Source organism: Micromonospora sp. NPDC051006 (assembly GCF_044456245.1).
In the GTDB taxonomy this organism is placed as follows: Bacteria; Actinomycetota; Actinomycetes; order Mycobacteriales; family Micromonosporaceae; genus Micromonospora.
In genome coordinates, this window is the sequence record NZ_JBITFP010000009.1 from 60821 (window position 1) to 117534 (window position 56714).

Here is a 56714-nt window from a genome sequence, read left to right on the forward strand (position 1 = left end):
CCGGGCGGGGCCCGGCCGGCCGCGGGCGGGGGGGGTGTGGTGGCCCGCCCCCCCCGGGGTGCGCTGCCCCGGCCCCGCGGGGGGGGCCCCCCCCGGCCGGCGGCCCGCGGCGGGCCGACGGCCAGGTGGGGGACCGGCTAGCCGATCAGGGACCGGACGTCCCAGAGCCAGACGTCGTCGACCCGCTGCGGCGGGCCGAGCAGGCCGGTCATCAACTCCCGCAGCACCGCCTCCCGGGGATGCGCCCCGAGCACCACCACCGACCCCCGCCACCAGCGCAGGTCCTCGACCGCCTGCCGGCGGTTCTCGTCGGTGAGCGGGGGCACCGTGCCGGAGTCCATGGTGGAGTAGATGAGGGTGCTGGTGGGGCGGTTCGGCGCGCCGAAGACGCCCTCGCCCTTCTCGTTCGGGCCGATGAAGTAGCCGCCGGGGACCGGGAACTCCTGCCCGGTCAGCGCGCTCCACCGCAGCGTCGGCAGCCCGTGCACGTTGCTCGGGATCGGCACCGGCACCAGGGTCCGTCCGGCGGGGACGTACGGCCGCCAGCCGCCGGCGGTGATGAAGTGCGGCGGCGGCTCCACCGGCTGGGCGGGCAGCGGCCGGGGCACCAGCGGCAGCACGGCGAGCGTGATCGCCGCGTACCCCACCGGGCGCAGCCAGCGCCGCCCGGTCGACGCGGGCGCGGCGACCTCGGACGAGGGTCCGTCGGCGTCGGTGGGCTCGCCGGTGCGCTGGGCGGGCACCCGCACCCGGCCGGCGGCCGGACGCCCGGCCCGGGACGCCGCGTCCCAGGCCAGCGCGAGCAGCACGCCCACCGCCCCGGCGACCACCAGGGTCAGCCGGGTCGGCATCATCATCTCGACCAGCGGCAGGTCGTCCGAGATGTAGTGCCACGGGCCGTACACCCCGGTCTCCACGCCGCCCAGCCGCACCCGCGGCCCGATCGCCGCGACGCTGAAGACCACGACCAGCACGGCAAGGATCCGGGCCACCAACGACCGGCGGACCAGCAGCACCAGGGCCGCCAGGGCCACCAGCACCAGCGGCCAGCCGAACCAGGTGTTCTGCTCGGTCAGGCCGATGGTCTGCTCGACAGCGGGCTCGCCCGCCACGGTGTCCCGGGCGAAGGTGACGAAGGCGGCCAGGTCCTCGCCCCAGTTGTGGAACACCCCGCCCTGCAACCCCCGGTAGGACTGCGGCCCGTTGAACTGGAACCAGATCGGGTAGGCGGTGAGCAGCAGGGCCAGCCCGCCGCCGACGCCGAGCGCGGCGGCGAAGGGACCGGCCGCGGCCCACGCCGCCCTCGGCCGCTGCACGGCGTACGCCAGCACGATGACCAGGCAGGCCAGCGCGGTCAGCAGCAGCATCTCCTCGTTGATGAAGATCTGGTACGCCACCAGCAGGCCGAGCACCAGCCCGTTGCGTCGCCACCGGCCCGGCTCGCCGAGCCGCAACACCCGCAGCACGATCAGCGGGAGCAGGAAGTTGGAGACGAAGTTGGGCTGCCCGTTGGCGTGGTGCACGATGCCGGGTGCGAAGCCGAGGAAGGCGCCGCCGACGAAGGCCGCCGCGCGCGAGCGCACCAGGTGCCGGGAGAGCACCCAGTAGCTGGTGCCGGCGGTGGCGGCCAGCGCGCCGCCGAGATAGAGCGCGTACATCACCTGCGGGCCGAGCAGCATGGTCAGCGGCGCCAACGGCAGGGTCACCCCGAGCAGCGAGGTGTTGGCCATCATGTTCACCCCGTCCGGGGCGTTCTGCCGGGCCGTGAAGAGCGGGTTCTCCAGGTGCCGCACCGAGTACGCGCCGTGGGCGAAGAGCCACTCGAACCAGCTGTGGTCGGTGGGCAGGTGCGAGGAGACCCGGCCCTGCACGTCTCCCCAGTAGTTGAGGCAGACGAGAACGCCGAGCAGCACATAGGCTCCGAGGGCCAACAGGTCGGCGCGACCCGGTCGGCGTCGGGGCCGCCGCGACGGCCGGACCTCGACCAGGTCGGCTTCGGCAACGGGATTCAGCGAGGGATCTACCACCGGCACAGCCACGACGCGCCATCGTACAGGCGGTAATGCGTCGCATTTGCCGGGCCGGTACGTCCACGGCCGGTTTGCCGGGGGTGTGGTTGCGGTAGGTGACGGAGGGGCAGCGGATGGCGGTCATCGACCTGGGCGAGCTGCGCGAGGGCCCGGCAACGGACGCTTCCGAGCGCCGCCTTCCGCCCGTCGGCCGTCCACTGCGGATCGTCCTGGTGCTGCTGCTCGTGCTGGCGACCGTGGCCGGGGCCGAGTCCGTCGCGGGCCGCGTCAGCGCGGTCCTGCCGGCGTCGCCCACCGCCGAGGCGTTCCTCGCCGGCGACCAGCTGCTCATCTCGCAGCCGGTCCAGGGGTTGACCGACCGCAACCGCGAACTGCTCGCCTACCCGCTGCCCGACCGGGCGACCCGCGCCGCGCAGCGACCCGCGCCGCTGTGGCGGATCCCGCTGCCGTTCACCGGCGAACTCGGGCGGGTCCAGGCCGGCAGCGGCGCGCTGGTCCTCTACGCCGGCGGTCAGGACGGCGAGCCCGAGACGATCGCGCTGGACGCGCAGACCGGTCAGGTCCGGTGGCGGCAGCCCGGATTCGGCTGGCTCGACGCGGCCGGGCGGGTCTTCCTGGAGACGCCCCCCGGCCCCGCTTCGGCGACCGTCCAGATGGTGGACGTCCGCTCGGGTCGTCCGTTCTGGTCGGCACCCAGTACGCCGGCGAGGGGTCAGTTCCGGATCCGGGACGGCGTGATCGACCGGGTCGTGCTGGTCCGGCCGGGGAGCGAGGTGGAGGTGCGCGACGGCCCGACCGGCGACCTGCTGCGCCGTGCCGACCTCGGCCCCGCCGTGTCGTCGGAGGAGCAGCCGATCCAGATGGTCGATGACCTGCTGCTGACCGGCCGCGACCAGGGGGCCCGGCCAACCCCCGGTGACCGGCGGCCGTCGCTGTCCGGGTACGACCTGGACCGGCTTCAGCCGCTCTGGACGGTCGAGCTGGCAACGACGCCATACCTGATGTCCTGCGGGAAGGTGCTCTGCGCCTACCTGCGGTCCGGCGGGATCCAGGCGCTCGACCCGGCGACGGGCGCGGTGCGTTGGAGCTCGTCGGAGTGGGCGTTCGTGCTCGCCGCCGAAGCGGACCGGCTGCTCGTCCTGCGCGAGCAGGAGATCAGCGGCAGGTTCGCGGTGCTGGACGCCGGCACCGGGCGGCTGGTCGCCGACCTGGGTACGTGGCAGCTGGCGTCGTCGAACGACCCGGACGCGCCGATCCTCGGCATCCGGCTGGCCGCGGACGGCCGGCTGGTCGTCGCCGAGCTGGACGTCGCCGCCGGGCGCGCCCAGCTCCTCGACGTGCTCACCGGCGCGGCCGGCAGCTGCCAGGCCGGCCCGGGCACCCTGGTGTGCCGGCGGTTGGACGGCTCGTTCGGCGTGTGGCGGTGGCGGGAATGAGCAGTGGGACGACGATCGAGCTGGGCGAGCTGCGCCACGAACCGGAGCCGGAGGCGCTGCCCCGGCCACCCCGGGACGCCGGCCGGCCGCTGCGCTGCGCGCTGGTGCTGCTGCTCGTGCTCGCCGGCCTCGCGGCCAGCGCCCCGGCGCAGCGCCGCAGCGCGGTGGTCGTGCCGGCCCGGCTCGGTACGGAGGCGTTCGTCGTCGGGGACCTCTTCGTGCTCGTCGAGCCGACCGTCGAGCAGGGGCGGCAGCGGCGGCTGGCCGCCTACCGGCTCCCCGGCGGGGAGCCGGCCTGGCAGGCGCCGCTGCCGGTGAACGGCCGGTTCTGGATGGTCACCGCCCTGGCCGGGACGCTGCTGGTCACCGGCTACGGCGCCACGTCGGACGGCGCGGCCAACGTGACCATGGTGGTGGACCGGGCGACCGGCGCGCTCCGGTGGCAGCAGCCGGGCGGCGCGGTGGAGCTGGCCGACGGCAACCTGCTGCTCGCTTCGGGCGACTGGGACCGGGCCGGCACGCTGCGCGCTGTCGACAGGTGCTGCGGGACGTTGCGCTGGCGCGCCGACGTCGCACCGGGGGAGGTGAACCTGCGGTTCACCGAGGCGGGGGCGGACCGCATCGTCCACAACGACGCTTCCGGCCGGGTCGAGGTGCGCGACGCCACCACCGGGGCGGTGCTCGTCACGGACGACCTGTGGGGTCCGGCGGACGGACGGCCGCAGAGCGTGCAGGTGGTCGGTGACCTGCTGCTCACGATCGGCGGCACGCCGCCGGTGGTCAGCGCCTACGGGCTGGACCGGCTGGAGCGGCGCTGGCGGACGCCGGTCGACCAGGCTCTCTACGCGATGGACTGCGGCCGGGTGATCTGCCTGCAGACCCGTTCCGGCGGGCTACGGACGGTGGACGCGGCAACCGGGCGGCCGGGCTGGACGGACGACCGGTGGGCCTCGGTGACGCCGAGTCACGGCCAACTGATAGCCAGCGCGCAGAGCAGCGCCGGGCCGGGCACCGAGGACCTCAGCCTGCTCGACGCGACGACCGGTCGGGTGATCGGTGAGTTGGGGCGGTGGGATCTGGCCCGGCCGTCCCTCCTGGATGATCCGGTGATCGGGCTGCGCCGGCACCCGGACGGGGGCCTGCTCGTCGCCGAACTGGACCTCTCCACCGGCATGGTCCGGCCGCTGGACGTGCTCACCGACGCCGCCGGGGACTGTCAGACCGGCGGCGACCGGCTGATCTGCCGGCGGCGCGACGGGTCGTACGGGGTGTGGCAGCTGCGCCGGTAGCTCGCGGTCCGGCCGGCTGCGAGGTCGGTGGATCAGCCGGCGCGGGGGCGGTCACCAGTTGGGCTGCGCGGGCGCCGGGGGCAGCGGCACCCCGGGCGGGCGGATGACGTACGCCACCCCGCCGCTGCCGCGCTGCCAGACCCCCTCGAACCGGCCCCGGTCCACCGTCCGCCGCACCGCCTCGTCGTCCGGCGCGTACGGGTCGTTGAGCACCGGGTCCCCGCTCGGGGAGAAGCCGACCAGCACCATCAGGTGTCCCCGGGTGTCGTAGTCGAGCCCGGGCACGTCGCCGACGGTGAACGCGGCGGAGACCACCAGCGGGATGCCGGCGGCGATGAACGCCTCCGCCTCGGCCAGCGAGCGCAGCCGGGTGACGAACGCGTCGACCCCGTGCAGCCCGGCGTACGCCGTGTTGAACGGCCAGTTGCCGGCGCCGGCGTAGGCGTGGTCGAAGCAGTGCCGGGCGGCGTGCACCACCAGTGGCCGGGGTCCGGGCGGGTCGACCCAGGCGTAGCGCTCGGCGGGCGGCGCGGCGTCCCAGTAGGCGAGCACCATCGAGGTGCAGGTGGGGCTGCACCACGAGTCGCCACCGCCACCCCACTGCGGGTAGGTCCCGGCGTGCAGGCGCTGGGAGTACCGGGGCACTTCAAGCACGACCCCGTGGGCGGTGCGTCGCCCGGACTCCGTGGCGGCCACCGGGTCGCGCCGGTCGGATGCGCCCTCCGGGCCGGCCGCCGTGTCCGGGCCGGAGGCGACCGCGCCCACGGTGCGCAGCAGCGGGGTCAGCGTGCTGCCGGCCGGCCGGAGCAGGGTCACCCGCACCTGCCAGCCGGTGACCGTGGCCCCGGTGACGACCAGCGTGTCGGTGGCCACCCGGGCGGCTCCGTCGCGCTGCCCGGGCACCGAGGTCGGCCGTAGCGCCCGGTCGTCGGCCGCCCAGCGGCCCAGCACGTACCAGCCGGTGGCCGGGGCGTCGTCGTGCCAGCCGCGCAGCTCGACCTCGATCCAGCAGCCCTCGGGGGTGAGCGCGGTCCAGGACGGGACCACCTCGCCGACGGCGAAGCCGACCGGCACCGGCGGCGCGGTCCAGCGACCCCACTCGTACCGCCGTTCGTCGTCGTCCGGCCCGGGCCGGGTCGTCGGGGCACCGTCCGGCTCGGCCAGCAGCAGCCCGCCCGCTCCGCCACGCAACCCCTCGGTGGTGCCGGACGCCAGGTCGGCCGGGAGGCGGAACCCGCGGTAGACGATGTCCCGGGTCCGGGGCGGGGCTGCTGCGGTCATGTGCGCGTCCGTCCGTCGAGGTGGCTGGCCGCCGGACAGCATCGCGTAAGCCCGGGGGCTTGGGCAACGGCGAGCGGACCTGCGCGGCGAGGGACGCTGGTTTGGTGGCCGGCACTAGGTTGTCGGGGGTCAGTAGCGAGGAGGCCGGCATGCGGGTACTGGTGGTGGAGGACGAGCGCAACCTCGCCGACGCGATCGCGCGGGGGTTGCGCAAGCGGGGCATGGCGGTCGACGTCGCCTACGACGGCGATGCCGGGCACGAACTGGCCTTCGTCACCCGGTACGACGTGGTGGTGCTGGACCGGGACCTGCCCGGTGTGCACGGCGACCAGATCTGCGCCGACCTGGCCGCCTCGGGCGCGTTGACCCGGGTGTTGATGCTCACCGCCAGCGGTACGGTGGCGGACCGGGTCGAGGGGTTGCAGCTGGGCGCGGACGACTACCTGCCCAAGCCGTTCGCCTTCGACGAGCTGGTCGCCCGGGTGCAGGCGCTCGGCCGGCGGGCCACCCCGGCCGCGCCGCCGGTGCTCTCGGTGGCCGACCTGGTGCTGGATCCCGCCCGCCGGGTGGCCACCCGGGGCGGCGTGCCGGTCGAGCTGACCAACAAGGAGTTCGGGGTGCTCGCCGAGTTGCTCAAGGCACGCGGCGCGGTGGTCTCAAGCGAGGAGCTGCTGGAGCGGGTCTGGGACGCCAACACCGACCCGTTCACCACCATCGTCCGGGTCACCGTGATGACGCTGCGCAAGAAGCTCGGCGATCCGCCGCTGATCGAGACGGTGGTGGGCGCCGGCTACCGCACGGCCGAGGTCGCCCCGTGAGCGCCCCCGCGCCCGGCACCGCGTCGAGCCGGCGGCCCCGGCTGCGGCCGACCCTGCGGCTGCGGCTCACCCTGCTCAACGGGGTGCTGCTGGTCGGTGCCGGCGCGATCCTGGTGCTGCTCGCCTGGCTGCTGGTCCGCGACGCGCTGCGCCCGACCGACGAGCTGCTGCCCGGCACCACCGTGGTGCTCGCCGACGGCCGCGCGCTGGACGCGGCCGAGTGGCAGCGGCAGCTGGTCGACGCGGCGTCCGGCGAGCTGCTGGCCAAGGGCCTGGTGGCGCTGCTGGCGATCAGCGTGGTGGGGGTGGCCGGCGCGTACGCGGTGGCCGGGCGTGCCCTGCGCCCGCTGCACCAGGTCACCGCCACCGCCCAGCGGCTGGGGGAGGCCACCCTGGACCAGCGGATCGGCTACTCGGGGGCGGACGACGAGGTGGCCGAGCTGGCGAAGACCTTCGACGCGATGCTGGACCGGATCGCCGCCGCGTTCGAGGCGCAGAAGCGGTTCGTGGCCAACGCCTCGCACGAGCTACGCACTCCGCTCGCGGTGATGCGGACCGAGATCGACGTGACGCTCAGCGACGACGAGGCGGACATCGCCGAGTACCGCCGGATGGCCACCGTGGTCCGGGACGCCTCGGAGCGGGCCAACGGGCTGGTCGACGCGTTGCTGGTGCTGGCCCGCAGCGAGGCGCAGGCTGGTCGCCGGCTCGGCCGGCGTACCGAGTGCGACCTGGCCACCGGCACCGCGAACGCGCTCTCGGCGATGCGCCGGGAGGTGGAGCGGATCGGGCTGCGGGTGCAGACGTCGCTGGAGCCCGCCCCGGTGGTCGGCGACCCGGGCCTGCTGGACCGGCTGGCCGGCAACCTGATCGAGAACGCGGTCCGCTACAACCACCTGCACGGGCGGCTCTGGGTGCGGACGGGCTCGGACGGCGCGCGTTCCTGGTTGGTGGTCGGGAACACCGGCTTCGAGGTCGATCCGGCGGACGTGCCGGGGCTCTTCGAGCCGTTCCGGCGCGGCGGGCGGGAGCGTACCGGCGCCCGCGGCTCCGGCCTGGGGCTCTCCATCGTCCGGGCGGTCTGCGACGCGCACGGCGGCACCGTGCAGGCGGTCGCCCAGCCCGGTGGCGGCCTTGAGGTGACGGTCACCCTGCCGTCGGCCGACGTCGTTCCGGCGGTCGCCGTGCCGGTCGAGGGGCGGGGCGGGGCGGAGCCGGCCACCGGGCACTGACCCGCGGCCAACAGGGGTTGCGGGCCGCCGGCGGTTGCGGGCCACGGGGGTTGCGGGCCGTCGGCACGGCTGCGAAGATCGTCGGCGTCAGCCTGACGACCGAGAGGGGGTGTGACTGATGTCCACCATGACCAGTCCCGCGCCCCGCGCCGGCCACCGCTGACCCTGCCGGCACTGCGGAGCGCGGTCATCCAGCTCGAAGGAGCGACCGTGAGCGCACGGATCCACAACATCGGCATCGACTGCCACGACACCTACGCCCTGGCCGGATTCTGGGCCCAGGTCTTCGAATGCCCCCGCCAGCCCGACGACTTCCCCGGGGACCCGGAGGCCATGCTGCTGCCGCCCGGTGGTCCGGAGGTGCTCTTCCTCGCCGTACCCGAGGACAAGGTGGTGAAGAACCGGCTCCACCTGGACCTGGAACCGACCGACCGAACCCGGGACGAGGAGGTCGAGCGGCTGCTCGCCATCGGCGCCACGCAGGTCGCCGACCACCGCCGGCCCGACGGCTCGGGGTGGGTCCTCCTGGCCGACCCGGAGGGCAACGAGTTCTGCGTGCTGCGCAGCGCCGCCGAGCGAGCGGCGACGCCGGCTGCCACGGCGGCGCCGGCTGCCGAGTGACGCCGGCTTCGTGACCGGCTCGACCCACGAGCGCGGGACGGCCTGACACGACGGGGCCCCTGCCACCGGGTGGTGGCAGGGGCCCCGTGTCGGCTCCGGCTCAGCCGCGCTTCTCGATCTCGCCGCGCATCGTGACGAAATCGGCCTTGGCCTTCTCGGCGGAGCTGAAGAAGACCACGACCGCGCCGACACTGCCCTTGTCGGCCCAGACGCAGACGCCCAGCGGCGCGCTCTCGGCCTTGCCGTCGCCACAGCGGGCCTCGCCGCCCAGCGGACCAGCCTCCACCGGGGTCATCTCCTTGACGCCGAGCTCGGTGCCCAGGCCGGTGACCACGTCGTCGAGTTCCTTCTTCGGATCGGCCATCAGCCCGGAGACACCGATCACCATCACCAGGTCCTGCTTGGCCGGGTCGCCGTAGAAGGCGCCGACCGCGCTCGTCTCGTTCTGCGCCGTCTTCTTCATCTCGGCGACCATCTGGTCGGAGAGCGACTTCAGCTCCGGGTCGGTGATCTTGGGTCGCCCGGCGAGCGTGGCCGGGGCCTCCACCCGGGTCCTGCTCGCCTCGACGCCCTCGCTCACCTCGTCCTTGAGGCCGAACCAGGCGACGGCGGTCCCGCCCAGGCAGAGCACAAGCACCACGGCGACCGCGATCAGGATGATCCGGCCGGTGCGGGACTTCTTCCTCGGCGGCGGCTGGACCGAGCCGGCCGGGTCACCGTACGTCTGGCCGGGCTGTCCTCCGAAGCCGTCCTGCTGCTGCGGCGGGTAGCCACCGGGCTGCTGGGCGGGCGGATAGGTCTCCGGCTGCCGCTGCGGCGGCGGGTAGCCCCCCGGCTGCTGCGACCCCGGGTAGCCCCCTTGCTCGCCCGGGTATCCGCCCTGCTGCGGACCCGGGTATCCGCCCTGCTGGGGACCGGGGTAGCCGCCGCCGCGCTGCGGTTCCGGGTAGCCGTGCTGCTGCGGTCCCGGATAGCCGCCCTGTGCGGAACGGCCGCCCTGCTGCGGCCCGGGGTGGCCGCCCTGCCCGGGGTAGCCCCCCTGCTGTGGTCCGGGGTGGCCGCCCTGTCCGGGGTAGCCCCCCTGCTGCGCCGCGGGGTAGCCGCCCTGCTGGAGCGGGGGGTAGCCGCCCGGCTGGCGGGGCGGTGGGTAGGAACCCTGCCCGGAGGGCGGGGGGTAGGAGTCGTCGGGCGGGTAGGACATGGGTCAGCTCCTGTCGAAAAAGCAGAACGGGTGATGTTAGCCAGCCAGGTGCCCGTGCCGCTGTCCCTGAACGCCAGTCGTCCGCCGGATCCGCCGCCGAGCGCAGAGACGATCGCGGGGGCCGGCGACGTCCGTGGGACGCTGCCGGCCACCGCGATGTCGGGGGAGCGGGGTGGGATCAGGCGCGCAGGCTCGCCGCCCCGCGCGGCAGGAACCGCTGGCCGGTGACCCTTTCGGCGGTGCCGGTCCGGTCCAGGTGCGGCGTGACGCCGCCCAGGTGGAACGGCCAGCCGGCGCCGAGGATCATGCACAGGTCGATGTCCTGCGCCTCGGCGACGACGCCCTCGTCGAGCATCAGCCGGATCTCCTGGGCCAGCGCGTCGAGCGCGTTCTGCCGTACCTGCTCGGCGGTGAGCGGCTGGTCGCCGACCACGAGCAGCTTGGCCACTTCCTCGTTGATCCGGTCGTCGACCACGATCGGCTGACCGGAGTCCGCGATCCGCTTGAGGTTCTCGCTCACCCCGAACCGGTCCGGGAACGCGGCGTGCAGGGTCCCGCCCACGTGGTACGCGACCGCCGGGCCGACGAGCTGGAGCAGGGCGAGGGGGCGCATCGGCAGACCCAACGGGTCCAACGCGCTGTTCGCCACGTCCAGCGGAGTGCCGGCATCGACGGCGGCGAACACCGTGCCGAGGAAGCGGGTGAGCAGCCGGTTGACCACGAACGCCGGGGCGTCGGAGACCAGCACCGAGGACTTCTTCAGCTGCTTGCCGATCGCGAACGCGGTGGCCAGCGTGGCGTCGTCGGTCCGTTCGCCCCGGACGATCTCCAGCAGCGGGAGCACCGCGACCGGGTTGAAGAAGTGGAAGCCGACCACCCGCTCCGGGTGCTCCAGCTCCTCGGCCATGGCGCTGACCGAGAGCGAGCTGGTGTTGGTGGCGAGCACCGCCTCCGGCTTGACGATCTTCTCCAGCTCGGCCCAGACCTGCTTCTTGACGGCCAGGTCCTCGAAGACCGCCTCGATGACGAAGTCCGCGTCGGCGAAGACTCCCTTGTCGACCGACCCGCTGACCAGCCCGTACAGCTTGGCGGCGGTGCCCTTGTCCATCCGGCCCTTGCTGACGGCCTTCTCGATCTGGGTGTGCACGTAGCCGACGCCCTTGTCCACCCGGGACTGGTCCAGGTCGGTCATCACGACCGGCACCTGGAGGCGGCGGGCGAAGAGCAGCGCGAGCTGGCTGGCCATCAGGCCCGCGCCGACGATGCCGACCTTGGTGACCGGGCGGGCCAGGCTCTTGTCCGGCGCGCCGGCCGGCCGCTTGGCCCGCCGCTGCACCAGGTCGAAGGCGTACAGGCCGCTGCGCAGCTCCTCGGAGAAGACCAGGTCGGCGAGGGCTTCGTCCTCGGCGGCGGTGCCGGCGGCGAAGTCCGCGTCCTTCGCCGTCTCCAGCAGGTCCAACGCCTTGTACGCGGCCGGAACCGCGCCGTGCAGCCGCTGGTCCAGGGTCTGCCGGGCGAAGTAGAGCACGCCCGCCCACATGTCCTTGTCGACCTCGGGCCGGGTCACGGTGACCTCACCGCGCACCACCCCGGCGGCCCACTCCAGCGAGCGCTCCAGGAAGTCGGCCGGCTCCAGCAGCACGTCGGCGATGCCCAGCTCGGCGGCCTGCTTCGGCTTGAGCATCTTGTTCTGCATCAGCGGGTTCTGGATGATCACCTGGGTCGCCGCCGGGATGCCGATCAGGTTCGGCAGCAGCTGGGTGCCGCCCCAACCGGGGATCAGGCCGAGGGAGACCTCGGGCAGCGCGAGGGCCGCCGCGCCCCCGGAGAGCGTCCGGTAGTGGCAGTGCAGCGCCAGCTCCAGGCCACCGCCCATCGCGGCGCCGTTGACGAACGCGAAGGTCGGCACGGTGCTGTCCTTGAGCCGGGCGAAGACCCGGTGGCCGAGCCGGCCGATCTCCAGCGCCTGCGCGCGGTCCGCCAGCAGCGGCAGGCCGGTGATGTCCGCGCCGACGCAGAAGATGTACGGCTTGCCGGTGACCGCGATGAACGCCGGGTCCGCCGCGAGCGCCGCGGTGATCGCCTCGTCCAGGCTGGTCAGCCCGGCCGGGCCGAAGGTGTTCGGCTTGGTGTGGTCGAAGCCGTTGTCCAGGGTGATCAGGGCGGCGGGGCGGTCCAGGCCCGGCACGGCCACCTGGCGCAGCAGCGCCCTGGTGACGACCTCGTTCGGTGCGGCGAGCGCGCTCACTTGTTGCCCTCCCCCTGAGCCGGCTTGCCGGACTCCGTCCAGTGCGGGTTCTCCCAGATCACGGTGCCGCCCATGCCGATACCGATGCACATGGCGGTGAGGCCGTAGCGGACCTCGGGCTGCTCGGCGAACTGCCGGGCGAGCTGGGTCATCAGCCGCACCCCGGACGAGGCGAGCGGGTGCCCGATGGCGATCGCGCCGCCCCACTGGTTGACCCGCGGGTCGTCGTCGGCGATGCCGAAGTGGTCCAGGAAGGCGAGCACCTGCACGGCGAACGCCTCGTTCAGCTCGAAGAGGCCGATGTCGTCGATGCTCAGGCCGGCGATGCGCAGCGCCTTCTCGGTCGACGGGATCGGGCCGACGCCCATAACCTCCGGCTCCACGCCGACGAAGCCGTACGAGACCAGCCGCATGGCGACCGGCAGGCCCAGCTCGCGGGCGGTCGCCTCGTCGGCGAGCAGGCTCGCGGTGGCGCCGTCGTTCAGGCCGGCCGCGTTGCCCGCGGTGACCTTGCCGTGCGGGCGGAACGGGGTCTTGAGAGTGGCGAGCTTCTCCATCGAGGTGTCCCGGGGCGCCTCGTCCACCGTGGCCAGACCCCAGGCGCCCTCGGCGTCGCGGATCGAGACCGGCACCAGGTCGTCCTGGAGCTTGCCGTTGGCGTACGCCTTCGCGGTCTTCTGCTGCGACGCGAGCGCGAACGCGTCGGTGCGCGCCTTGGTGATGTGCGGGACCAGGTCGTGCAGGTTCTCCGCGGTGGCGCCCATGACCAGTGCGGACGGGTCGACCAGCTTCTCGGCGATGATGCGCGGGTTCGGGTCGACGCCCTCACCCATCGGGTGGCGGCCCATGTGCTCGACGCCGCCGGCGATGGCGATGTCGTACGCGCCCATCGCGATGCCACCGGCCACAGTGGTCACCGCGGTCATCGCGCCGGCGCACATCCGGTCGATGGCGAAGCCGGGCACCGTCTTGGGCAGACCGGCCAGCAGGGCGGCGGTCCGGCCGATGGTGAGGCCCTGGTCGCCGATCTGGGTGGTGGCGGCGATCGCGACTTCCTCGACCCGCTCCGGGGGCAGCTGCGGGTTACGGCGCAGCAGTTCGCGGATGCAGCGGATGACCAGGTCGTCGGCGCGGGTGTTGGCGTACATGCCACCCGCCTTGCCGAACGGGGTACGGACGCCGTCGACGAACACGACATCCCGGACTTCACGGGGCACTTGAGCCTCCTCTTCGACCACATGTCGGCCGCGGTGCCGGCAGGCGGCACCACGAACCGAACGAAGGTCGCGGCACTGGCGTTTCCCTCGGATGCTACTCGCCAGTAACCAACCCCGACACCACCCCCCGTGTGGCCCACCCCACACCAAGCCCCAACCGCGCCCCGGGCCTGGCCGCGCGGTCTGCCGATCATGAGGTGGGCGGCGACTTCGATCTACAGAATCGCCGCCCACCTCATGATCACGTGGTGGGTTCGGATGGTGGGGGTGGTCCGGGGTCGGTCAGGGCGGTGGCCAGGTCGGGGTTGAGCAGGCCGATCTGCCATTCGCGGGCGCCGAAGCCGCGCAGCGTCTCGGCCACCGTCTCCTCGGTGACCTCCTCCGGTGGCACCCAGGCGAGCCGGCGCACCGAGTCGGGGGCGATCAGGTTCTCGGCGGGCAGGTTGTGCGCGCCGGCGATCCGCAGCACCACCTCCCGGCACCGGGCCAGCCGAGCCGCGGCCACCGGGTCCCGCTCCGCCCACCGGTGCGGCGGCGGCGGACCCTCGACCACCGGGGCGACCGGCAGCGCGTCCTCCGGCAACTGCCGTGCGTCGTCCAGCGCGGAAAGCCAGGTACGCGCCAGTCGACGGACCGAGCGGCCGCCGAAGCCGGGGAGGGTGAGCAGGCTCTGCTCGTCCTTCGGATCAAGCTCCGCCGCGGCGATGATCGCCGAGTCGGGCAGCACCCGGCCCGGGGCGGCGTCCCGTCGGGCGGCGATCTGGTCGCGGGCGTACCACATCGAGCGGACCCGGGCCTGCGCCCGCGCCCCGCGTACCCGGTGGATGCCGGAGGTGCGACGCCACGGCTCCGCGCGGACCCGTGGCGGACGGGCGCCGGTGCGTACCAGCGCGGCGAACTCCTCCGCCGCCCACGCCGACTTGCCCTGCCGGGTCAGCTCCTCGTCGAGCGCGTCGCGCAGGTCGGTGAGCAGTTCCACGTCGAGCGCGGCGTAGGTCAGCCAGGACTCGGGCAGCGGTCGGTTCGACCAGTCGGCCGCCGAGTGGTGCTTCTCCAGGGTGAATCCGAGCAGCTGCTCGGTCAGTGCGGCCAGGCCGACCCGCTCGAATCCGGCCAGCCGAGCGGCCAGTTCCGTATCGAACAATCGGCGCGGTCGCAGCCCCACCTCGGCCAGGCAGGGCAGATCCTGGCTGGCGGCGTGGAGCACCCACTCGGCCTCGCCGATCGCCTCGTCGAGCGTGGTCAGGTCGGCCAGCGGCAGCGGGTCGATCAGCGCGGTGCCGGCGCCGGCGCGGCGCAGCTGCACGAGGTAGGCGCGCTGGCTGTAGCGGTAGCCGGAGGCTCGCTCGGCGTCCAGCGCCACCGGGCCGCTGCCCGCGGCGAAACGGGCTACGACCTCGGCGAGTTCCTCCGGTGTGGCCACCGGTTGCGGGGTCCCCTCGCGGGGAGCGGTCAGCGGCACGGGCCCGCCGGAAGTCGGGTCGGTCCCCGCGTCCGCCGGCTCCGGCTGGGCCGACGGCGGGTGGTGCGGTTCGTTTCCCGTACGGCTTTCGGCGGCCCGACGGCGCAGGGGTGGTTCGTCGGTCACCTGACAACCCTAGTGCGCGACACGATCCGGCGGGTGCAGCCGGTCCGGAGTGTGTCGGTCGGGTGGCGGAAGATGGCTGTTCCGGAGCGGACATCGGGGAAGACAAAGCCCGTTCGCGCCGGTACGGTCCATCGAGCCGCCGGCCAGGGTCCAGGTGACCCGGCGGCGGCACGGGCGTCAACGGGGAGGACGTGGCGATCATGACGGCTGGCTACGGTTCGGCTGGCTACGGTTCGGCGGACGGGGCACCGGCGGACGCCGGAGCCGGCGACGCCGGCACGGCGGCTCCGCCGTCCGGCCGCCCGGGGCCGCTGCCGCCACGGATCGAGCCGGTGACCGCCGGCTCACCCTGGCCGGCCCAGCCGGCACCCGGCGCGCCGTTCCCCGCCTCGGGTCAGCCCGGCGCGCCGTCAACTGGCTTCGGGCAGGCCGGTGCGTCTCCGATCGCCGGTCAGCCGGGCGTACCCGCGCAACCGACCCCGCGCGGGGCCGTTCCGCCAGCATCCGCCCCGGCCCCCTCCGGCTGGTCGACCGCCGATCAGCCGACCCCGTCCGGCGCCGGCGCGCACCCACCGGTCGTGCCGGCCGCCCGGGGCGGCTGGTCGTCCCCGCCGAACACCGGGCCGTGGGGCGGCACCGCCGCACCGGCCTCCGCCCCGCCGGGCTTCGCTGCACCGGGCTTCGCCGCGCCGACCTCCGCGGCGCCGGGGTTCGCCCCGACGCCCGGTTCGGCCCCGCCCGGCGGCCCCGCCACCGCGCCGCCGGTAGGCCCCGGCCCTTCCGCGCCGTTCGGAGCGCCGCAGTCGAGCACCCCGCCGGCCGGCTCCGGCTACCCGGCCGGTCCCGCCTGGCCGGCGGGTGGGCCGGCCTACCCGATGCCGCCGGGCGCAGTGCCGCCGGTCCGCCCCCGCCGCCGGCGCTGGCTCACCCTGACCGCCGTGCTGGTCGTGCTGGTGCTGGCCGGGCTGGCCGGCTTCCAGGCCTATCAGATCGACCGGCTCACCGGCCGGCTCGCCGACACCGACCGCCAGCTGGCGCGGGCCCAGAGCGACGACGGCGCCCGCTTCGACGGCCTGGAGCAGCGCGCCGAGGCGCTGGAGAAGCAGGCCGGGGCGACGTTCAACCCCGAGGCGGTGGCCAGCGCCGCGCTGCCCAGCGTGTTCCGGGTCCGCGCCGGTCAGTTCACCGGCACCGCCTTCGCGATCGGGAAACCGGCCGCCGGCGGCGGGACGAACCTGTTCACCAACTTCCACGTCGTGGAGGCGATCTGGGAGAGCGGCGGCCGGCAGGTCTTCCTGGAGCGCACCGACCAGCGTTTTCCGGCCACCATCGTCAAGGTCGACAAGACCAACGACATCGCCCACCTGCGGACCACCGGCAAGTTCACCGGGCTGGTCGCCGCGTCGACCGCGGTGAAGTCCGGCCAGCAGATCGTGGTGGTCGGCGCGCCGCTCGGGCTGGAGGACAGCGTCACCACCGGCGTGGTGAGCGCGTTCCGCAAGGCCGAGCCCGGTGGCCCACCGGCGATCCAGTTCGACGCGCCGATCAACCCCGGCAACTCGGGCGGCCCCGTGATCAACGGCAGCAAGCAGGTGGTCGGCATCGCCACCGCCAAGGCACGTGACGCCGAGGGCATCGGCCTCGCTGTTCCTATCAAGACCGCCTGCGACGGCTTCAAGATCTGCTGATCGGCGCCGCGCGAGAGCCACCCCCACCGCGGCCGTCTCCGGTCGCCGCACCGACACCCGTCCGGGTCGTACCACCCGGGCGGTACCTGGCCGTACCACGTCCGGTCCGTCGCGCCTGCCCGGCGTCGGGCCAGCTCACCTGGAGGAAAGAAAGATGTCCCAGCCACCGACCGGGCCGCAGGGCTTCCCGTCGGCGTACCCGGCGCAGCCGCCGGCCGCGCCCGGTCAGCCGGCGCCCGCCGGCACCCCCTATCCGCCGCGGCAGCCGCACCCGCAGTACGGCACCGGCCAGCCGGCGCCGCAGCAGCCCGGCGGCTACGGCTCTGCACACCCGGAGCCGCCCACCGCGCCGACCGTCCCGTTCTCGGCCCCGCCCGCGGACCCGTACGCGGCGCCGACCACCGCGTTCCCGACGGTCGCCGCGCCGGGCGGGTACCCCGCGCCCGCCAGCGCCCAGCCGATGTCCGCGCCGCCGGTCTCGGGTCCGGCCTATGGGCAGCCGATGTCCGCGCCGCCGGTCTCCGGTCCGGCGTACGGGCAGCCGATGTCCGCGCCGCCGGTCTCCGGTCCGGCCTACGGGCAGCCGATGTCCGCGCCGCCGGTCTCCGGTCCGGCCTACGGGCAGCCGATGTCCGCGCCGCCCGGCGCCGTCCCGCCGTACGGGCCGACCGCCCCGACCGCCGGCAAGGCCCGCCCGGTGTTGATCCTGGCCCTCGTGGCCGGTCTGCTCTTCGTCCTCGGCGGCGTGATGACCGGCCTGTACGTCACCAAGAGCGGGGAGCTGGAGCGGACCGAGCAGCGCCTCTCCGGTCAGGTCAGTGAGCGGGACGGCACGATCGCGGCTAACACCAAGGAGATCGAGAAGCTCCGGGTCGACCTGCAGGGCATGCAGGACAAGCTGGCCGACACCGAGCAGGACCTCACCGGTACCCGCAACGACCGCGACGAGCAGGCCCGGCAGAAGAAGGTCATCGCCAGCTGCCTGGACAAGCTGACCACCGCGCTCGCCGCGGCGTCCGCCGGCAACCGCAGCGAGTACGAGAAGGCCACGAAGGGCCTGAACAAGGTCTGCGACGAGGCCGAGAACTACCTCTGAGCGGCCGACCCGGGGTCAGGCCGCGCCGGCGGGGCGACGCTCCGGCAGCGCGGTCACCCCGGGCGGTGGCAGCCCGGCCGTCGAGGCCAGCAGCGCGCACCAGGCCATCAGGTGCGGGGCCAGGTCGTCGTCGACCGGCGTCCAGGAGGCGCGGATCTCGACGTCCCCCGCGGCGGGCGGGCCGGCCAGATCGCCGAACCGGGTCGACATCGTCTGGGTGACCGTCCCGCCGATGGCCCGGTGGCCGGCGTCCTGGGCCTCCAGCGCGTCGGTCAGCCACGTCCAGCCCACGCCCGGCAGCAGCGGGTCGGCGGCCAGGTCCGCCTCCAGCTCGGCGGTCACGTAGGTGACCAGCCGCAGGGTGCCCTGCCACGCCTCGTGCCCGGCCGGGTCGTGCAGCAGGATCAGCCGCCCGGTGGAGACCTCTTCCCCGTCCCGCAGCACGCTGGCAGAAAGCGCGAACGCGTAAGGGGCGAGCCGCTGCGGCGCGCCGACCTCCTCCAGCACGATCTCCGGTCGGGGCGCCGCGGACCGGAGCCCGGAGACCGCGCGGGCGAAGGTCTCCGGGAGCGCGATCGGGGGGGCCATGCCGGCAGCCTATGCCGCGCCCTCGCCACCGCCGGGACGGCGCGCCGACGCGGGCGGCGTGGCCCGTGCCACCACGGCGGGCGGTCGCCGTCGAGCGCGCCGGGCGGGACGGGTCACAAAGCGGGGCGGCGGCCGTTGGGGGCGCCCCCGCACGTGGCACGATTGCCGCGATGAGCACGGACACCACGGGCACCGCCGCCCGAGACGGAGAATCCGCCCCCGCCGGACCGGGCGACTCGCCCTTCGTCCGGGCCTGCCGGCGTCAAGCGACCCCGCACACCCCGGTCTGGTTCATGCGCCAGGCCGGTCGCTCCCTGCCGGAGTACCGGAAGATCCGGGCGAACGTGGCGATGCTGGAGTCCTGCCGTCGCCCCGAGCTGGTCACCGAGATCACCCTGCAGCCGGTGCGTCGGCACGGGGTGGACGCGGCGATCCTGTTCAGCGACATCGTGGTGCCGCTCGCCGCGGCCGGGGTCGACCTGGACATCGTGCCCGGCACCGGTCCGGTGGTGGCCGAGCCGGTGCGCGGCGCCGAGGACGTCGAGCGGATCCGCCCGATCAGCCGAGACGACGTGCCGTACGTCGACGAGGCGGTCCGGTTGCTCGTCGCCGAGCTGGGCGACACCCCGCTGATCGGCTTCGCCGGCGCGCCGTTCACCCTGGCCAGCTACCTGGTCGAGGGCGGGCCGTCGCGGACCCACGCGAAGACCAAGGCGCTGATGTACGGCGACCCGCAGCTGTGGCACGCGCTCTGCGCCCGGTTGGCCGAGGTCACGCTGGAGTTTCTCCGGGTCCAGGTGTCGGCCGGGGTCTCCGCGGTGCAACTCTTCGACTCGTGGGCCGGCGCGCTGTCCGAGGCGGACTACCGCCGCTACGTGCTGCCGCACTCGGTGACCGTGCTCTCCGGGCTCGCCAACGCGGGTGTGCCCCGGATCCACTTCGGGGTGGGCACCGCCGAGCTGCTCGGCGCGATGGGCGAGGCCGGCGCGGACGTGGTCGGCGTCGACTGGCGTACCCCGCTGGACGTGGCGACCCGCCGGGTCGGCCCCGACAAGGCCGTGCAGGGCAATCTCGACCCGGCCGTGCTGCTCGCCCCGTGGCCGGTGGTCGAGGCCGAGGTACGGCGGATTCTGACCGAGGGTCGGGCCGCGCCGGGACACGTGTTCAACCTCGGCCACGGCGTGCTGCCGGAGACCGACCCGGAGGTATTGACCCGGGTGGTCGCGCTGGTGCACGAGCTGACCGCCGGCCAGGCCGACCGGGGCTGAGCGACATGCAGCGGCCCTGGCGGGTGGCGGTGGTCGGCGGCGGGATCGCCGGGCTGGCCGCGGCCGTCCGGTTGCGCGACCGCGCCCCGGCCGGCACCGAGATCACGGTGTACGAGCAGTCCGGCGCCCTCGGCGGCAAGCTGCGCACCGGAGAGCTGGCCGGTCAGCCGGTGGAGTTCGGCGCGGAGTCCTTCCTGATGCGCGACCCGGCCGGCGGCGAGTCGGCCGCGGTGGCGTTGGCCCGCCGGCTCGGGCTGGCGGACCGGATCGTCCACCCCACCGTCGGGCAGGCCGCGCTCGCCGTCGACGGCGGGCTGCGGCCGATCCCGGGCGGCACCCTGGTCGGCGTACCCGGTGACCTGGCCAAGGTGACCACGGTGGCGACGCCGGCCGCGGACGCCGACCGGGACGACGGCCGGCCGCTGCTCGGTCCGGACGAGGACGTGTCGGTCGGCGCCCTGGTCCGGTCCCGGTTCGGCGACGAGGTGGTGGAGCGGCTGGTCGACCCGATGCTGGGCGGGGTGTACGCCGGCCGCGCCGACGATCTCTCCCTGGTCACCACGATGCCGGCGCTGGCCCGGGCGGGCCGGGTGGAGCACACCCTGGTCGCCGCGGTCCGCGCCGCGCAGGCCGCCGCGCCCCGCGCACCGGGCGCCCCGGTCTTCGGCACCCTGGTCGGCGGGCTCGGCACCCTGGTCGAGGCGGCGGAGCGGGAGAGTGGGGCGACGATCCGCCGAGACGCGGCGGTCCGCGAGCTGCGCCCGACGCCGACCGGCTGGCGGCTCACCGTCGGCCCGACCCGGGATCCGGAGCACGTCGACGTCGACGCCGTGGTGCTCGCCGTGCCGGCCCGGCCGGCCGCCCGGCTGCTCGCCGGGCCGGCCCCGGAGCTGTCCGGCGCCGTGGGCGGGCTGGACTACGCCAGCGTCGCGCTGGTGACCCTGGCACTGCCCGCGCCGGAGCTGCCCGCGCTCTCGGGTTTCCTGGTGCCGGGCACCGAGGGCCTGCTGATCAAGGCGGCCACCTTCTTCACCACAAAGTGGGGGCATCTGCGCCGCCCCGACGGGCTGGCCCTGGTGCGCGCCTCCGTCGGCCGGTACGGCGAGGAGGCGCAGCTGCAACGCCCGGACGAGGACCTGGCGGCCACCGTGCACCGCGAGCTGTCGGCGGTGCTCGGCGCCCCGCTGCCCGCACCGGTCGACGGGCACGTGCAGCGTTGGGGCGGGGCGCTGCCGCAGTACCCGCCCGGGCACACCGACCGGGTGGCCGGCGTCCGGGCCGCGCTGCGGGCCGGCCACCCGACCCTGGCCCTGGCCGGCGCCGGCTACGACGGGGTCGGCATCCCGGTCTGCGTCCGCTCGGGTGAGACGGCGGCCGACGAGATCATCACTGCACTGGGAGGATCGGCGACATGACGGAGCAGAGCAACGCGGCCCGGCTGCGGGAGCTGAACGAGAGCATCCGCTACACGATGTGGTCGGTGTTCCGGGCCAGCAGCCCGCTGCCGTCCCTGCGGGACAACGTGACGGACGAGGTCGAGGGGCTCTTCGCGGAGCTGGCCGGCAAGGACGTGGTGGTCCGCGGCACGTACGACCTGGCCGGCCTGCGCGCCGACGCGGACCTGATGATCTGGTGGCACTCGCCGTCCAGCGACGCCCTGCAGGACGCGTACCTGCGCTTCCGCCGCACCACGCTGGGCCGGGCGCTGACCCCGGTCTGGTCGCAGATGGCCCTGCACCGGCCGGCCGAGTTCAACAAGAGCCACATCCCGGCGTTCCTCGCCGGCGAGGAGGCCCGCCACTACATCTGCGTCTACCCCTTCGTCCGCTCCTACGAGTGGTACCTGCTGCCCGACGCGGAGCGGCGCGAGATGCTCGCCGAGCACGGCAAGATGGCCCGCGGTTACCCCGACGTGCGCGCCAACACGGTCGCCTCGTTCGCGCTCGGCGACTACGAGTGGATGCTCGCCTTCGAGGGCGACGAGCTGCACCGGATCGTCGACCTGATGCGTGACCTGCGCGCCTCGGCCGCCCGTCGGCACGTACGCGAGGAGGTCCCGTTCTACACGGGGCGCCGCCGGTCGGTCGCCGACATCGTCAACTGCCTGGTCTGACGACGAAGCCGGCCCAGATCAGGACGCAGGCCAGCACGGCGGTCCGCCTCGGCAGTGACCGGAGGACGTCCGCTCGGGCGGGCAGCCGGTCGTCACCGTCGAGCCGCCTCCGCGTCATGACCGCCAGCCGCAGCTGGTCGGCGCCGCACTCCGTCGCCCCGTTTCGCGCCGGCACCGGGCCGGCCGGGGCCGCGCCCGGAGGGAGTGGGACGCGACCCCGGCCGGGGATCCGATGGAGGTCAGCCGGTTCCGGTGCAGGTGAGCGCGGGTGCCGGGTTGCTGCCGCTCCACGAGCCGAGGAAGCCGAAGGTGGTGCTCGCCCCGGCCCCGAGGCTGCCGTTGTGGCCGACGTTGCGCGCGGTGACCAGTGACCCGGTGGTCGAGACGGTCGCGTTCCAGGACGAGCTGATCTGCTGGCCGTTGCCGTAGGTCCAGCTCACCGACCAGCCGCGCAGCGCCGAGCCGCCGGCGGTCACCTGGACCTCGCCCTGGAAGCCGCCCGGCCACTGCCCGGTGACCCGGTACGTCGCCGTGCAGGCCCCCGCCGGCGGCGGGGTGGTGGGCGGGGGCGTGGTGGGCGGGGGAGTGGTCGGCGGCGGGTTGGTCGGTCCGCCGGAGAAGTCGACGTCGCTGCACAGGTAGTAGGACTGGTCCAGGTGGCTGGCCTGCCAGATGGTGTAGACGACGTGCCGGCCGGTACGACCCGGCGCGCTGGCCGGAATCTCGATCGACACCCCGCCCGTCTCCGGCTTCCACTGGGACGCCGGGGTGTTGCCGATCTGGCCGGCCAGTTCCAGGTCGTCCCAGCCCGGTGGCTCGGTGAGCGGGTTGAAGCCCTGCCGGGTCACGTACACCCGGATGTAGTCGGCGCCGTGGCTGGCCTGGTCGAAGAAGCGGACCCGGAAGTTGCTGGCGACCGGGCTGGTCTTCCAGGCGCCGACCGCGTCCAGGGCGTTGTAGCGCCCGCTGGCGGTGCGGCCGCCGCTGCACAGTTGGCCGTTCGGGATGGCCGCCTGGTGGTTGCCGGCGACGCCCTCGCGGAACAGGCCGTTCCAGTTCCACATGGCGTTCGGGTCGGCCTGCCAGGCCTGCCAGCACATCGGATCCTCGGTGGCCATCCGGGGATTCTGGAAGTCGCTGCCCCAGCGTTGCCAGCAGCCGTAGTTGCGGGACGCCGGGTCGACCACCGACCCGTGTGCCGAGACGGGTCTGGCCAGGGCGGTGGTCAGCAGCAGGATGGCGGTCGCCGCGACGGCGAGCAGCCACAGGATGCGGTGTGATCGGAGTGCAGTGGACACGAGGGCCCCCGGGGGAGAGGTCGGACGACGACGCCCGGACGGCCGGGAGTTGCCCCTCCCGAGCCCGCGCTCACGCGACTCTCATGCTGGCTCCGTTGGGCAGACTCGCACATCTATCGGCATCGGTCAATGGCCGGGCTCCCGGCGCATCGGAATGTGCGGGATGCCGTCCTCGACGTACTCCGGGCCGGCGACGGTGAAGCCGTGCCGGGCGTAGAAGTCGACCAGGTAGGACTGCGCGTCCAGCACACAGGGGCGCTCGCCCACCACGGCCAGCGCCTCGGCCATCAGGCGGCCGGCGTGCCCGCCGCCACGGGCCCGCGGGGCGACCACCACCCGACCGATGCGGGCCACGCCGCCCGGGTCGGCCAGGATGCGCAGGTACGCCAGCGGACCGTCGCCGCCGGTGAGCCAGAGGTGCCGGGTGCCGGGCTCGACGTCCCGCCCGTCGAGTTCCGGGTAGGGGCAGTCCTGCTCGACCACGAACACGTCGATCCGCAGCTTGAGCAGGTCGTGGAAGGTGCGGGTGTCGAGGTCGGCGAAGGCGGCGGTGCGTACCTCGATCGTCTGCGACGGCATCCTGCGATGGTAGGCCGCCCTCGCGGACGGCCCGACGCTACGTCGCGCCGCCCGGGCCCTCGCCGCCCTCGCGCCCTACGGCGGCGAGGCGGCCGGGCGGCGCGGCGGGCGACGGGGGTTGCGCCGCGGGTCGCTCCGGCTCCAGGTACGTCGCCGCGACCGCGGCCAGCAGCAGCACCCCGCCGATGATCACCGGGGCCGGCAGTGGCTCGTCCAGCAGGGCGACGGCGAGCGCCGCCGCGGTCAACGGCTCCACCAGCGTCAGCACCGCCGCGACGCTGCCCTCGGTGGTGCGCAGCCCGGCGTAGAAGAGCGCGTACGCCAGCGCGGTGGTGACCACCCCGAGGTAGAGCAGTTGGGCCACCACCTCGGGACGGGCCGGAACGGTCAGGCCCACGGCCAGGGCGGGTGGTGCCAGGGCCAACGCGCCGACGGTGGTGGAGATGGTGGTCAGCGTCATCGGCGCGGTGTGCTGCGAGACGTGCCGGCTGACGATGGTGGTCGCGGCGTAACCGAGCCCGGACCCGGCCGCGGCGAGCAGTCCGAGCAGCGGTCGGGGCGCCGCCGCGGTGGGCTGCGTGGCGGCTCCGGTGATCAGGACCAGACCGGCGACCGCGGCCAGCAGCGTGCCCAGCCGGAGCGGCCCGGGCATCCGCCGGGCGCGGACGGACTCCCACGCCGCGGTGAGCACCGGGGCCAGGCCGAGGCTGACCACGGTGGCCACGCCGACCCCGGCCAGCGCCACGGCGGCGAAGTAGAGCGCCTGGTAGAGGCCGAGCCCGACGCCGGTGAAGAGCAGCGGCAGCGGTGCCGCGCGCAGCGCGGCCAGCATCGGCCGCAGCCGGGTCGCGGCGAAGGCCGAGAGCACGAGCGCGGCGATCGCGAGGCGATGGAAGCCGATGGCCACCGGGTTCAGCCCGGTGCCGTGGTGGACGAGGTGCACGACGATCCCGGTGGTGCCCCAGAGCACTCCGGTGACGGTGATCTGGATCAGGCCGGTGCGGACGTGCGCGCCGGGGGTGGCCGCCGAGCGACGGGCGGACGGCGTACGACGAGAGGACATGCGGGCGCTCCGAGAGGGGTGAACCGCGGACTGGGGACCACGTCGGCGGAGCGCGTACGGCGAGGTGACCGAGCCGGGTCAACCGGTCGGTCGGAGGCGCGGCGCTCCGGTCAGGAGCGCGGCGGGGGCAGAACGCCCGTGAACGGCCGCATCGGACGACCGTACCCCAGGCTGCCGCCTCAGGCGGGGCGGGCGCCGACCGCGTCTCGGATCTCGGCGCCCTGGGCGCCCTCGACGGCCCGGGCGCAGTGCCCGGAGCAGAAGAACCGGCCGGAGACCTCGACGCCGTGCCCGACGATCTTGATCTCGCAGTGTTCGCAGATCGGCGCCAGCCGGTGGATCGCGCACTCGAAGCTGTCGAACGTATGCACGTCACCGCTGACGGTGCGCACCTCGAACGACATCCAGTAGTCGTTGCCGCAGCTCTCACAGGTTGCCACGAGAAACCCCCCGAATCAGGACATGTGCCCTCAGCCTGCGCCACTCCTCGTCCCGGGCGGGCGAAATGCCGCAAGCCGGTCCGCCCGGTGCGGCGTGTCGGCTCCGGCGTGTCGGCCGTTAGGCCTGGTGACGGCCCCGAAGCCCGCTGGAGGTCCCCCCGTGATCAAGCGCAACAAGCTCTTCGGCAACCTGACCCGGATCACCTTCTGCCTGCCCCGGGACACCCCGCCCGGCGCGGTCAGCGTGGTCGGCTGCTTCAACGACTGGGAGCCCGGCCGGCACGAGCTGGTGGCCCGCCGGGACGGCACCCGGACGGTGACGGTGCGGCTCCGCCCCGGCGTGTACCGGTTCCGCTACCTGGCCACCGGCGGGGTCTGGCTCGACGACGACACGGCCGACCGGGTCGACGAGCGTGGCTGCACCCTGGTGCTCTGAAATCGCATCCGTGATTACCGATGCCTTTTATCGACAGGGGTCTTTACTGTTAATAAAGTTTAATTTATGTTGGGGGCATCGTCACCAGGCAACGGAGGTGCCACCATGCGTCGAAGAATCACCGTCCCGCTCGTGGCGGCGGGTGCCGTCCTGTCCTCACTCGCCATCGCCGCCCCGGCCCAGGCGCACGGCTACGTGTCCTCGCCGGCGAGCCGGCAGGCGCTCTGCGCGCAGAACCGGGTTCCGGACTGCGGCCAGATCAAGTACGAGCCGCAGAGCGTCGAGGGCCCGAAGGGGCTGCGCAACTGCCACGCCAACATCGCCCACTTCGCCGTGCTCAACGACGACAGCCGGGGCTGGCCGGCCACCTCGGTCGGCAGCACCGTGACCTTCACCTGGGTCAACACCGCCCGGCACGCCACCAGCAACTGGGAGTACTACATCGGCAACACCCGCGTCGCCGTCGTCAACGGCGGGGGCCAGCAGCCCGGCGCCACCGTGTCGCACACGGTGAACCTGGGCGGCTTCTCCGGCCGGCAGAAGGTCCTCGCCATCTGGAACATCGCGGACACCGCCAACGCGTTCTACTCCTGCATCGACCTGCAGATCGGCGGCGGCGGGTCGACGCCGCCTCCCACCACCCCGCCACCGCCCCCGCCCACCCCGACGCCGACGCCCACGCCGACCAACCCGCCGGCCGGCGGCACCTGGACGGCGGGCCGCGCCTACCAGGTCAACGACCAGGTCACCTACGGCGGGCGGAGCTACCGCTGCCGGCAGGCGCACACCGCCATCGCCGGCTGGGAGCCGCCGAACGTGCCGGCGCTCTGGAGCCAGCTCTGACCGTACGGGCGCGGCCCGTCCGGGCACCGGGCCGCGCCCCCGTCCCCTTCCGCCGGAGTTCGGAGGACGGCATGACCCGCCGCTGGGTGCCGCTGCTCGTCCCCCTGCTGCTGTCCGCCGGCTGCGCCGCGGGCCCGGCGTCGCGGCCCGCGGTGTCGCCGCCACCGACGTCCGCCCCGTCCGCCGCCGCGACCGCGCCGAGCGGCCTGGACGTGCTCTTCCTGACCATGATGGTGGCGCACACCGAGCAGACCCTGGAGATCGTCCGGCTGGTCCGTGACCGGCTCACCGACGCGCAGCTGCGGACCCTGGTCGCCGCGATCGACGCGACCGAGGCGGACGAACTGGCCACCATGCGCGCGTGGCTCGCCGCCGCCAGCCCGCCGGCCGGCTCCGGGCGGCACGTGCACGACGGGCACGGTGTCTCCGCCGACGAGCTCGCCCGGCTGCGGACGGCCACCGGCGCCGAGGTCGACCGGGTGCTGCGCGAGGTGCTCACCGCCCACCAGCGGGCGGCGGCCGACCTGGCCCGGGCGCACCTGGCCGCCGGCACCGACCCCCGGATCCGCGACCTGGCCCAGCGCATCGAGCAGTCCCGCAGCGCCGAGGTGCGGCTGATGGCGGCGCCCGCCGCCGGCTGACCGGCGCGGGGGTGACCGCCGCCGGCTGTCCGGCGGCCCGCCGTGGGCCGACGGGCGGTTCGGTGCGGTCAGCGGCGGCGGGCCAGCCGGGCGACGTCGGTGCACGGCCGCCGGGGGAGCCCTGTGGTCAGCGCGGCTCCAGCCGGATGGAGACCGAGTTCACGCAGTGCCGGGTGTCCTTCGGGGTGAAGCCCTCACCGTGGAAGACGTGCCCCAGGTGGCTGTCGCACCGGGCGCAGCGGATCTCGGTGCGGGCCATGCCGAGGCTGCGGTCCTCGATCTCCTTGACCCGCCCCGGGATGGCGTCGTCGAAGCTCGGCCAGCCGCAGTGCGAGTCGAACTTGGTGTCGCTGGAGAAGAGCTCCAGCCCGCAGGCCCGGCAGTGGTAGACCCCCGGCGTCTTCGTGTCCACGTACTCGCCGGTCCACGGGCGCTCGGTGCCGGCCTCGCGCAGCACCCGGAACTCCTCCGGGGTCAGCCGGACCCGCCACTCTTCCTCGGTGCGGGGCAGTTCAGTGTCGTCAAGACTCACCCGCCAACGGTACGCCCGACGTCGCACCCGTCGCATATGGTCGCCAGATGGGCGGCACCACGAAGGCAAGCGTCACCGAGATCGAGGTGGCCGGGCGCACCGTCCGGCTGACCAGCCCGGACCGGGTGATCTTCCCGCAGCGGGGCTTCACCAAGGCCGACGTCTTCCACTACTACCTCGCCGTGGGCGACGGGATCATGCGCGCCCTGGGCGAGCGACCCACCACCCTGCAGCGGTTCCCCGAGGGCATCGAGGGCGAGATGTTCTTCCAGAAGCGGGTGCCCACCCGGGGCACGCCCCCGTGGCTGGCGACCGCCGAGATCAGCTTTCCCAGCGGCCGCAAGGCGGCCGAGCTCTGCCCGGCCGACCTGGCGCACGTGGCCTGGGCCGCGCAGATGGGCACCGTCGTGTTCCACCCGTGGCCGGTCCGCGCGGCCGACGTCGACCGCCCCGACGAGCTGCGCATCGACCTCGACCCGCAGCCCGGCACCGACTTCGCCGACGCGGCACAGGCCGCCGGTGAGCTGCGTGCCCTGCTCGACGAGCTGGGCGCCACCGGCTGGCCGAAGACCTCCGGCGGTCGTGGCATGCACGTCTACCTGCGCATCCACCCCCGCTGGACGTTCGTCGAGGTACGCCGGGCCACCATCGCGCTGGCCCGCGAGCTCGAACGGCGTCGGCCCGAGCTGGTCACCACCGCTTGGTGGAAGGAGGAGCGCGGCAGCCGGGTCTTCGTCGACTACAACCAGATGGCCCGCGACCGGACCATCGCCTGCGCCTACTCGCTGCGGGCCAACGCCCGGGCCACCGTCTCCACCCCGGTCAGCTGGGACGAGCTGCCCGACGTCGACCCGGACGACTTCGACCTGGCCAGCGTCCCCGGCCGGCTGGCCGAGCGGGGCGACCCGCACGCCGACATCGATGAGACCCCGTGGGACATCACCCCGCTGCTCGAGTGGGCCGAGCGCGATGCCGCCGCCGGCCAGGGCGACCTGCCCTACCCACCGGATCACCCCAAGATGCCCGGCGAGCCGAAGCGAGTCCAGCCCTCCCGGGACCGCGACCGCCCCCGCTGACACCCCGCCCGCTGACCAGGCGGGCTGCCGGTTTCCGGCCGGGCGGCCGACCGCAGCGCCGACGCCGCGCGGCCGGTGACGCCGGTCACGCACGGCTGTCCGCCGGCTCCACACCGGAATAACGATCAAGTAACGGGCGCGAACCTTTCCGGGCGCGTGACCGCTCTCCCTGATCGTCGGCCCGACCGGGGCCAGGGGAGGGCGTCGGATGAAGCTGGTGTGGAGGCGGGCCCGCGAGGCACGGGGGTTGCTGGCAGCGGCAGTGGTAGCCGCGTTGGTCGCGGTCGCGTTGGTCACCGGTCTCGCCGACTACAGCCGCCGCTCGGTGGCGGCCGGCCAGAAGGCGTTGCTCGCCGGCGCCCCGGTCGAGGAGCGCAGCCTGCTGGTGAGCGGCTCCGGCGGCCCGGACGCGGCCGAGTTCGCCCGTCGTGACCGGACCGTCCGGGACGGCTTCACCGCCAGCTTCGGCGGAGCGCCGGTCGCCGTGGACGGCGCCCGCTACGGCAGCGGCCGGGAACTCACCGGCTCGCTGGGCTCCGTGAGCCGCAGCGGTGACGACCCCATCTTCGCGAACCTGGCCACCCTGGACGACCTGCCGGCGCACGCCGAGCTGACCGCCGGCGCCTGGCCCAACCCGAAGGCGACCCCGCTGCAGGTCACCCTGCCGGAGAAGGTCGCCGGCGCGCTCGGGCTGACCGCCGGCGACCGGGTGCCGATGCTCGACCGCCGCTCTGGTCGGCCCAGCGAACTGCTGCTCGCCGGCACCTGGCGGCCGGGCGACGCCGCCGACCCGTACTGGCGGCTGGCACCCGGCGTGGGCGCCGGCAGCGCCGCCGAGTCCACCACGTCGTACGGACCGTTCGTGCTGGACCCGGCCGACTTCGCCGCGACCTTCCCAGGTTCGGTCTCCGCGGCCTGGGTCGTCGAGCCGGACCTCACGGCCGTGCCGGCCGACCGGCTGCCCAACCTCTGGGCGACGGTCAACACTGCGATCGCCGACGTGCCCGACGCGGCCGGTCTGGGCTCCTCGGCGCAGGCGGTCACGGCGATGAACCGGCTGTTCGACCGGACCGCCCGGGCCGACCTGGTGGGACGCTCGTCCCTGGCCACCCCGCTGCTGCTGATCGTGGTGCTCGGCGGGTACGCCCTGGTGCTGGTCGCGGCGCTGCTGCACGAGGACCGGCGCAGCCAGACCGCGCTGCTGCGGGCCCGGGGCGCGGCGCGCCGGCAGTTGGCCGGACTCACCGCCCGGGAGGCCACCCTGGTCGTGCTGCCGGCCGCCCTGCTCGGGCCGCTGCTGGCCGGCGAGGCGCTGCGGCACGTCGACGCCGGATCGACCGCAAATCTGACCCTCGCCGGTGGTGACCCGACCCTGCTCTGGGCGGTGGCCGTGGCCACCGCGGCGGGCTGCCTGGTCGCGATGGTCGCACCCACCCTCCGCGGGGCGGGAACCTACGTGGCCGACATGGCGGCCCGGTCCCGGCCCAACCGCGCGGCAGTCGTCCAGCGGGCCAGCTTCGATCTGGCGCTGGTCGCGCTCGCGGTGCTGGCCTGGGTGCAGCTGCGCCAGTACGACTCACCGCTGGCCGGCGCGGGGGAACGCCTCGGCCTCGACCCGCTGCTCGTCGCCGCGCCCACGCTCGGCGTGCTGGCCGGCGCGGCGGTGGCGCTGCGGCTGCTCCCGCCGGCCACCCGCTTCGCCGAGCGGTTCGTCAACCGTCGGCTCTGGACGGCGACCATGTTCGGCATGTGGCAGGCCGGCCGGCGCCCGCACGCCGGGCCGGTGCTGCTGCTCGCCCTCGCCGTCGGCGGCAGCACCCTCGCCTGGTCGCTGGTGAGCACCGGGGAACGGTCCCAGGTCGAGCAGGCCAGCCACAGCGTCGGCGCCGACCTGCGGCTGACCGAACGCGCCGGGGTCGCGCCGCTCGGCCGGGCCGGCGAGCTGGCCGCGCTGCCCGGCGTGCAGCAGGTGCTGCCGGCCTGGCGCGACGAGATCCGCCTCGGCCGCGACAGCCTGTCCACGACGGTGGTCAGTTTGGACACCGCGAACGCGGCCGGGCTGGTGCCGCTCAGCGATCGGCTGGCCGACGAGCCGGTGTCGGCGCTGTACCAGCGGCTGGCCCGAGAGCGCGGCGCCCTCTCCGGGGTCGAACTGCCGGCCGACACCCGGATGTTGACCGGCACCGTGCGTACCCCCGTGCGGGACGCGGTGCAGCCGCAGCAGATCGCCGTCTCGATGCTGTTGACCCGGGCGGACGGCCTGGCCTTCCGACTGCCGGTGGTCACCGCCCCGGGCAGCGGTCGGGCCGTCCCGTTCCGGGTCACGCTGCCCGAGGTCGGTGGCGAGCTGCGGCTGGCCGGGTTCGAGGCGGACGGCGGCGTCGCGGCCGGCACCGCGTACCGGCTCGACGTGAGCGACCTGCGGCGGGTCGGCGCCGACGGCGCGGCACAGCCGCTCCAGCTCGGTGACGGGTGGACGGCGACCGACGGTGACCCCCGTAGCGTCACGAAGCTGTCCGCCACGCCCACCGGGCTGAGCGCCGAGTACGAGGTCAACCTGATGGCGGGCGGGCGGTTCGCGTTCCAGCCGCCGTCCCGGTTCGCCGTCGTGCCCACCGGCGAGAGCCCGCCGGTGCCGGCGCTGATGACCCCGGCGGTCCGCGACGCGCTGAGCCTGCGCACCGGAGACACCGTCAACCTCGCCCTCTCCGGCGCGTCGGTGCCGGTGAAGCTCGTCGGGGAGATCAAATCGGTGCCGACCACCGCCGGCAACGGCATCCTGCTCGACCTGCCCGCCGCGGTGGACTGGCTGATCCGGGCCGAGGGCACCGTCCGGCCGGTGCCGGAGTGGTGGCTGGGCACCGACGACGGCGGGCACGCCGCAGCGCTGCGCGCCGTGGCCGAGCTGCCGCAGACGACCGTCATCGACCGGCACGAGGTGGCCGAGGCGTCCGCCCGGGACCCGTACTGGCGGGGGGCGCGGACCGCGCTGCTCGCCGCCGCGCTCGGGTCGGTGCTGCTGGCCCTGGTCGGGCTGATGGTGGACGTGTGGGCCACCGCCCGGCACCGGCTGTCCGAGTTCGCCGTGCTGCACACGCTCGGCGCGACCCCGCGGCTGCTGGCCCGGGCGCTGCTGGCCGAGCAGACCTTCCTGGCCGGGATCGGGGTCGGCGTCGGGCTGCTGCTGGGTGCGGGGGTGGGCGCGACCATGGCGCCGCTGGTCATCCTCACGCCGGCCGCCGGCCGGCCCGTGCCCGAGGCGGCCTTCACGCTGCCCTGGACGCCGATCGGGCTGACCGCCCTCGGCCTGCTGCTGGCGGCGCTCGCCTGCAGCGCGTTCATCGCAGTCGGCATCCGGCACCGGGTGGCGGCGGCACAGCTTCGGATCGGGGGAGATCGGTGACCGGGTGCAGCGGACGGACCGGACGCGCGGGGGTGGCGCGATGAGCATCGGCGCGGTCGCCCGCCGGGTCCGGGCGTACGGCGGGCAGTTCCTGCTCCTGGCGGCGCTGACGGCAGTCGTCACGCTGCTGATCAGCGGCGTGCCCCGGGCGGTGAACCGGCTCGCCGAGCAGGGCCTACGTGAACAGTTGGCCGCCGCGCCGCCGGCGCAGCGTGACCTGACCTACTCCACCGAACCTCTCACCGCGGCGAACAACGGCACCTCCCTCATCGAGGCTCAGCAGCGGGAACTCGCCACACTGCAGTCCCAGATGCCGCCGATCGTGGGGGACCTCGTCGACCAACGGTGGTTCGTCGCCGACGGCGAGCCCGGCCGGTTGACCGGCCCGGACCTGGCGGCCCAGAAGCTCCTGGTCGACCTGGTCCCGCGGGCGATGCCGGGGGTCGAGGAGTCCGGCACGCTCGTCGACGGTCGGTGGCCGCAGAGTGGGGCGGCCGGGCAGCCGCTGCAGATGGCGCTGGCCGACGACGTCGCCCGCAAGCTCAACCTGCGGGTCGGCAGCCGACTGCGCCTGGCCTCCCTGCAACGACTGGCCGGCGGCCCGCCCACCGCGATCACGGTGGTGGGCGTGTTCCAGCCCCATGACCGCGCCGCCGGCATCTGGGACACCCTGCCGCAGACGCTGCGGGTCACCGAGCCGAGGGGCGACGGCGAGCCGTTCGACGCCGTCGGGGTCGTCCACCCGGCCGCGCTGGACCAGCAGGCCGCCGCCGGGTGGCCGACCCGGTTCAGCTGGCGCTACCGGCTGGGAGTGGACGGTCTGGACGCGCGTCGACTGGACCAGCTGATCGACGGCATCGGGGAGATGTCCCGGACCGCCCCGGAGAGGCAGAGCCTGGTGCAGGGCGTGGACGTGCCGCTGCGGGCGTTCGCCGCCGCGCTCGCCTCCGCCCGTACCATCCTCGCGGTCGTCGGGGTCGGGGTCCTGGCGACCCTGGCCGGGCTGGTCGTGCTCGCCGCCACGCTGGCCGTGCGCCGCCGACGCCACGAGTTCGTCCTGCTGCGAGCCCGCGGCGGGGCGGCCGCCGCCGGTGTGCGCCGGAGCCTGGCCGAGTCGCTGCTGGTCGTCCTGCCCGCCGCCGCGATCGGGTGGCTGCTCGGCGGGTTGGTCCCGGGCCCGTCCGGCAACACCCTGCCGGTCGCGGTGGCCGCGACAGTGCTGCTCACGTCGGCCCTGCCGGTGGCCGCCCTGGTCGTCGGGACCGGGGCCACCGGGCGGAGCGACCTGATCCGGCTCCGCCCCACCGCGCGCCGGGTGCTGGTGGAGGTGTGCCTGCTCCTGCTGGCCGGACTGGCCGTCGTCCTGTTGCGCCGCCGGGGTCTCACGCTCGGCGAACTCGATCCGCTGCTGCTCTCGGTGCCGGTGCTGCTGGCGGTCGCTGCGGCGGTGGTGGCGCTGCGCGCGTACCCGTGGCCGCTGCGGCTGGCCAGTCGGCTCGCCGCCCGGACCCGCGGCAGCGTCGCCTTCCTCGGCACCGCCCGGGCGGGCCGGTCGGTCGCGGCCACCCCACTGGTCGTGGTCGTCCTGGCGATCGCCACCGCGGCGTTCTGCGCGGTGGTGGCGGCCGGCGTCGAGACGAGCCGGGACCGGGCCGCGACCCGGTCGGTGCCCGCGGACGCCCTGATCCAAGGCGACCGGCTCGCCGCGGACACCGGCGCCCGACTGGAGGAGCTGCCCGGAGTGAGCGCCGCAGCGGCGGTCGCCTACCAGCCGGGACAGCGCCTGCTGACCGACGCGAGCGGTACGGACGCTCAGCTCGGCGTGGCCACCGTGCTGCTGGTCGACGGTCCGGCGCTGCAGCGGCTGGCCCGGCAGAGCGGCACCGATGTGTCGGTGCCCGAGGCGCTGCTGACCCCGCGCGGTCCGGGCGGCCCGGTGCCCGCGCTGGTCTCTCCGGCGCTCGCCGCCGACCTGGCTCACGAGGGGCTGGACGGCTCCGCCTTCATCGGCATACAGAGTCTGCGATACGAGTTCCGGGTGGCCGAAACGGTGGCGGACTTCCCGCTGCTCGGACCGGAGACCAATCGCTTCGTCATCCTGCCCTGGCAGGCGCTGCCCGAGCGGAGCAACGCCCCGGCGCCGACCGGCTTCCTGGTCGCCGGCGACGACCTCGACACCGAGACGCTGCGGCGGGTCGGCGACGAGGGCCAGTCCCGGTTCCAGAACAGCGGGACCGTCACCGGCGGCGAGCGGCCGCTCGGCGTGGAGGTGCTCACCTGGGAGCAGGCGCGGCGGCAGGTGGGCGGTGGCGGCGTGAACGGTCTGCTGGTCTTCGCCTTCGTCGCCGGGGCGGCCGGCGGAACCGTGCTCGGCCTGCTCGCCATCGCGTTCACCGTGCTGGCCGGGGCGCGAGCACGCGGGCAGGTGCTGTCCCGGCTGCGTACCCTCGGCCTGTCCCGCCGGCAGTGGCGGGGCCTGCTGCTGGTCGAGTTGGCCCCGCTGGTCGGTGTCGCGGTGCTCACCGGCGCGGTGGTGGGTGCGCTGCTCCCGCTGCTGCTCACCCCGCTGCTCGGCCTGTCCGCCTTCACCAGCGGCATCCCGGTCCGGGTGGCGTTCGAGCCTGGTCTGGTGGCCGCGGTGGTCGTGCTCGGGGCCGTCGCCCTCGGCTTCGCGATCGCCGTCGAAGCCCTGAACAACCGCCGGCTGCGCCTCGGTGAGGTGCTCCGGCTCGGAGAGGAGACCTGAGTTGACCGCTACCGCCGAGACAACAGCCGTACCGGACCTGGCGGCCCTGCAACAGCGGGCCGCGCAGCGCGCGGCCGAGCGGGCCGGCGGCCGGGACCGGCTGCGCGGCCACATCGTCTGTGACGGGCTGGTCCGCATCTTCAAGACCGAGGGGGTGGAGGTGGTCGCCCTGCAGGGACTCGACCTGGTCATCGACCGGGGCGAGCTCGTGGCGATCGTCGGCGCCTCCGGCTCCGGCAAGTCCACCCTGCTCAACATCCTCTCCGGGCTGGACACCCCGACCGCCGGCATCGCCCGGGTGGCCGAGTACGACCTGCTGAACCTCTCCGCCCGCCGGCGGCTGAGCTACCGGCGGCAGAAGGTCGGCTTCGTCTGGCAGCAGACCGGTCGCAACCTGCTGCCGTACCTGACCGCGTTGGAGAACGTGGAGCTGCCGATGCAGCTGGCCGGCCGGCGCGGTGGCCGGGCCCGGCGGCAGCGGGCCCGGGAGCTGCTCGACATGGTCGGGGTGGGCTACTGCGCCGACCGGCGGCCGGGGCAGCTCAGCGGCGGCGAGCAGCAGCGCTGCGCGGTGGCGGTCGCGGTCGCCAACGACCCGGAGGTGCTCTTCGCCGACGAGCCGACCGGCGAGCTGGACGAGGCCACCGGCGCGGAGGTCTTCACCGCGCTGCGCACCATCAACGCCGAACTGGGCGTCACCATCGTCGTGGTCACCCACGACCAGGCGGTGGCCGGCCAGGTCCGGCGGACCGTCGCGATCCGCGACGGCCGGACCGCCTCGGAGGTACGCCGGACCGCGCGGATCGGCGCGGACGGCAACACCGAGCTGGTCAGCGAGGAATACGCGGTGCTCGACCGGACCGGACGGATGCAGCTGCCGGCCGCCTTCGTCGAGGCGCTGGCGATGCGGGACCGGGTTCGGCTCAACCTGGAGCCGGACCACGTCGAGGTGCGGCCCGGTGACCAGGCCCGCGCCGAACGGGAGACGGAAGCATGAGCGTGCGTAGCGAGCGAATAATCAGGCGCAGTGCGGTCGAGCCTCTCGCCGGCGCCGACCGAAGGGAGGTGCCGGCATGAGCGCACGGAACGTGGCGGCGACCGGGCAGGCCCACGCCGGGATCGGCACGGCGACGACCGGGGCGGCAGGGCCGTCGACCGGTTTCGTCGGCGAGGCCGGGCACCACGACGAGGTGCTCCGGGTCGAGGGGCTGAACCGGACCTTCGGCCGGGGCGAGCGCGCCGTGCACGCGGTGCGGGACGTGTCGTTCGTCGCCCGGCGGGGCGAGCTGCTCGCCGTCCGGGGCCGCTCGGGCGCGGGCAAGACCACCCTGCTGAACCTGGTCGGCGGGCTGGACCGGCCGGACAGCGGCCGGGTGGTGGTGGCCGGGCACGATCTGACCGACGCGGGCGAGCAGGAGCTGCTCGAGCTGCGCCGTGGCACCGTCGGTTTCATTTTCCAGACCTTCGGCCTGGTGCCGATCCTCTCCGCCGCGGAGAACGTCGGGGTGCCGCTGCGGCTGGCCCGGGTGCCGGCGGCGGAGCGGGAGGAGCGGGTGGCGATGCTGCTCGAACTGGTCGGGCTGGGCCGGCACGCGGCGCAGCGGCCGTACGAGCTCTCCGGCGGGCAGCAGCAGCGGGTGGCCGTGGCCCGGGCCCTGGCCAACGAGCCGGACCTGCTCATCGCTGACGAGCCGACCGGTCAGCTCGACTCGGAGACCGGCCGGTCGATCATGGACCTGCTCCGGGCGGTGGTACGCGCCCGGGGCACGACCGTCCTGGTCGCCACGCACGACCCAGCCCTGATCGAGCTGGCCGACCGCACTCTCACCCTCCGCGACGGCCGCCTGGTCGACGCCTGACCGCTTCCATCGTCGATCATGCAGTTGTGGTGGGCGGTGCACACCGTTTCGCGGCTTGTGCGCGGCACCACAACTGCATGATCGACGCGGGTCAGTCAGAGCGGGAGCTTCATGCCTTCGTGGCTGGCGACGAAGCCGAGGCTCAGGTAGAAGCGGTGCGCGTCGTGGCGGGACTTGTCGGTGGTGAGCTGGACCAGGCCGCAGCCGCGCTGCCGGGCCTGGTCGATGGCCCAGGTCATCATCTGCCGGCCGAGCCCGGCCCCGCGCAGGTCGGAGCGGACCCGGACCGACTCGATCAGTGACCGCTCGGCGCCGTGCCGACCGAGGCCGGGGATGTAGGTGATCTGCAGGCAGCCGACCAGCTCACCGTCCGCCTCGGTCACGATCAGGTGGTTGCGCGGATCGGCGGTGACGTCCGCGAACGCCCGCTCGTACGGGGCGTCGATCTCGGTGACGTCGCGGGTCCTGCCGAGCACGTCGTCGGCGAGCAGGGCGAGCACGGCGGGCAGGTCGGCCCGGACGGCCTCCCGGAAGATCACGTCAGCCATCCGCTGAGCCTGGCACAGCGGTCAGGGTCGATGGGCACACGCCGGTTGACCTGAGCGGGCAGCATGACCGGCATGGACGTCCTGCTGCTGCCGTTCCGGTGGGTCTACCGGGCGCTGGTCTGGTTCGCCAACTCCCCTCGGACGCTGATCGGCTCGTACCTGCTGATGATCGTGGTGGCCGGGGTGATCTACGGCGAGGTGGAGGCGCGCAGCCCGGCCGACGCGGTCTGGTGGGCGGTGGTCACCGCCTCCACCGTCGGCTACGGCGACATCTCACCGACCACCTGGCAGGGACGCACCCTCGCCGCACTGCTCATCTCGACCATGGTGCTGCTGGTCATCCCGCTGATCACCGCGCACTTCGCCAGCCGGCTGATCGTCGACGACGACGCCTTCGAGCACGAGGAGCAGGAGCAGCTCAAGGCCGACGTGCGCCGGATGCGCGCCCTGCTGGAGCAGTTGGCCAGCAAGCACGGCATCGAGCTGCCGCCGGAGCCGCCAGCCAACCGGCCGGTCAGCGGGCCGGGCAGCGCAGCCCCTGTCTGGGAACGGTCAGCTCGATCACGTAGGCGTCGACCGCGTTGGTGATGCACGCCGTCTGCGGGTAGGCGGTGTGCCCCTCACCCTCCCAGGTGAGCACCCGGCCGACGCCGAGCATCGAGGCGAGCGCCCCGGTCTGCTCGTAGGGGGTGGCCGGGTCGCCGGTGGTGCCGACGACCACGATCGGTGGCGCTCCGGCCGCCGCGCCGGTCGGGTAAGGGTCGCGCCCGCCGGGCCACTCGACGCAGCTGAGCATCCCCACCGCCAGGGCCGGCCCGAAGAGCGGATATTTCTCCCGCCACTCGGACTGCAGCTGGCGGATCCGCGCGAGGCTCGGCTTCTCGTCCTCGTCCGCGCAGTTCACCGCGAGGTTGGCGTCGAACAGGTTGGAGTAACGACCGTCGTCCTCGCGCCCGGCGTACGCGTCGGCGAGCCGGAACACCTCCGCCGGGTCGCCGCCCTCGAGCCGGTCGATCGCGCGGGCCAGCTCCTGCCAACCGGTCTCCGTGTAGAGCGAGGAGATGATCGCGTAGAAGACCCAACCCGAGGTGGCCTCCCGCCCGTTCGCGCCCCGGACCGGTGAGACCCGGGCCTTGTCGATCGCGGAGGTCACCGCGGCCCGGGCGTCGGGGGCGATCGGGCAGCGCCCGGCGTTCGCCGCGCACCAGCGGCTGAAGTTGCCGAATGCCCGCTCGAAGCCCTTGGCCTGGCTCTCCGAGCCGGCCACCAGCCCCTGCCGCGGGTCGACCGCGCCGTCGAGCACCAACGCCCGGACGCGCTGGGGGTAGAGCTGGGCGTAGGTGGCGCCGAGCAGGGTGCCGTAGGAGTAGCCGAGGTAGGTGAGCTTGTCGTCGCCGACCGCGGCGCGGACCGCGTCGATGTCGCGGGCGGCCTGCTCGGTGGCGTAGAGCGGGAGCTGGTCGCCGTAGCGGTCGCCGCAGCCCTGGCCGATGCGGCGGTTGAGCGCGACGAATTCGTCGAAGGTCGACTGACTGCGTGGGTCGGGGTCGGAGCCGAAGCTGGCGTCGAGGTCGGCGTCGGCGATGCACTTCACCGGGCTGGACCGGGCCACCCCGCGCGGGTCGAAGCCGACGATGTCGAACCGGTCGGTCACGGCGGCGGGCAGCCCGCCGAACGCCGGCCCGAACGAGAGGTAGACGGCGGTGTCCACGCCGGACCCGCCGGGACCCCCCGGGTTGATCACCAACGAGCCGATCCGGTCGCGCTGCTTCGTCGAGCGGGCCCGCAGCAGGGCGATCTCGAACGTCTCGCCGGCGCCCGGGCCGGTGGTGGCGCCGGTGCCGGCGCCCCAGTTGCGCGGCACCGCGATCCGGGCGCACTCGTAGCGCATGTCTGGCGCGCCCCGCCCGACGAGGTCGTTGGCGACCTCCGGGCAGGCCTTCCAGGTCGGCGCCGTGCCCGGGGCGGCCGCCGCGCCGTCGGGCTCGGTGCGCGGCGCGAAGGTGGGCAGCGTGCAGCCGGCGGTGAGCAGGAGCACGACGGCGAGGCCGGCGATGGTGCGGCGGACCCGGCGGATCCGGTCGGCGGTGCGGGACACGTGGGCCTCCGTGATCGTCTCGCCGACAGGCTACGCGGGGCCGGCGCTGGCCGGCGTCACGGTCGCCGTCGGGTCGCCGCGCAGCACCTGGTCGACGTCGAACCGGACCGGACGGTCGAGCTGGTCGTAGCCGCAGGAGCGGGGATCGCGGTCGGGCCGCCAGCGTACGAACTGGGCGGTGTGCCGGAACCGGTCGCCCTCCATCGCGTCGTAGCCGACCTCGAGCACCAGCTCGGGACGGATCGGCTCCCACTCGAGGTTCTTGGTGCCCGTCCACCGGCTCACCCCGCCAGGGATGCGCTGGCCCCGCTCGTGGTCGCCGTGCACCCACGGGTGCTCCCCGCCGGTGTCCCGGTAGGGGGCCAGCTCGTCGAGCAGCTCCGCACGGCGGGCCATGCTGAACGACGCGCTCACCCCGACGTGGTGCAGCAGGCCGTCGGTGTCGTAGAGGCCGAGCAGCAGCGAGCCGACCACCGGACCGGACTTGTGCCAGCGGAAGCCGGCGACCACCACGTCGGCGGTGCGGGCGTGCTTGACCTTGAACATCAGCCGCTTGCCCGGCTCGTAGGGCAGGTCGGCCGGCTTGACGATGAGGCCGTCGAGGCCGGCGCCCTCGAAGACGTCGAACCAGCGGTGCGCGGTCTCCGGGTCGGTGGTGACCTGGGTGACGTGCATCGGCGGGCGGACGTCGGCCAGCGCCGCCTCGAGCCGGGCCCGGCGCTGCGGGTAGGGCTGGTCGATCAGCGTCTCGTCGTCGATCGCGAGCAGGTCGAAGGCGACGAAGTCGGCCGGGGTGGTCTCGGCCAGCAACTTCACCCGCGACGCGGCCGGATGGATGCGCTGGCCCAGCAGCTCGAAGTCGAGCCGCGGCTGCCCGCCCGGACCGTCGCGGCGGATCACGATCAGCTCGCCGTCGACCGCACAACGCGCCGGCAGCTGCCGGCGGGCCTGCTCGACGACCTCAGGGAAGTAGCGGGTCATCATCTTGCCGCCGCGGCTGGACAGCTCCACCTCGTCGCCGTCGCGGAAGATGATGCAGCGGAAGCCGTCCCACTTCGGCTCGTAGGTCATCCCGGGTGCGGTGGGGATCCGCGGGACGCTCTTGGCCAGCATCGGCTCGACCGGCGGGTTGATCGGCAGCTCCACGGCGACCAGTCAACCAGACGCTACCGACAACCGTGAGGCAGATCACCGCCCGGCGCGCGGCGCGGTGTCCGCCGCCGTCCCGCCTCGTCACCGCCGGGCGAATCAGGAAACCGCAGGTCAGAGCTACTTTCGCGGAGTGTCGGAGTGGACGTGCGGCTGCTGCGGGCGCTACCGGGTCAGCGTGGAGTTGATCCGGGGCCGGTACCGCTACCGGCTGGTGCACCGGTATCCCCGACACTTCGGCGGCGGCAAGAACGTGCTCGGCGAGGTCGGCTCGATCGCCGAGCTGGCGGAGCTGCTGCGCCGTCGTACCCCGCTCACCCTCGCCGACCTGCGGGAGGCGGCCGCCTGACCCCGCGCGGGGCGCGACCCGGCGGCCGTACGCTGGCCGGCAGGCGAGCGCGGAGGTACCCGGTATGCCGGCACTGACCTATCCGAACGTCGGGGCGACCCGCACCGGTGCGCTGCCGAACGGCTGGCGGCACGTGCGCCACCGGACCCGGCTGCCGGACGGGTGCTTTCCGGCCGCGGCCGCGGCGGTGCTGGGCTGGCGGCTGCACCGGGCGGCCGGGATCCGGATCGAGGCGGACGCGCCCCGCGCGGCCCCCGGCGTACGGGTCGTCTCCGGTCTGGGCCTCGGTCCGCTGCGCCTGCCCGCCCCGTGCGAGGTGGTCTGGGCCGCCGACGACGGGCAACGGGCCGGCTTCGGGTACGGCACGCTGCCGGGGCACCCGGCGCGCGGTGAGGAGGCGTTCGTGGTCAGCCGCGACGACGCCGGCCGGATCTGGTTCGAGGTGATCGCGTTCAGCCGTCCCGCCGGGTGGCTGATGCGGGCGGCCGGGCCGCTCGGCCGCGCCTTCCAGCACGGCTACGCCTGGTGGCTCGGCCGGACCCTGCGCCGGCTCTGCGCCGCAGCCTGATTCCGAGCGGTCGACGGGCGGGAAGGCCGGCTCTGCGCCGGCGGCTGATCCTGCCCGGTCAGAACCGGGCGAAGGAGCGGATCGGGGCGCGCGGGCCGTACTTCGGCGCCTGGATGCCGGCGGCCTCCAACAGCACGCAGACCCGCCCGCGGTGACCCCGGAACGGCTCCAGCAGCGCCAGCATCCGGGCGTCGTCGCCGCGCGGCTCGCCCGCGAGGGCCCAGGCCACCGTGTTCGGGACGTGGTAGTCGCCGACGCTGACCGCGTCCGCGTCGCCGTACGCCACCCGGACCACCTCGGCGGCGGTCCACACGCCGATGCCCGGCACGGCGGTCAGCCGGCGGGTCGCCTCGGCCGAGTCCGCGCAGCGCTCCAGCCGGTCCGCGACGGCGGCGGCCCGGCGCAGCGTGTCGGCCCGGCGCTGCTCCACCCCGAACGGGTGGAAGACCCAGTAGGGCGCGGCGGCGATCGCCGCCGGCTCCGGCGGGAGCAGCAGCGGCTGCAGGGGCCCCGGTGCGGGCTCGGCGAAGTGCCGCACCGTCGCGGCGTACGCGCGGTACGCCTCCTTGCCGGTGACCTTCTGCTCGAAGACCGCCCGGAGCACCCGGGGGAAGACCAGTCCGGTGGCCGGCATCCGCAGACCGTGGTGCTCGCGGGCCAGCCGGGCGACCAGCGGGTGCGTCGCGGCGAGGTCGGCGAAGCCGGACAGGTCGTCGCGGAGCCCGGCCACCGCGTCGGCCTGCGCCACCACCCAGTCGGCGCCCGGGCCGTACCCCTCGGCCAGCAGATCACCCGCGACCAGCCGCAGCGTGAGCGTGGCCGGGCCGTCCGGAGTGCGGGTGGCCCACCAGAACGTGCCGGCCGCGATCCGGGCACACGGGTCGTACGGGCTGAAGGTCAGGGCGCGGACCGAGCCGGCGAGGCGGTAGCCGGCGGGCGGGTGCAGCACCCGGCGCGCGGTGGGCTCGGTCCCGGTCATCCCGCAACTGTGCCAGAGCGACGACCGGGGCGGGCCCCACGGGCCGCCCCGGTGTGTCCGGCATCCCGGCATGACGATGGCCGGCCGCGCCCTCCCCGGCTACGACCGGCCACCGTGTCTCGCGGGATCAGTACGAGTAGTCGGAGCTGCCCGCGTCCGAGCCCGCCTCGCTGTCCGACGGCGGGGCGACCGGCTTCGGGGTGCCCTTCGGCAGGCAGGACAGGTTCTTCTTGCCGTCCGGCGCGACCACGAACCAGGTGCCGCCGACGCCCTGGCCCTTCCACTGGCCGGGCTTCTTGTCGCCGATGTAGCGGTACAGCGGCCAGCCGGCGAGGGTGAGCTGCCGGGTGCCGTCCTGGCGGGTGACCGTGCCGACCTTGTCGTCGGAGACCCCGCTCAGCTGCGGATCACCGTCGGTCAGCGCCGGCGGCCACACCTCGGCGCACTTGTCCACGCAGTTCGACGACGGCGGGTCGGCGGTGTCCTTGTCGAACCGGTACAGGACCCAGCCGTCCTGGTCGGTCACCACCTTGCCCATCCGGGCCACGCTCTTGCCGACGAGCTTCTCGGTGAGGTCCACGTCGGCCGGCGGCGCGTCGGCGACGGGGGCCTCCGCGGAGGCCTCGGGTTCGGCCGACGCGGTGGGCTCGGCCGCGGCGACGGCGACCGGCTCCGCCGCGCTCTGGTTCGCTGGGTCATAACCCGCGGGAGCGCAGGCCGTCAGGGCGACCATCGCGCCCGCGACGACAATGACCGTCCGCTTCATCTGTGCCACGTGCCCTCCTCGTTTCTCGGCAGTTCGCCCATGAGTACGGAAGGGAGGGTGTCAAGGTTGAACCACTAACAGTGGTCAATTTCATAAGATTTCGTTGAACCGTTTCGCAGTCCGCTGCGTGGGCCCTTTTCGGAGGCTGTCAATCGGGAAACGAGTCATCGGCGCCGGTCTTTGTCGATGACCGGCGCCGATGCTACGGGCAGCGCTACGTCAACTTCACCGTGACCAGCGGGCTCGCCACCCCGTTGGCGTCCACCGACTCCACCTGGAACTGCTTGATGTCGGCCAGCCGGGCGGAGGTCGACGCGCTCAGTTCGAGCCCCTGCGACCGAGCGTTGGTGCCGTATCCCTCGTCCGGGACGGACCAGGTGGAAATCACCTCGGTGGTGGCGTTCTTGCGTACCACCACGAGCCGGCAGACGCGTGGGCCGGGCAGTTTCCGAAGAATGAAGCTGACTTTGGTGCCGTAGTCCTTGGTGGCCAGGAACATCGTGGTCTGCACGCCGGTGGTCGGGTCGGTGGCGTCGAACTGGTCGCCCTCCTCCTCGTTGCCGCCAACTCCCGGCCCGGTCGCCGGGGCGGTGGGCGCGGCGGTCGGCGGCTGATCGATCGGCGCGTCGCGCGTCGGCTCGGCGACCACGTCGGTCGGGCCCGCGTCGCTGATCACGTTGCTGAAGCCGATCCCGGTCAGACCACCCAGCACCACCACCGCGGCCGCCGCGGCCAGCAGCTGCCGGAACCGGGTCCGTCGCCGGTCGGCGCGCACCGCGACCAGTGTGCGGTCCAGCAGCCCCGGGTCGGTCGCCGTCTGCTCCAGCGCGGTCATCGTCTCGCCGTCGATGCCGGAGAGCAGCCCGACCACCGGCACCATGGTCTCCAGCTCGGCCGCGCACGCCCAGCAGGTGGCGAGGTGCTCCTCGAAGCGCTCGGTGTCCTGCTCGTCGAGCACGCCGAGCGCGTACGCGGCGACGTCCATGTGGTCCGGCCGGCTCATTCCGTCACCCCCCGCTCCTGCAGAGCCGTGCGCAGCGCGCGCAGTGCGTAGTAGACCCGCGACTTGGCGGTGCCGAGCGGGAGGCCCAGCTCCTCGGCCGCCTCGGGCACGGTCCGCCCCCGGAAGTACGTCGCGATCAGGATCTCGCGGTGCGACTGGCTCAGCGTACGTAGCGCGTCGGCCACGGTCATCGTGCGTAGTACCTGGTCGGTGCTGTCCGACTGGGCGAACGCGGTCAGGTCCCGGTCGTACGTCTCCGCCGGTCGGGCCTGCTCGCTGCGGTGCTCGTCGATGGCGATCCGGCGAGCCACGGTGACCAGCCAGGGCCGCAGCGACCCCTGGCCCTGGGTCCCCAGCCGGTGGGCGTTGCGCCAGGCCCGCAGCAGCGTCTCCTGGACGATGTCCTCCGCGCGCTGCCGGTCCCCCCCGGTGAGCCGCATGACGAACATCAGCAGTGGCCCGGCATGCTCGGCGTAGAGCTGCCGGACCAACTGGTCGGAGTGGCTGGCCTCGGTGGACGTCGCCTGGTGGCGTCCGGGCGCCGGTCGCGGCGTCACCGGACCATTCTGGCGAGGCGCCGGGCGGCCGTCGACCCCCCGTGAAGTTGGCCGCGACTGGGATCGCGCGGACATCCAGTCCGCCCGCACCACATCGCCGTGCCAACCGGCCGCCACCGCATGCATGCAGACCTCCGGGTTGTCCTGTGACCCCAACGGCCCACCCAGGCGGGCCGCCCGGTGGTACGCACCGTCGGCGCGAGCGGATCAACAACGAGCGAAGAAATTTCGGCGGCCGGCGCGGCGGGAGGCCGCCGCCGCTCGGTGGCCGGCCGAGCAGGCGGTCGGTCGGTGGTGGTCAGTGGCCGGTGGAGAAGAGGCCCGGTGGCGGCGGGGCGGAGCCGGTGGCGTCCGCGTCCCGGACGATGCTCGCGCCGCCGGCGAACCGGTCCAGGTCCGCCCCCGCGACCACCCGCCCGGGGAACCAGTCACCGGCGGCCCGCCGGGTTAGCTCCGGCACCGGCGGCTCGACCCGGCCGGCCAGCAGCACCAGGTTGCCGTACCGGCGTCCGCGCAGCACCGCGGCGTCGCCGACCATGGCGGCACGGGGGAGCACCGAACGGACCGTGGCGACCTGGCCGCGGGCGTGCCGCAGCGGTGGGCCGTCCGCCAGGTTGGCCAGGTACCAGCCGGTGGGGTGGAGCACCCGGGCCACCTCGGCGGCGTACTCGACCGAGGTCAGGTGCGCCGGGGTGCGGGCACCGGCGAAGACGTCGGCGACCACCACGTCGTAGCTGGCGTCCCGGCTGCCGGTCAGCACGGCGCGCGCGTCGGCCACCCGTACCCGCAGCCGGGGGTCGGCCGGCCAGGGCAGCACCCGGCGGACCAGCTCGACCAGCGCGCCGTCCACCTCGGCCACCCGCTGGGTAGAGCCGGGTCGGGTGGCCGAGACGTACCGGGGCAGGGTGAGCGCGCCTCCGCCGAGGTGCAGCACCCGCAGGGGGGCGCCGGCCGGGGCGATCAGGTCGACCGCGGCGGCCAGCCGCCGGACGTACTCGAACTCCAGGTGGGTCGGGTCGGTCAGGTCGACGTGCGACTGCGGCGCGCCGTCCAGCAGCAGGGTCCACGAGCCCGGCCGGTCCCGGTCCGGCACCAGCTCGGCCCGCCCGGTCTCCACCTGCTCGGCCACCCGGTCGGCGGCCCGCTTCCGTCCCACCCGCCCAGTATCCCGGGCCGCCCCGAGCTGCCCGCCCGCGCCTCCACCTGGCCCGCCGCGTGGTGGAAGGTCAGCCGCGCACGGTGCCCGCGCGGGCGGCGGCGGTGAGCGCCCGGTGCAGCAGTCGGGAATCGCCGAGCAGCGCCCGCAGTCGGCGCTCCAGGCCGGCGATCGGGATCAGGTTCTGCGGGGCCCGCGGATCCTTGTAGGGCGTGGAGGCGAACCGGGGCAGCGTCACCAGGGACAGGTCGGCCAGCTCGACCGCCTCGGCGATGTCGAGCTCGGCGGAGCACTCCAGCCGGACGATGCCCGCCCACGGCGCGCCGGCCGCCACCGGCAGCCGCAGATACCAGGACCAGCCGCCCCAAGCGGTGCCGACCCGGAACACCGGGCAGCGCTGGCCGGCGGCCAGGCCGGTCACCACCGCGGTCAGCCGGGCGTCCAGGTACTGGCTGTGCTGGGTCTTGATGTAGCCCAGGGTGCGGGGCAGCTGCCGGCGGCTACGCAGCGGACCGTCCACCACCAGCAGGTCCCCGTCGGTGCGGGCGGCGTCGGAGACCGCCACCTCCAACGCGGTCAGCGGCCCCTGCACCGCCGCCGGCAGCTTGGCCAGCTCGCCGGTGCCGCCCACCCGGTGCACCGGGTAGCGGATCGTCCCGGCGACCACCTCCTCGGCCGACGGGCTGGCGGTGAAGAGGCCCCGGCCCACCCGGGTGCCGGCCAGCTGCGCCGCGCCCCGCTCGAGGTCGCAGCGGACCACCCCGGCGGCGTAGGAGGCGGCCAGGCCCGGGAAGGAGCCGCCGTCGGCCTCCGCCGTCCAGATGCTGGCGTCGATCCGGCGGACCCCGTCGACCAGCAGCACCACGTCGGGAGCCCGCACCCCGGGTTGTACGTCGATCGCCCGCCACTGCGCCGCCGGCAGCTCGGCGTCCGTCTCCACCTGCGCGCTGCTCGGCGCGGCCGGACCGGTGGCGGACGCCTCGAACGAGGCACCGTACGACGGGTCCCACGCGTCGACGAAGAACCGCCCCGCTGGCGTGCTCACCGGCCGGTCCGTTCGACGCGGGCCGAGCGGGCGTCCTTGCGGACCTCGAATCGGACCGGGATGCGTTCCGCCAGCGCCGGTACGTGGGTGACCACGCCCACCATCCGGTCACCCCGGGCGGCGAGGTTCTCCAGGGTGGCGGCGACCGTGTCCAGAGTGGCCGCGTCGAGCGTGCCGAAGCCCTCGTCCAGGACGATCGACTCCAGGCTCGCCGCCGTGGTGGACATCCCGGCGAGCTGCTCGGAGAGCGCCAGCGCCAGGGCCAGCGACGCCTGGAACGTCTCGCCGCCGGAGAGGGTGCGCACGGCCCGGCGCAGCCCGGCGTCGTGGTGGTCGACGACGAAGAACTCACCCTTGTCGTGCATCAGGTCGTACTGGCCGCCCGAGAGTTCCCGCAGGATCCGGGACGCTCCGTCGACGAGCAGGTCCAACGCCTCGGCCAGCAGCCACCGCTCGAAGTTGTTGGCCCGCAGGTGGCTGGCGAGCGCCCGGGCCACCTGCGCCCGGCGCTCGTGTCCGGCCCGCTGTTCGCGCAGCTCGGCGGCCTGTTCGCGGCGTTCAACCAGCCGGCGCCGGTCGGCCTCGGCCCGCTCGAGCGCGACCGCGGCGGCACGCACCGGGTCGTCCGGGGCGGGCAGCCCGGCGTCGGCGAAGATGCCACCGATGCGCTGCGCCACGGTCGTGGCCGCGCCGTCGGCCTCGGCGACCGCCGCCGCCAGGCCATCGCGCTCCGACCGGCGGCGCCGCGCCTGCGCGTCAGCCCAGTCGGCTAGGGTGCGCCACGCGCCGGCGACGTCGTCCCGGTCGGCGGCCGGCGGCCCGAACCGGGCCAGCCCGTCCCGGACGGAGTCGAAGCGCCGCCACGCCGCCCGTAGCCGCTCCTCGGCGGTGTCCACCGCGCCGCGGGCCCGCCGCGCGGCGTCCCGACCGGCCCGCACCGCCGTGGCCGCCTCGTCCAGCGCCCGCCGTAGCCGGGCGTGCTCGGCCAGCTGATCTCGCAACGCCTCGGCGGTGGCGGCCCCGGCGAGCTGCCCGTCCAGCTCGGCGAGCCGGGCGTCCAACTGCTCCTGCCGGGTCCGGGCCTGCACCAGCACCCGCTCCAGCTCGCGGGCGGCGGTGTCGCGCTCCTGCAGCACCCGCTTGGCCGCCTCGCTGGCCACCCGGGCGGCCTTGCCGGCCTCGACCGCCCCGGCCACCGCCGAACCGGCCGGCACCGCCGGCACCCGGGGGACGACCTGCTCGCAGACCGGGCAGGGCCCGCCGTCGACCAGGTGCGCCCGCAGCGCCACCGCCTGATCGGTGGCCTTCGCCTCCTCGTGGGCCCGGAACGCCGCCGTCAGCCCCTCCTCGGCCCGCTCGGCCGCGGCTCGCGCCTCGGTCAGCGCCCGGACGGCCGCGTCGTGCTCGGTGGTGGCCGCGGCCATCGCCGCCCGGACCACCTCCGCCTCGCCGGCCAGCTTCTCCCGGTCGGCGTACCCGCGCAGCTGCAGCCGCAGGGCGCTCTCGTCGCCGGCGGCGGCCAGCTCGCCGCGGAGCTTCTCCTCGCGCTCCTCGGCCAGCGACACCGCGTTCGCCGCCGCGTCGGCCTCGGCGCGCGCGTCGGTCACTGCCCGGGCCACCTCGGCGACCCCGGCCGGCGCCCGGACCGCGTCCAGCACGGTCAGCTCGGCGTCGAGGGCGGTCAGCGCCGCCGTCGCCTCCCGCGCCGCCGCCCGGGCCGCCTCCAGCTCGGGTACGGCGGCGGTCACCGCCGCGGCCAGCTCGCTCATCCGCTCGACCTGACCGGTGGCCCGATCGAGCGCCTCGTCGTCGACGTCGGTGAGCCCGGCCAGTAGTTGGTCGACCCCCTCCAGTTTCGCCTCGGCCTGCGCCGCGCGGGCGGTGGCCTGCTTCTGCACCTCCTCGTAGACGCCGAGGCCGAGCAGGTTGACCAGGATCTGCTGCCGGGTGGCCGGCTTGGCGTGCAGGAAGTCGGCGAACTGGCCCTGCGGCAGCACCACGCAGCTGGTGAACTGCTCGTAGGGCAGCCCCACCGCCTCCAGCACCGCCTCGTCCATCTCGGCCGGGGTGCCCGCCACCACCTCACCGAGATCCTCCGGGCTCAACCCGGTCTCCAGCTTGGTGACGTCGAAGCCGGGCGGCATCAGCTGCAACCCGGCGTTGGCGGTCTTCACGTTGCCCCGGCTGTCCCGCCGGACCACCCGGGTGGCCACGTAGCGGGCCCCGCCGGACTCGAAGACCAGCCGCACCCGGGCCTCGGCCGTCGACGGCGCGAGCGCGTTGCCCAGGCCCCGGGTGCCACCCCAGCGGGGCACCGTGCCGTAGAGGGCGAAGCAGATCGCGTCCAGCACCGTCGACTTGCCCGAACCGGTCGGGCCGACCAGCGCGAAGAAGTCGGCGTCGGTGAAGTCGACGGTGGTCTCCTCGCGGAAGACGGTGAAGCCGGCCATGTCCAGCCGTATCGGTCGCATCAGCGGTCGACCTCCTCGAAGAGCTCGTCGAAGAGTTCCTGGACGCCGTCGTCGGCGTGGCCCCGGCTCTGCAGGTAGTCGGCGAAGAGCTCGCGCGGTGAGCGCCCGGAGCGTTGTGCGACGCGGGTGCCACTGCCCGGTGCGGGCACCAGCTCGGGATCGATCCGGATCTCCAGCGCCCGGGGCAGCAGCTCCTGCACCTCCTCGCGCAGGCCCGCCCGGGGCTGCTCGCGGACGAAGACCCGCAGCCAGGCGTCCGGCTGCTCCACCTCGGCGAGCTGGGCGAGCGTGCCGCGGACGGTACGCAGGGTGGCCGCCGCGCTCACCGGCACCTCCCGGACCCGGGCGGCGGTGCTCGCGGTGACCTCGACGATGGTCACCGACGGGACGTTCTCCTGCTCGCCGAAGTCGACCGCGAGCGGGCTGCCGCTGTAGCGCACCGGGCAGGGGCCCTCGACCCGCTGCGCGCGGTGCAGGTGGCCCAGCGCGACGTAGTGCGCGGTGGCCGGGAAAACCGTCGCGGGCACCGCGTAGCCGAGCACGGTGTGCGCGTCCCGCTCGCCGCCGCCGGCCGCCGCGCCGGTCACCGTCAGGTGCGCGGTGACCAGGTGCACCCGGTCCTGCTCGTGAAAGCCCTCGGTGAGCCGGCCGAGCACCCGGCCCAGGTGGTCGGCGTACGTCTGGTTCGCCTCGGCGGCGGTCAGCTCGTACATCTCCACCGCGCGGACGGCATAGCGCTGGGAGAGGAACGGCAGCGCGGCCAACCGCCACCGCTCGCCACCGGCGGTGCTGCCGTCGATCACATGCTCGTCGGGACTCTCCCGGACGCTGCCGCGCAGGGTGATCCCGGCGGCCTCGGCCCAGGGGCGCAGCGCGTCGAGCGCGGCGCCGTTGTCGTGGTTGCCGCCGATCGCGACCACGTCCGCGCCGGTGCGGCGCAACGCGGTCAGCGCCCGGGTCACCAGCCGGGTCGCCTCGGGCGTCGGCGCGGCGGTGTCGTAGAGGTCACCGGCGACGATGACCAGGTCGGGCCGTTCGGCACGGGCGATCTCGATCACGCCGGCCAGCACCGCCTTGTGCTCCTCGGCCCGGGACTGGCCCTTGAGGACCTTGCCGACGTGCCAGTCCGAGGTGTGCAGGATCTTCACCGTGCCCGCCCTTCGTTCGCGCTCACCGGTGCCCGCCCTCCGCTGATGCTCACCTAGAACGGGATGTCGTCGTCGCTGCCGCCGCCGGTGCCCACCACCGCGAACGGGTCCGCGGACTGGGTGATCGAGCGGAGGGTCTGCGACGGTGCCCGGCCCGCCTCGCTGACCCGGGTCGCCCAGGCCGGGAACGGGAACTCCAGGCAGAGCGGCACCGGGATGTCCGGTTGGTTGACGAACATGGTGCCCGGCTTGGCCAGCAGCGCCCGCTGACGCTGGGCCGGCGGCAGGAAGCCGTATTCCGGTCGGGACGCCTCGGCCGGGTCGAGGCGGCCGACCACCCGGATCGCCGAGTTGGTGACGATGCGCCGCTCGACCTCGCTCGCCGTCTGCTGCGCGCCGACGAGGATCACGCCCAGTGAGCGGCCCCGCTCGGCGATGTCGAGCAGCACCTCCTTGATGGGGGAGGAGCCCTCCCGGGGGGCGTACTTGTTCAGCTCGTCGAGGACGACGAAGAGCAGCGGCTTGGCGGTGCCCGCCTTCTCCTTGCGCTCGAACTCGCTCTTCAGCGTCACGCCGACCACGAACCGCTGGGCGCGGTCGGGCAGGTTGTGCAGGTCGACCACGGTGACCTGGGCGCTCTCGGTGGTGTTGATGCTGTGCGGGCGGCGGGTGGCCAGGTCGCCCCGGATCAGCCGGCCGAGGTCCTTCTTGCTGCCGATCAGCCGCCGGGCGAACGCGTTGACGGTGCCGAGCCCGACCGCGCTGCCGGCCCAGTCGGAGCGGGTCTCGTCGTCGTTGAGCTGCTCGACGACGTGGTCGACCAGGTCGGCGTAGGTGCCGAGGCGGACCCCGTCGATGCTCACCCCGCCGTCGGCGGGCTGGGCGTAGCGGGCCAGGTGGGCGGCGACGGAGTGGACCACCATCGTGTACTGCTGGCGTTCGTCGTCGGCGTCGGCGAAGACGTAGGGCAGCAGCCGGTCGGCGCAGAACTCGCTGAGCGTCCAGTAGAAGCTGTCGACGCCGGTGAGCCGGCTGCTCACGTCGGGGGTGCCCGACGAATCGCCGACCCGGGGCGGGGCGTAGACCCGGACGTCGGGGAAGGCGCCGGCGTCGAGCCCGAGCTTGGCGTAGCCGGCGCGGGTGGCGTCGTCGAGCCGGGTGTTGGGGTGGTCGAGGAAGAGCAGGTCCTCGCCCTTGACGTTGAAGATGAGCGCCTTGGCGTTGACGGCGTCGCCGCCGAGCACGCCCGAGCGGAAGACCGAGTAGAGCAGGAAGGTGGCGAAGCTGGTCTTGGTGGCCACGCCGGAGATGCCGGAGATGGAGACGTGCGCGCCGCGGCTGCCGTCGAGGAAGTCGGCGTTGAGGTAGACCGGCACCCCGTCGCGACCCATCCCCATCGGGATCCGCCGCTCCATCCGGTCGAAGTGCAGCGCCCGGGCCCGGGCGTCGCCTTCGGCGCGGTGTACCACCGCACCCGGCGTCGGCGGTACGTAGAACTCCGGGTCGACCCGGGTGGTGGTCACCTCGGCCGCCTCCTGCACCTGGGCGGGCAGGGTGCCGTCGGCGATGGCGAAGACGTCGGAGTCGAACTGGGCGCCCTCGTGCCGGGCCCGCACCTGGGTGACCACTCCGGCGATGGTCACCGGCTCCCGGTCGGGCAGCTCGCGCCGGGTGACCACCACGTCGTCGAGCTGGAGGTAGCTGCCGGGTGCCACGGCCGTCCAGAACTGCAGCGGGGTGGCGTCGGCGGTGCCGAGCACGCGGCCGACCACCTCGCCCGGGCCGTCGAACCCGTCATCGGTCATCAGGCAACTCCGGTCGGCTGGTCATCGCGGTCGGGGCACACGTCCTGCATCCTGCCCGAGTAGTACGACAGGTTGCCACGCGACGCGGCGGACGCCACGCCGGTGCGCGGCCCCGCCGGTCGCAGCGTCACGAGACCGGCACCGTGCGTGCCGATCCGGGTACGGCGACCGCCGCGCCGTCAGTGCCGGGCGTAGCGCAGCATCAGCACCCCGTCGCCGGCGGCCAGGACGTGCCGCAGCGCGAGACTGCGCGGCGGGGAGGCCTCGCCCGCGGTGATCCGGCCCGGGCCGGGGCCGGCGAGCAGCGGGGCGACGGTGAGACACAGCTCGTCCACCAGGTCGGCTCCGGTGAGGGCGCCGAAGAGCTGCGGCCCACCCTCGCAGAGCAACTGGTCGAGGCCGCGCCGCCGCAGCTCGGCGAGGCCGGCGACGAGGTCCACCCGGTCGGTGCCGCAGCGCACCAGGTCGGCCACCTCGGCGAGCCCGGGCGGAGGTACGGCGTCGGCGCGGGTGAGCACCACCGGCCGCACCGGCGCGTCGGCGAAGACGGGCTGGGTCGGATCGAGGTCGAGCCCGCCGGAGACCACCACCAGCGTCGGGTACTCGGGCAGGCCGTGCTCGCGACGCCAGGCTCGGCGTCGCTCGTCCAGCCGCAGCGCGCGGTAACCCTCGTGGCGCAGCGTCCCGGCGGCCACCACCAGCGCGTCGCAGAGCATCCGCAGCAGGCCGAAGATCCGCTTGTCCGGCTCGCCGGAGAGCCCGGCGGAGTAGCCGTCCAGGGCCACCGCGCCGTCGAGGCTGGACACGAAGTTCACCCGAAGGTGCGGCCGGTCGGCCCGTCCGTAGAGGGTGGTCAGCGCGGCGTCGTCGAGCGGGTCCGAGGCGCCCGCCGGCCAGATCCGGTCGATCGGGATTCCGACGCTCATTCGCTGGCCGGACCGGTGACCGGAGGGGTCGGTCGGGGGGTACGGTGCTGGCAGTCGCACCAGTTCCGACCCCGACAGTCGCCGTGCCGCTTCGCCCGGCACGCTCCGCAGATCATGCTCGCAGCTTAGCGAGGGGGGATGAGACAGCATGCCGCGTCAGATCTTCCAGCTGAGGATCTCCCTGGCCGGGGTCCGTCCGCCGGTGTGGCGCCGGGTGCTGGTGCCGGCCGGCTACACCCTCGACCGGCTGCACCGGGTGATCCAGCACGCGATGGGTTGGCGCGACTGCCACCTGCACTCGTTCGAGATCGACGGGCTCCAGTACGGCGAGCCCGACCCGGACGGCGAGCTGGCGCTGCACGACGAGCTCGACGTCCGGCTCGACGCGGTGCTCGGCAAGGGCAGCCGGTTCCAGTACACCTACGACTTCGGTGACTGGTGGGAGCACGACCTGGTGGTCGAGGACGCGGTCACCGCCGACCCGGAAGAGCGCTATCCGACCTGTCTGGACGGTGAGCGGGCCGGCCCGCCGGAGGACGTCGGTGGTGCGCCCGGCTACCAGGGGCTGCTCGTCGCGCTGGCCGATCCGGGCCATCCGGAGCATCGTTCCATGCGGGACTGGGCCGGCGCCGGCTTCGATCCGGGCGCGTTCGACGCCGGGCGTGCCGGCACCCTGCTGCGCCGCTTCTGCTGATCCGCTGAGCACGGCCGCCCCGGTGGCGGCCGGTCCCGCGTGCCCTCGGCCGGTCACCGCGCGCGGCGGGTGCCGGTAACAAATTGGGAACGCTCCCAAGGCTCTATTGACACTCTCGACACGTGCCCGCAATCTCATGGGAGCGCTCCCGATGCGTGAGCGTCAGCACTGCCCGATGCGCGGCTCGGGGGCGGGCAGGTAGCCGCCACGCGGGTTCAGCGACCGGAGAGCCCGCACAGCCAGGCACCGGAACCACCACACGAATCACCCACCTGAGAGGGGTCAGGGATGAGCGTCATCAGGCGCCAGCTCCGCACTGCCGCGGTCGTCGCGATCGCCGTGGGCGTGGCCCTCGGCAGCACCGCGTGCAGCAAGAAGAACGACGACGGGGCAGGTGGCGAGAACGGGCAGGTCAAGCTCGTCCTCCAGACCTTCTCCAACTTCGGGTACGACAAGGCCATCAAGGACTTCGAGGCGGCCAACCCGAACATCAAGGTCGAGCACCAGAAGATGGGCGAGCTGCGGGACTTCCAGCCGAAGCTGGTGCAGTGGCTCGCGGCGGGCAGCGGCGCCGGTGACGTGGTCGGTCTGGAAGAGGGTGTGCTGCTCCAGTACGTGCAGAACCACGACAAGTTCAGCAACCTGCTCGACCTCGGCGCCAGCGAGTTGAAGTCCAACTTCCCGGAGTGGAAGTGGAACAACGCGATGACGCCGGACGGCAAGAAGCTGATCGGGCTCGGCACCGACGTCGGCGGCCTGGCCATGTGCTACCGCAAGGACCTGTTCCAGCAGGCGGGCCTGCCCACCGAGCGGGACGCGGTCTCCCAGAAGATCAGCACCTGGGACGACTACGTCGCGCTGGGCCGTCAGTTCAAGAACAGCGGCAAGGTCAAGGCGGCGTGGCTGGACAGCGCCACCAGCCTGATGCAGCCGTACGTCATGCAGAACTCCGAGACGTTCTTCTTCGACAAGGAGAACAAGTTCATCGGTGACACCAACCCGGTCGTCCGCAGGGCGTGGGACCTGGGTCTGCAGATGGCCGCCGACGGGCTGACCGCCAAGGCGCAGCGCTGGAGCGCCGACTGGGACGCCGCGTTCAAGAACAACGCCTTCGCCACGATCCCCTGCCCGGCCTGGATGACCGAGGGCATCATCGCCCAGCGTTCCGGCCCGACCAACGCCGGCAAGTGGGACATCGCCAAGATCCCGGGCGGCGGCGGCAACTGGGGCGGCTCCTACCTCGCCGTCCCGGCGCAGACCAAGCACCCGAAGGAGGCGTACCTGCTGGCCAAGTACCTGACCAGCAAGGAGGGCCACCTGGCGGCGTTCAACGAGGCCGGCGCGATGCCCTCCAGCATCCCGGGCATCGAGGACCCCGCCTTCAAGGGCAAGACGAGCGAGTACTTCAGTGGCGCCCCGATCGGTCAGATCTTCGGTGACAGCGTCAAGAACATGAAGCCGGTCTTCCTCGGCGCCAAGCACCAGCAGGTCTGGGAGACCATCGTCGAGCCGCAGATGCAGGCGGCCGAGCGCGGCCAGACCAGGTCGGACGCCGCGTGGACCAAGGCGATGAACGAGGCCAAGAAGGCCGTCGCCTGATCCGCCGGTGACCCGCCGGCTCACGGACACGACGTGCCGTGAGCCGGCGGCGGCGCTCGGTCCCCGGCAGGGTGTGGGCGCCGCCGAGGCCGCTCCCCTTTTCCCGGAAGGACCTGCCATGAGCTCCACTGTCGGCGCGGCGCCGCCACGGCGGACCGCCACGCCACCCCGCCAGCGACCAGAGCCCCGCCGCTCCTCGTACCGGCTCGGCCGCTGGGACCTCAAGTACTCGCCCTACCTCTACGTCGCGCCATTCTTCGTCCTGTTCGGGATCTTCGGTCTCTTTCCGCTGCTCTACACGGTCTACGTCTCGCTCTTCGACTACGAGCTGCTCAGTGGCACCCGCGAGTACGCGGGGCTGGAGAACTACCGCGACCTGCTGGTGGACGCGCAGTTCTGGAACGCCGCGTACAACACGGTGGGCATCTTCCTGCTGAGCACGGTGCCGCAGCTCATCGTGGCGCTCCTGCTCGCCAACCTGATGAACCGTCAGATGCGCGGCCGCACCCTGCTGCGCATGGGCATCGTCGTCCCGAACATCACCTCGGTCGCGGCGGTCGGCATCATCTTCGCGCTGATCTTCGCCGACCGGTACGGCCTGGTGAACTGGCTGCTCGGCAGCGTCGGCGTCGACCCCGTGGCCTGGCGCGACAACCGGTACGCCTCCTGGCTGGCGATCGCCTTCATGGTCGACTGGCGCTGGACCGGCTACAACGCCCTGATCTACCTCGGCGCCATGCAGGCCATCCCGAAGGACCTCTACGAGTCGGCCTCATTGGACGGCGCCTCGGCGTGGCGACAGTTCTGGCAGATCACCGTGCCGCTGATCCGCCCGACCATCGTCTTCACGGTCATCATCTCCACGATCGGTGGCTTCCAGATCTTCACCGAGCCGCTGATGTACGGCCACGGAATGGTGCGCGGCGGCGCGGAGCACGAGTTCCAGACGTTGGCCATGTACATCTACGAGCAGACGTTCACCGGCAACGCCGAGTACGGCTACGGCGCGGCGATGTCCTGGCTGCTCTTCCTGATGATCGTCATCTTCGCGCTGATCAACTTTGCGCTCGTCCGGCGCTCGGTGAAGGGGGAGAAGAAGTGACCACCACCCAGGCCCTCCCTCGATCTGTCGCGCCGCTACCGGAGGACCCCAAGCGCCGTCGACGGCGCGGCACGCCGGGCGGCAGGCTCTGGCAGGCCAGCCCGCTGACCTACTTCGCGCT

The 56714-nt window shown here is 74.2% G+C and carries 50 protein-coding genes (1 of these 50 cut by a window edge); 25 read left to right on the forward strand and 25 right to left on the reverse strand.

Going from position 1 to position 56714, the window contains the following annotated elements:
* Nucleotides 1–137 precede the first annotated feature (137 nt).
* Nucleotides 138–2033, reverse strand: coding sequence for a hypothetical protein (locus ACIBBA_RS16575; protein WP_396698256.1), 1896 nt, complete (start codon nt 2031–2033; stop codon nt 138–140).
* A 92-nt stretch (nt 2034–2125) separates the two neighbouring features.
* Here ACIBBA_RS16575 and ACIBBA_RS16580 point away from each other — a divergent pair, with 92 nt between their 5' ends.
* Together ACIBBA_RS16580 and ACIBBA_RS16585 are read left to right on the forward strand one after the other, a co-directional pair.
* Nucleotides 2126–3466, forward strand: a complete 1341-nt coding sequence (locus tag ACIBBA_RS16580) for a PQQ-binding-like beta-propeller repeat protein (RefSeq protein WP_396698019.1) — start codon at nt 2126–2128, stop codon at nt 3464–3466.
* Complete coding sequence (locus ACIBBA_RS16585; RefSeq protein WP_396698021.1) at nt 3463–4755, forward strand: PQQ-binding-like beta-propeller repeat protein; 1293 nt, start codon at nt 3463–3465, stop codon at nt 4753–4755. Before ACIBBA_RS16580 ends, ACIBBA_RS16585 begins: the two co-directional genes overlap by 4 nt.
* Before the next feature lie 51 nt (nt 4756–4806).
* Here the strand turns inward: ACIBBA_RS16585 and ACIBBA_RS16590 are convergent, their stop codons facing one another.
* A complete protein-coding gene (locus ACIBBA_RS16590; protein ID WP_396698023.1) occupies nt 4807–6036 on the reverse strand; it encodes a C39 family peptidase in 1230 nt (409 codons plus the stop codon).
* Nucleotides 6037–6185: 149 nt separating this feature from the next.
* Between ACIBBA_RS16590 and ACIBBA_RS16595 the strand changes: the two genes are divergently transcribed.
* The 3 genes from ACIBBA_RS16595 to ACIBBA_RS16605 all read left to right on the forward strand — a co-directional run bounded on the left by ACIBBA_RS16595 (nt 6186) and on the right by ACIBBA_RS16605 (nt 8707).
* Complete coding sequence (locus ACIBBA_RS16595) at nt 6186–6854, forward strand: response regulator transcription factor (RefSeq protein WP_357053343.1); 669 nt, start codon at nt 6186–6188, stop codon at nt 6852–6854.
* Nucleotides 6851–8086, forward strand: coding sequence for a sensor histidine kinase (locus tag ACIBBA_RS16600; protein ID WP_396698025.1), 1236 nt, complete (start codon nt 6851–6853; stop codon nt 8084–8086). The genes ACIBBA_RS16595 and ACIBBA_RS16600 overlap by 4 nt, the downstream gene beginning before the upstream one ends.
* Before the next feature lie 210 nt (nt 8087–8296).
* Nucleotides 8297–8707, forward strand: coding sequence for a VOC family protein (locus ACIBBA_RS16605; protein ID WP_396698027.1), 411 nt, complete (start codon nt 8297–8299; stop codon nt 8705–8707).
* 100 nt (nt 8708–8807) lie between these two features.
* On the opposite strand, the gene ACIBBA_RS16610 is transcribed toward ACIBBA_RS16605, so the two are convergent.
* The 4 genes from ACIBBA_RS16610 to ACIBBA_RS16625 form a co-directional block, all read right to left on the reverse strand.
* The gene (locus ACIBBA_RS16610) at nt 8808–9908 is read right to left on the reverse strand and encodes a hypothetical protein (RefSeq protein ID WP_396698029.1); all 1101 of its coding nucleotides are present in this window, start codon (nt 9906–9908) and stop codon (nt 8808–8810) included.
* 178 nt (nt 9909–10086) lie between these two features.
* The gene (locus ACIBBA_RS16615; RefSeq protein ID WP_396698031.1) at nt 10087–12156 is read right to left on the reverse strand and encodes a 3-hydroxyacyl-CoA dehydrogenase NAD-binding domain-containing protein; all 2070 of its coding nucleotides are present in this window, start codon (nt 12154–12156) and stop codon (nt 10087–10089) included.
* On the reverse strand, nt 12153–13373 hold the full coding sequence (locus tag ACIBBA_RS16620) for an acetyl-CoA C-acyltransferase (protein ID WP_350875191.1): 1221 nt from the start codon (nt 13371–13373) through the stop codon (nt 12153–12155). Before ACIBBA_RS16620 ends, ACIBBA_RS16615 begins: the two co-directional genes overlap by 4 nt.
* Before the next feature lie 241 nt (nt 13374–13614).
* The gene (locus ACIBBA_RS16625; protein ID WP_396698034.1) at nt 13615–14961 is read right to left on the reverse strand and encodes an HRDC domain-containing protein; all 1347 of its coding nucleotides are present in this window, start codon (nt 14959–14961) and stop codon (nt 13615–13617) included.
* A 200-nt stretch (nt 14962–15161) separates the two neighbouring features.
* On the opposite strand from ACIBBA_RS16625, the gene ACIBBA_RS16630 reads away from it, so the two are divergent.
* Together ACIBBA_RS16630 and ACIBBA_RS16635 are read left to right on the forward strand one after the other, a co-directional pair.
* A complete protein-coding gene (locus tag ACIBBA_RS16630; RefSeq protein ID WP_396698036.1) occupies nt 15162–16649 on the forward strand; it encodes a trypsin-like peptidase domain-containing protein in 1488 nt (495 codons plus the stop codon).
* Between the two features lie 154 nt (nt 16650–16803).
* Nucleotides 16804–17745, forward strand: a complete 942-nt coding sequence (locus ACIBBA_RS16635; protein ID WP_396698038.1) for a hypothetical protein — start codon at nt 16804–16806, stop codon at nt 17743–17745.
* Between the two features lie 15 nt (nt 17746–17760).
* Here the strand turns inward: ACIBBA_RS16635 and ACIBBA_RS16640 are convergent, their stop codons facing one another.
* A complete protein-coding gene (locus ACIBBA_RS16640; protein WP_350875197.1) occupies nt 17761–18333 on the reverse strand; it encodes a DUF3000 domain-containing protein in 573 nt (190 codons plus the stop codon).
* Between the two features lie 170 nt (nt 18334–18503).
* On the opposite strand from ACIBBA_RS16640, the gene hemE reads away from it, so the two are divergent.
* From hemE to hemQ, 3 genes are read left to right on the forward strand one after another with little or no spacing between them, the layout of a single operon-like run.
* Nucleotides 18504–19601: a uroporphyrinogen decarboxylase gene (gene hemE / locus ACIBBA_RS16645; RefSeq protein ID WP_396698040.1), complete on the forward strand. Its 1098-nt coding sequence runs from the start codon at nt 18504–18506 to the stop codon at nt 19599–19601.
* A 5-nt stretch (nt 19602–19606) separates the two neighbouring features.
* On the forward strand, nt 19607–21016 hold the full coding sequence (hemG, locus tag ACIBBA_RS16650) for a protoporphyrinogen oxidase (RefSeq protein ID WP_396698042.1): 1410 nt from the start codon (nt 19607–19609) through the stop codon (nt 21014–21016).
* Complete coding sequence (hemQ, locus tag ACIBBA_RS16655; protein ID WP_396698044.1) at nt 21013–21714, forward strand: hydrogen peroxide-dependent heme synthase; 702 nt, start codon at nt 21013–21015, stop codon at nt 21712–21714. Before hemG ends, hemQ begins: the two co-directional genes overlap by 4 nt.
* Nucleotides 21715–21953: 239 nt before the next feature.
* Here hemQ and ACIBBA_RS16660 read toward each other — a convergent pair whose 3' ends face one another.
* The 4 genes from ACIBBA_RS16660 to ACIBBA_RS16675 all read right to left on the reverse strand — a co-directional run bounded on the left by ACIBBA_RS16660 (nt 21954) and on the right by ACIBBA_RS16675 (nt 25094).
* Nucleotides 21954–23012, reverse strand: coding sequence for a lytic polysaccharide monooxygenase (locus ACIBBA_RS16660; RefSeq protein WP_396698046.1), 1059 nt, complete (start codon nt 23010–23012; stop codon nt 21954–21956).
* 126 nt (nt 23013–23138) lie between these two features.
* Nucleotides 23139–23591 carry a GNAT family N-acetyltransferase gene (locus ACIBBA_RS16665; RefSeq protein ID WP_396698048.1) on the reverse strand — a complete coding sequence of 151 codons (453 nt, stop codon included), beginning with the start codon at nt 23589–23591 and terminating at the stop codon, nt 23139–23141.
* Between the two features lie 37 nt (nt 23592–23628).
* Entirely contained in the window at nt 23629–24654 is a 1026-nt protein-coding gene (locus tag ACIBBA_RS16670; protein WP_396698050.1) for a DMT family transporter, read from the reverse strand.
* Between the two features lie 179 nt (nt 24655–24833).
* A complete protein-coding gene (locus ACIBBA_RS16675; RefSeq protein WP_350875209.1) occupies nt 24834–25094 on the reverse strand; it encodes a Prokaryotic metallothionein in 261 nt (86 codons plus the stop codon).
* A gap of 160 nt (nt 25095–25254) precedes the next feature.
* On the opposite strand from ACIBBA_RS16675, the gene ACIBBA_RS16680 reads away from it, so the two are divergent.
* From ACIBBA_RS16680 to ACIBBA_RS16690, 3 genes are all read left to right on the forward strand, one after another.
* Complete coding sequence (locus ACIBBA_RS16680; RefSeq protein WP_350875211.1) at nt 25255–25530, forward strand: isoamylase early set domain-containing protein; 276 nt, start codon at nt 25255–25257, stop codon at nt 25528–25530.
* A gap of 105 nt (nt 25531–25635) precedes the next feature.
* The gene (locus ACIBBA_RS16685) at nt 25636–26373 is read left to right on the forward strand and encodes a lytic polysaccharide monooxygenase (protein ID WP_396698052.1); all 738 of its coding nucleotides are present in this window, start codon (nt 25636–25638) and stop codon (nt 26371–26373) included.
* Nucleotides 26374–26444: 71 nt separating this feature from the next.
* Nucleotides 26445–27014, forward strand: a complete 570-nt coding sequence (locus ACIBBA_RS16690; protein ID WP_396698054.1) for a DUF305 domain-containing protein — start codon at nt 26445–26447, stop codon at nt 27012–27014.
* Nucleotides 27015–27141: 127 nt separating this feature from the next.
* On the opposite strand, the gene msrB is transcribed toward ACIBBA_RS16690, so the two are convergent.
* Nucleotides 27142–27546 (reverse strand): peptide-methionine (R)-S-oxide reductase MsrB, encoded by a 405-nt coding sequence (msrB, locus tag ACIBBA_RS16695; protein WP_350875217.1) that lies wholly within the window; start codon nt 27544–27546, stop codon nt 27142–27144.
* A 47-nt stretch (nt 27547–27593) separates the two neighbouring features.
* On the opposite strand from msrB, the gene ligD reads away from it, so the two are divergent.
* From ligD to ACIBBA_RS16720, 5 genes are all read left to right on the forward strand, one after another.
* Nucleotides 27594–28622: a non-homologous end-joining DNA ligase gene (gene ligD / locus ACIBBA_RS16700; RefSeq protein ID WP_396698056.1), complete on the forward strand. Its 1029-nt coding sequence runs from the start codon at nt 27594–27596 to the stop codon at nt 28620–28622.
* 208 nt (nt 28623–28830) lie between these two features.
* Nucleotides 28831–32025, forward strand: coding sequence for an FtsX-like permease family protein (locus ACIBBA_RS16705; RefSeq protein ID WP_396698058.1), 3195 nt, complete (start codon nt 28831–28833; stop codon nt 32023–32025).
* Between the two features lie 40 nt (nt 32026–32065).
* On the forward strand, nt 32066–34771 hold the full coding sequence (locus tag ACIBBA_RS16710; RefSeq protein ID WP_396698059.1) for an FtsX-like permease family protein: 2706 nt from the start codon (nt 32066–32068) through the stop codon (nt 34769–34771).
* A gap of 1 nt (nt 34772) precedes the next feature.
* On the forward strand, nt 34773–35768 hold the full coding sequence (locus ACIBBA_RS16715; RefSeq protein WP_396698061.1) for an ABC transporter ATP-binding protein: 996 nt from the start codon (nt 34773–34775) through the stop codon (nt 35766–35768).
* A 76-nt stretch (nt 35769–35844) separates the two neighbouring features.
* Complete coding sequence (locus tag ACIBBA_RS16720) at nt 35845–36630, forward strand: ABC transporter ATP-binding protein (protein WP_396698063.1); 786 nt, start codon at nt 35845–35847, stop codon at nt 36628–36630.
* 95 nt (nt 36631–36725) lie between these two features.
* On the opposite strand, the gene ACIBBA_RS16725 is transcribed toward ACIBBA_RS16720, so the two are convergent.
* Complete coding sequence (locus ACIBBA_RS16725) at nt 36726–37178, reverse strand: GNAT family N-acetyltransferase (RefSeq protein WP_396698065.1); 453 nt, start codon at nt 37176–37178, stop codon at nt 36726–36728.
* A 72-nt stretch (nt 37179–37250) separates the two neighbouring features.
* Here ACIBBA_RS16725 and ACIBBA_RS16730 point away from each other — a divergent pair, with 72 nt between their 5' ends.
* On the forward strand, nt 37251–37766 hold the full coding sequence (locus ACIBBA_RS16730) for a potassium channel family protein (protein WP_396698067.1): 516 nt from the start codon (nt 37251–37253) through the stop codon (nt 37764–37766).
* Here the strand turns inward: ACIBBA_RS16730 and ACIBBA_RS16735 are convergent.
* Both ACIBBA_RS16735 and ACIBBA_RS16740 read right to left on the reverse strand, forming a co-directional pair.
* The gene (locus ACIBBA_RS16735; protein ID WP_396698258.1) at nt 37693–39255 is read right to left on the reverse strand and encodes an alpha/beta hydrolase; all 1563 of its coding nucleotides are present in this window, start codon (nt 39253–39255) and stop codon (nt 37693–37695) included. The genes ACIBBA_RS16730 and ACIBBA_RS16735 overlap by 74 nt on opposite strands.
* A 51-nt stretch (nt 39256–39306) precedes the next feature.
* Nucleotides 39307–40422, reverse strand: coding sequence for an ATP-dependent DNA ligase (locus ACIBBA_RS16740; protein ID WP_396698070.1), 1116 nt, complete (start codon nt 40420–40422; stop codon nt 39307–39309).
* A 136-nt stretch (nt 40423–40558) separates the two neighbouring features.
* Between ACIBBA_RS16740 and ACIBBA_RS16745 the strand changes: the two genes are divergently transcribed.
* Nucleotides 40559–40774 carry a hypothetical protein gene (locus tag ACIBBA_RS16745; RefSeq protein WP_350875235.1) on the forward strand — a complete coding sequence of 72 codons (216 nt, stop codon included), beginning with the start codon at nt 40559–40561 and terminating at the stop codon, nt 40772–40774.
* A gap of 64 nt (nt 40775–40838) precedes the next feature.
* Nucleotides 40839–41342: a DUF1990 family protein gene (locus tag ACIBBA_RS16750; RefSeq protein ID WP_396698073.1), complete on the forward strand. Its 504-nt coding sequence runs from the start codon at nt 40839–40841 to the stop codon at nt 41340–41342.
* Between the two features lie 58 nt (nt 41343–41400).
* Here ACIBBA_RS16750 and ACIBBA_RS16755 read toward each other — a convergent pair whose 3' ends face one another.
* The 10 genes from ACIBBA_RS16755 to ACIBBA_RS16800 form a co-directional block, all read right to left on the reverse strand.
* On the reverse strand, nt 41401–42321 hold the full coding sequence (locus ACIBBA_RS16755) for a DNA-3-methyladenine glycosylase family protein (protein WP_396698076.1): 921 nt from the start codon (nt 42319–42321) through the stop codon (nt 41401–41403).
* Nucleotides 42322–42448: 127 nt separating this feature from the next.
* The gene (locus ACIBBA_RS16760; RefSeq protein WP_350875240.1) at nt 42449–43096 is read right to left on the reverse strand and encodes a hypothetical protein; all 648 of its coding nucleotides are present in this window, start codon (nt 43094–43096) and stop codon (nt 42449–42451) included.
* A gap of 205 nt (nt 43097–43301) precedes the next feature.
* Nucleotides 43302–44090, reverse strand: coding sequence for an anti-sigma factor family protein (locus tag ACIBBA_RS16765; RefSeq protein ID WP_396698078.1), 789 nt, complete (start codon nt 44088–44090; stop codon nt 43302–43304).
* On the reverse strand, nt 44087–44773 hold the full coding sequence (locus tag ACIBBA_RS16770; protein ID WP_350875244.1) for a sigma-70 family RNA polymerase sigma factor: 687 nt from the start codon (nt 44771–44773) through the stop codon (nt 44087–44089). Before ACIBBA_RS16770 ends, ACIBBA_RS16765 begins: the two co-directional genes overlap by 4 nt.
* Nucleotides 44774–44945: 172 nt before the next feature.
* On the reverse strand, nt 44946–45803 hold the full coding sequence (locus ACIBBA_RS16775) for a spermidine synthase (protein WP_396698080.1): 858 nt from the start codon (nt 45801–45803) through the stop codon (nt 44946–44948).
* Nucleotides 45804–45873: 70 nt separating this feature from the next.
* Nucleotides 45874–46848: a hypothetical protein gene (locus ACIBBA_RS16780; protein ID WP_396698082.1), complete on the reverse strand. Its 975-nt coding sequence runs from the start codon at nt 46846–46848 to the stop codon at nt 45874–45876.
* Complete coding sequence (locus ACIBBA_RS16785; protein ID WP_396698084.1) at nt 46845–49319, reverse strand: AAA family ATPase; 2475 nt, start codon at nt 49317–49319, stop codon at nt 46845–46847. Before ACIBBA_RS16785 ends, ACIBBA_RS16780 begins: the two co-directional genes overlap by 4 nt.
* Nucleotides 49319–50467, reverse strand: coding sequence for an exonuclease SbcCD subunit D (locus ACIBBA_RS16790; protein WP_396698086.1), 1149 nt, complete (start codon nt 50465–50467; stop codon nt 49319–49321). Before ACIBBA_RS16790 ends, ACIBBA_RS16785 begins: the two co-directional genes overlap by 1 nt.
* Before the next feature lie 53 nt (nt 50468–50520).
* Nucleotides 50521–52272 (reverse strand): ATP-binding protein, encoded by a 1752-nt coding sequence (locus ACIBBA_RS16795; RefSeq protein ID WP_396698088.1) that lies wholly within the window; start codon nt 52270–52272, stop codon nt 50521–50523.
* Between the two features lie 179 nt (nt 52273–52451).
* Nucleotides 52452–53198 (reverse strand): pyrimidine reductase family protein, encoded by a 747-nt coding sequence (locus ACIBBA_RS16800; RefSeq protein WP_396698090.1) that lies wholly within the window; start codon nt 53196–53198, stop codon nt 52452–52454.
* A 148-nt stretch (nt 53199–53346) separates the two neighbouring features.
* Between ACIBBA_RS16800 and ACIBBA_RS16805 the strand changes: the two genes are divergently transcribed.
* The 4 genes from ACIBBA_RS16805 to ACIBBA_RS16820 form a co-directional block, all read left to right on the forward strand.
* Nucleotides 53347–53892: a plasmid pRiA4b ORF-3 family protein gene (locus tag ACIBBA_RS16805; protein ID WP_396698092.1), complete on the forward strand. Its 546-nt coding sequence runs from the start codon at nt 53347–53349 to the stop codon at nt 53890–53892.
* Nucleotides 53893–54180: 288 nt separating this feature from the next.
* A complete protein-coding gene (locus ACIBBA_RS16810; protein ID WP_396698095.1) occupies nt 54181–55491 on the forward strand; it encodes an extracellular solute-binding protein in 1311 nt (436 codons plus the stop codon).
* A 118-nt stretch (nt 55492–55609) separates the two neighbouring features.
* Nucleotides 55610–56593, forward strand: coding sequence for a carbohydrate ABC transporter permease (locus ACIBBA_RS16815; protein WP_396698097.1), 984 nt, complete (start codon nt 55610–55612; stop codon nt 56591–56593).
* Between the two features lie 104 nt (nt 56594–56697).
* Nucleotides 56698–56714 carry the 5' portion of a carbohydrate ABC transporter permease gene (locus tag ACIBBA_RS16820; RefSeq protein ID WP_396698260.1) on the forward strand. 784 nt of this gene lie beyond the right edge of the window, so only the first 17 of its 801 coding nucleotides appear in the window; the start codon lies at nt 56698–56700; the stop codon falls past the right edge of the window.

Excerpts from the sequence above, each read along its gene's own strand:
- ACIBBA_RS16585 (WP_396698021.1), top strand. The coding sequence starts at position 3,463 with ATGAGCAGTGGGACGACGATCGAGCTGGGCGAGCTGCGCCACGAACCG.
- ACIBBA_RS16590 (WP_396698023.1), bottom strand. The coding sequence starts at position 6,036 with ATGACCGCAGCAGCCCCGCCCCGGACCCGGGACATCGTCTACCGCGGG.
- ACIBBA_RS16595 (WP_357053343.1), top strand. The coding sequence starts at position 6,186 with ATGCGGGTACTGGTGGTGGAGGACGAGCGCAACCTCGCCGACGCGATC.
- ACIBBA_RS16610 (WP_396698029.1), bottom strand. The coding sequence starts at position 9,908 with ATGTCCTACCCGCCCGACGACTCCTACCCCCCGCCCTCCGGGCAGGGT.
- ACIBBA_RS16630 (WP_396698036.1), top strand. The coding sequence starts at position 15,162 with ATGACGGCTGGCTACGGTTCGGCTGGCTACGGTTCGGCGGACGGGGCA.
- ACIBBA_RS16635 (WP_396698038.1), top strand. The coding sequence starts at position 16,804 with ATGTCCCAGCCACCGACCGGGCCGCAGGGCTTCCCGTCGGCGTACCCG.
- ACIBBA_RS16640 (WP_350875197.1), bottom strand. The coding sequence starts at position 18,333 with ATGGCCCCCCCGATCGCGCTCCCGGAGACCTTCGCCCGCGCGGTCTCC.
- hemE (WP_396698040.1), top strand. The coding sequence starts at position 18,504 with ATGAGCACGGACACCACGGGCACCGCCGCCCGAGACGGAGAATCCGCC.
- hemG (WP_396698042.1), top strand. The coding sequence starts at position 19,607 with ATGCAGCGGCCCTGGCGGGTGGCGGTGGTCGGCGGCGGGATCGCCGGG.
- hemQ (WP_396698044.1), top strand. The coding sequence starts at position 21,013 with ATGACGGAGCAGAGCAACGCGGCCCGGCTGCGGGAGCTGAACGAGAGC.
- ACIBBA_RS16665 (WP_396698048.1), bottom strand. The coding sequence starts at position 23,591 with ATGCCGTCGCAGACGATCGAGGTACGCACCGCCGCCTTCGCCGACCTC.
- ACIBBA_RS16670 (WP_396698050.1), bottom strand. The coding sequence starts at position 24,654 with ATGTCCTCTCGTCGTACGCCGTCCGCCCGTCGCTCGGCGGCCACCCCC.
- ACIBBA_RS16685 (WP_396698052.1), top strand. The coding sequence starts at position 25,636 with ATGCGTCGAAGAATCACCGTCCCGCTCGTGGCGGCGGGTGCCGTCCTG.
- ACIBBA_RS16690 (WP_396698054.1), top strand. The coding sequence starts at position 26,445 with ATGACCCGCCGCTGGGTGCCGCTGCTCGTCCCCCTGCTGCTGTCCGCC.
- ligD (WP_396698056.1), top strand. The coding sequence starts at position 27,594 with ATGGGCGGCACCACGAAGGCAAGCGTCACCGAGATCGAGGTGGCCGGG.
- ACIBBA_RS16705 (WP_396698058.1), top strand. The coding sequence starts at position 28,831 with ATGAAGCTGGTGTGGAGGCGGGCCCGCGAGGCACGGGGGTTGCTGGCA.
- ACIBBA_RS16710 (WP_396698059.1), top strand. The coding sequence starts at position 32,066 with ATGAGCATCGGCGCGGTCGCCCGCCGGGTCCGGGCGTACGGCGGGCAG.
- ACIBBA_RS16720 (WP_396698063.1), top strand. The coding sequence starts at position 35,845 with ATGAGCGCACGGAACGTGGCGGCGACCGGGCAGGCCCACGCCGGGATC.
- ACIBBA_RS16725 (WP_396698065.1), bottom strand. The coding sequence starts at position 37,178 with ATGGCTGACGTGATCTTCCGGGAGGCCGTCCGGGCCGACCTGCCCGCC.
- ACIBBA_RS16730 (WP_396698067.1), top strand. The coding sequence starts at position 37,251 with ATGGACGTCCTGCTGCTGCCGTTCCGGTGGGTCTACCGGGCGCTGGTC.
- ACIBBA_RS16750 (WP_396698073.1), top strand. The coding sequence starts at position 40,839 with ATGCCGGCACTGACCTATCCGAACGTCGGGGCGACCCGCACCGGTGCG.
- ACIBBA_RS16755 (WP_396698076.1), bottom strand. The coding sequence starts at position 42,321 with ATGACCGGGACCGAGCCCACCGCGCGCCGGGTGCTGCACCCGCCCGCC.
- ACIBBA_RS16765 (WP_396698078.1), bottom strand. The coding sequence starts at position 44,090 with ATGAGCCGGCCGGACCACATGGACGTCGCCGCGTACGCGCTCGGCGTG.
- ACIBBA_RS16770 (WP_350875244.1), bottom strand. The coding sequence starts at position 44,773 with ATGCATGCGGTGGCGGCCGGTTGGCACGGCGATGTGGTGCGGGCGGAC.
- ACIBBA_RS16785 (WP_396698084.1), bottom strand. The coding sequence starts at position 49,319 with ATGCGACCGATACGGCTGGACATGGCCGGCTTCACCGTCTTCCGCGAG.
- ACIBBA_RS16795 (WP_396698088.1), bottom strand. The coding sequence starts at position 52,272 with ATGACCGATGACGGGTTCGACGGCCCGGGCGAGGTGGTCGGCCGCGTG.
- ACIBBA_RS16800 (WP_396698090.1), bottom strand. The coding sequence starts at position 53,198 with ATGAGCGTCGGAATCCCGATCGACCGGATCTGGCCGGCGGGCGCCTCG.
- ACIBBA_RS16805 (WP_396698092.1), top strand. The coding sequence starts at position 53,347 with ATGCCGCGTCAGATCTTCCAGCTGAGGATCTCCCTGGCCGGGGTCCGT.
- ACIBBA_RS16810 (WP_396698095.1), top strand. The coding sequence starts at position 54,181 with ATGAGCGTCATCAGGCGCCAGCTCCGCACTGCCGCGGTCGTCGCGATC.
- ACIBBA_RS16815 (WP_396698097.1), top strand. The coding sequence starts at position 55,610 with ATGAGCTCCACTGTCGGCGCGGCGCCGCCACGGCGGACCGCCACGCCA.